This is a genomic window from Aeromonas sp. ZOR0001 (assembly GCF_000801015.1).
GTDB classification, from domain to species: Bacteria; Pseudomonadota; Gammaproteobacteria; order Enterobacterales; family Aeromonadaceae; genus Aeromonas; species Aeromonas veronii.
In genome coordinates, this window is record NZ_JRJY01000103.1 from 82,565 (window position 1) to 134,012 (window position 51,448).

The 51,448-nt window shown below is 57.6% G+C and carries 64 protein-coding genes, 1 other RNA gene and 1 riboswitch; of the genes, 26 read left to right on the top strand and 39 right to left on the bottom strand.

The features are described 5' to 3' along the window. Positions 1-52 precede the first annotated feature (52 nt). Entirely contained in the window at positions 53-442 is a 390-nt protein-coding gene (gene lfgB, locus L972_RS12955; protein WP_047438696.1) for a lateral flagellar basal body rod protein LfgB, read from the bottom strand. Positions 443-502: 60 nt separating this feature from the next. Here lfgB and flgA point away from each other — a divergent pair, with 60 nt between their 5' ends. From flgA to L972_RS12970, 3 genes are all read left to right on the top strand, one after another. Continuing rightward, positions 503-1,294, top strand: coding sequence for a flagellar basal body P-ring formation chaperone FlgA (gene flgA, locus L972_RS12960; RefSeq protein WP_047438698.1), 792 nt, complete (start codon positions 503-505; stop codon positions 1,292-1,294). A 76-nt stretch (positions 1,295-1,370) separates the two neighbouring features. Next, positions 1,371-1,646 carry a flagellar biosynthesis anti-sigma factor FlgM gene (gene flgM, locus L972_RS12965; RefSeq protein WP_047438700.1) on the top strand — a complete coding sequence of 92 codons (276 nt, stop codon included), beginning with the start codon at positions 1,371-1,373 and terminating at the stop codon, positions 1,644-1,646. Next, a complete protein-coding gene (locus L972_RS12970) occupies positions 1,643-2,086 on the top strand; it encodes a flagellar protein FlgN (protein WP_047438702.1) in 444 nt (147 codons plus the stop codon). The genes flgM and L972_RS12970 overlap by 4 nt, the downstream gene beginning before the upstream one ends. Before the next feature lie 17 nt (positions 2,087-2,103). Here L972_RS12970 and lfiJ read toward each other — a convergent pair whose 3' ends face one another. The 16 genes from lfiJ to rsmI all read right to left on the bottom strand — a co-directional run bounded on the left by lfiJ (position 2,104) and on the right by rsmI (position 17,307). Then, a complete protein-coding gene (gene lfiJ, locus L972_RS12975) occupies positions 2,104-2,517 on the bottom strand; it encodes a lateral flagellar protein LfiJ (RefSeq protein WP_047438704.1) in 414 nt (137 codons plus the stop codon). A 9-nt stretch (positions 2,518-2,526) separates the two neighbouring features. Then, entirely contained in the window at positions 2,527-3,858 is a 1,332-nt protein-coding gene (lfiI, locus tag L972_RS12980; protein ID WP_005336228.1) for a lateral flagellar FliI-like assembly ATPase LfiI, read from the bottom strand. Beyond that, on the bottom strand, positions 3,851-4,543 hold the full coding sequence (gene lfiH, locus L972_RS12985) for a lateral flagellar assembly protein FliH (protein ID WP_005336232.1): 693 nt from the start codon (positions 4,541-4,543) through the stop codon (positions 3,851-3,853). The genes lfiI and lfiH overlap by 8 nt, the downstream gene beginning before the upstream one ends. 12 nt (positions 4,544-4,555) lie before the next feature. Then, positions 4,556-5,584 (bottom strand): lateral flagellar motor switch protein FliGL, encoded by a 1,029-nt coding sequence (fliGL, locus tag L972_RS12990; RefSeq protein WP_005336238.1) that lies wholly within the window; start codon positions 5,582-5,584, stop codon positions 4,556-4,558. Next, positions 5,571-7,319, bottom strand: a complete 1,749-nt coding sequence (fliFL, locus tag L972_RS12995) for a lateral flagellar M-ring protein FliFL (RefSeq protein WP_193556538.1) — start codon at positions 7,317-7,319, stop codon at positions 5,571-5,573. The genes fliGL and fliFL overlap by 14 nt, the downstream gene beginning before the upstream one ends. A gap of 17 nt (positions 7,320-7,336) precedes the next feature. Then, a complete protein-coding gene (gene lfiE / locus L972_RS13000; protein WP_005336241.1) occupies positions 7,337-7,663 on the bottom strand; it encodes a lateral flagellar hook-basal body complex protein LfiE in 327 nt (108 codons plus the stop codon). A 3-nt stretch (positions 7,664-7,666) separates the two neighbouring features. Then, the gene (gene lafK, locus L972_RS13005) at positions 7,667-9,052 is read right to left on the bottom strand and encodes a lateral flagellar response regulator transcription factor LafK (protein ID WP_052200061.1); all 1,386 of its coding nucleotides are present in this window, start codon (positions 9,050-9,052) and stop codon (positions 7,667-7,669) included. Between the two features lie 135 nt (positions 9,053-9,187). Beyond that, a riboswitch (cyclic di-GMP riboswitch) is annotated at positions 9,188-9,275 on the bottom strand. Positions 9,276-9,449: 174 nt separating this feature from the next. Beyond that, complete coding sequence (lfhA, locus tag L972_RS13010) at positions 9,450-11,525, bottom strand: lateral flagellar biosynthesis protein LfhA (RefSeq protein WP_047438707.1); 2,076 nt, start codon at positions 11,523-11,525, stop codon at positions 9,450-9,452. Between the two features lie 3 nt (positions 11,526-11,528). Then, positions 11,529-12,665, bottom strand: a complete 1,137-nt coding sequence (gene flhB / locus L972_RS13015; RefSeq protein WP_047438708.1) for a flagellar biosynthesis protein FlhB — start codon at positions 12,663-12,665, stop codon at positions 11,529-11,531. After that, complete coding sequence (gene lfiR, locus L972_RS13020; RefSeq protein ID WP_047438710.1) at positions 12,662-13,444, bottom strand: lateral flagellar biosynthetic protein LfiR; 783 nt, start codon at positions 13,442-13,444, stop codon at positions 12,662-12,664. The genes flhB and lfiR overlap by 4 nt, the downstream gene beginning before the upstream one ends. Next, a complete protein-coding gene (gene fliQ, locus L972_RS13025) occupies positions 13,441-13,710 on the bottom strand; it encodes a flagellar biosynthesis protein FliQ (RefSeq protein WP_005336246.1) in 270 nt (89 codons plus the stop codon). Before fliQ ends, lfiR begins: the two co-directional genes overlap by 4 nt. A gap of 1 nt (position 13,711) precedes the next feature. Then, positions 13,712-14,446, bottom strand: coding sequence for a flagellar type III secretion system pore protein FliP (fliP, locus tag L972_RS13030; protein WP_005336248.1), 735 nt, complete (start codon positions 14,444-14,446; stop codon positions 13,712-13,714). Beyond that, positions 14,446-14,823, bottom strand: a complete 378-nt coding sequence (gene lfiN / locus L972_RS13035; RefSeq protein WP_019444828.1) for a lateral flagellar motor switch protein LfiN — start codon at positions 14,821-14,823, stop codon at positions 14,446-14,448. The genes fliP and lfiN overlap by 1 nt, the downstream gene beginning before the upstream one ends. An 8-nt stretch (positions 14,824-14,831) precedes the next feature. Next, positions 14,832-15,704 carry a lateral flagellar motor switch protein LfiM gene (lfiM, locus tag L972_RS13040; RefSeq protein ID WP_168797132.1) on the bottom strand — a complete coding sequence of 291 codons (873 nt, stop codon included), beginning with the start codon at positions 15,702-15,704 and terminating at the stop codon, positions 14,832-14,834. Positions 15,705-15,931: 227 nt separating this feature from the next. Next, an RNA gene (gene rnpB / locus L972_RS20385) (RNase P RNA component class A) lies at positions 15,932-16,318 on the bottom strand. Between the two features lie 155 nt (positions 16,319-16,473). After that, the gene (rsmI, locus tag L972_RS13045) at positions 16,474-17,307 is read right to left on the bottom strand and encodes a 16S rRNA (cytidine(1402)-2'-O)-methyltransferase (protein ID WP_047438714.1); all 834 of its coding nucleotides are present in this window, start codon (positions 17,305-17,307) and stop codon (positions 16,474-16,476) included. A 199-nt stretch (positions 17,308-17,506) separates the two neighbouring features. On the opposite strand from rsmI, the gene L972_RS13050 reads away from it, so the two are divergent. The 4 genes from L972_RS13050 to dolP are packed head-to-tail and all read left to right on the top strand — an operon-like array spanning position 17,507 to position 20,790. After that, complete coding sequence (locus tag L972_RS13050) at positions 17,507-19,294, top strand: penicillin-binding protein activator (RefSeq protein WP_047438716.1); 1,788 nt, start codon at positions 17,507-17,509, stop codon at positions 19,292-19,294. After that, a complete protein-coding gene (locus tag L972_RS13055; protein ID WP_047438718.1) occupies positions 19,236-19,607 on the top strand; it encodes a YraN family protein in 372 nt (123 codons plus the stop codon). Before L972_RS13050 ends, L972_RS13055 begins: the two co-directional genes overlap by 59 nt. Before the next feature lie 9 nt (positions 19,608-19,616). Next, on the top strand, positions 19,617-20,207 hold the full coding sequence (locus tag L972_RS13060; RefSeq protein WP_005336275.1) for a D-sedoheptulose-7-phosphate isomerase: 591 nt from the start codon (positions 19,617-19,619) through the stop codon (positions 20,205-20,207). Positions 20,208-20,211: 4 nt separating this feature from the next. After that, positions 20,212-20,790 (top strand): division/outer membrane stress-associated lipid-binding lipoprotein, encoded by a 579-nt coding sequence (gene dolP / locus L972_RS13065; protein ID WP_005336277.1) that lies wholly within the window; start codon positions 20,212-20,214, stop codon positions 20,788-20,790. 43 nt (positions 20,791-20,833) lie between these two features. Here the strand turns inward: dolP and L972_RS13070 are convergent, their stop codons facing one another. From L972_RS13070 to zapE, 8 genes are all read right to left on the bottom strand, one after another. Next, positions 20,834-21,259 (bottom strand): ClpXP protease specificity-enhancing factor, encoded by a 426-nt coding sequence (locus tag L972_RS13070; RefSeq protein WP_005336278.1) that lies wholly within the window; start codon positions 21,257-21,259, stop codon positions 20,834-20,836. Continuing rightward, positions 21,256-21,885: a stringent starvation protein SspA gene (sspA, locus tag L972_RS13075; RefSeq protein ID WP_005336279.1), complete on the bottom strand. Its 630-nt coding sequence runs from the start codon at positions 21,883-21,885 to the stop codon at positions 21,256-21,258. Before sspA ends, L972_RS13070 begins: the two co-directional genes overlap by 4 nt. An 87-nt stretch (positions 21,886-21,972) precedes the next feature. Then, positions 21,973-22,707: a cytochrome c1 gene (locus tag L972_RS13080; RefSeq protein ID WP_005336280.1), complete on the bottom strand. Its 735-nt coding sequence runs from the start codon at positions 22,705-22,707 to the stop codon at positions 21,973-21,975. After that, positions 22,704-23,921, bottom strand: coding sequence for a cytochrome b (locus tag L972_RS13085; protein WP_005336282.1), 1,218 nt, complete (start codon positions 23,919-23,921; stop codon positions 22,704-22,706). The genes L972_RS13080 and L972_RS13085 overlap by 4 nt, the downstream gene beginning before the upstream one ends. A gap of 2 nt (positions 23,922-23,923) precedes the next feature. Beyond that, positions 23,924-24,514, bottom strand: a complete 591-nt coding sequence (petA, locus tag L972_RS13090; protein WP_005336284.1) for a ubiquinol-cytochrome c reductase iron-sulfur subunit — start codon at positions 24,512-24,514, stop codon at positions 23,924-23,926. A gap of 295 nt (positions 24,515-24,809) precedes the next feature. Further along, positions 24,810-25,202, bottom strand: a complete 393-nt coding sequence (rpsI, locus tag L972_RS13095) for a 30S ribosomal protein S9 (protein ID WP_005336286.1) — start codon at positions 25,200-25,202, stop codon at positions 24,810-24,812. A 15-nt stretch (positions 25,203-25,217) separates the two neighbouring features. After that, positions 25,218-25,646 carry a 50S ribosomal protein L13 gene (rplM, locus tag L972_RS13100; RefSeq protein WP_005336289.1) on the bottom strand — a complete coding sequence of 143 codons (429 nt, stop codon included), beginning with the start codon at positions 25,644-25,646 and terminating at the stop codon, positions 25,218-25,220. A 266-nt stretch (positions 25,647-25,912) separates the two neighbouring features. Continuing rightward, complete coding sequence (zapE, locus tag L972_RS13105) at positions 25,913-27,007, bottom strand: cell division protein ZapE (RefSeq protein WP_047438722.1); 1,095 nt, start codon at positions 27,005-27,007, stop codon at positions 25,913-25,915. A 140-nt stretch (positions 27,008-27,147) separates the two neighbouring features. Between zapE and L972_RS13110 the strand changes: the two genes are divergently transcribed. The 8 genes from L972_RS13110 to L972_RS13145 all read left to right on the top strand — a co-directional run bounded on the left by L972_RS13110 (position 27,148) and on the right by L972_RS13145 (position 33,015). Next, positions 27,148-27,528: a YhcB family protein gene (locus L972_RS13110; protein WP_005356646.1), complete on the top strand. Its 381-nt coding sequence runs from the start codon at positions 27,148-27,150 to the stop codon at positions 27,526-27,528. 81 nt (positions 27,529-27,609) lie between these two features. Next, positions 27,610-28,971 carry a Do family serine endopeptidase gene (locus L972_RS13115; RefSeq protein ID WP_005336295.1) on the top strand — a complete coding sequence of 454 codons (1,362 nt, stop codon included), beginning with the start codon at positions 27,610-27,612 and terminating at the stop codon, positions 28,969-28,971. A gap of 109 nt (positions 28,972-29,080) precedes the next feature. Beyond that, positions 29,081-30,205: an outer membrane-stress sensor serine endopeptidase DegS gene (degS, locus tag L972_RS13120; protein ID WP_005336297.1), complete on the top strand. Its 1,125-nt coding sequence runs from the start codon at positions 29,081-29,083 to the stop codon at positions 30,203-30,205. 314 nt (positions 30,206-30,519) lie between these two features. Then, entirely contained in the window at positions 30,520-30,879 is a 360-nt protein-coding gene (locus L972_RS13125; protein ID WP_047438724.1) for a transcriptional regulator, read from the top strand. Between the two features lie 17 nt (positions 30,880-30,896). Further along, positions 30,897-31,262, top strand: a complete 366-nt coding sequence (locus tag L972_RS13130; protein ID WP_005355141.1) for an SFCGS family glycine-rich protein — start codon at positions 30,897-30,899, stop codon at positions 31,260-31,262. Beyond that, positions 31,262-31,558, top strand: coding sequence for a DUF4312 family protein (locus L972_RS13135; protein WP_047438725.1), 297 nt, complete (start codon positions 31,262-31,264; stop codon positions 31,556-31,558). Before L972_RS13130 ends, L972_RS13135 begins: the two co-directional genes overlap by 1 nt. A gap of 39 nt (positions 31,559-31,597) precedes the next feature. Then, the gene (locus tag L972_RS13140) at positions 31,598-32,374 is read left to right on the top strand and encodes a DUF4311 domain-containing protein (RefSeq protein ID WP_005341754.1); all 777 of its coding nucleotides are present in this window, start codon (positions 31,598-31,600) and stop codon (positions 32,372-32,374) included. An 11-nt stretch (positions 32,375-32,385) separates the two neighbouring features. Continuing rightward, on the top strand, positions 32,386-33,015 hold the full coding sequence (locus L972_RS13145; protein ID WP_168797133.1) for a DUF4310 family protein: 630 nt from the start codon (positions 32,386-32,388) through the stop codon (positions 33,013-33,015). Positions 33,016-33,032: 17 nt separating this feature from the next. Here L972_RS13145 and npr read toward each other — a convergent pair whose 3' ends face one another. From npr to L972_RS13195, 10 genes are all read right to left on the bottom strand, one after another. Then, entirely contained in the window at positions 33,033-33,305 is a 273-nt protein-coding gene (npr, locus tag L972_RS13150; protein ID WP_005336318.1) for a PTS phosphocarrier protein NPr, read from the bottom strand. A gap of 20 nt (positions 33,306-33,325) precedes the next feature. Further along, positions 33,326-34,192: an RNase adapter RapZ gene (gene rapZ, locus L972_RS13155; RefSeq protein WP_047438728.1), complete on the bottom strand. Its 867-nt coding sequence runs from the start codon at positions 34,190-34,192 to the stop codon at positions 33,326-33,328. A gap of 45 nt (positions 34,193-34,237) precedes the next feature. Continuing rightward, positions 34,238-34,684: a PTS IIA-like nitrogen regulatory protein PtsN gene (gene ptsN, locus L972_RS13160; protein ID WP_005336322.1), complete on the bottom strand. Its 447-nt coding sequence runs from the start codon at positions 34,682-34,684 to the stop codon at positions 34,238-34,240. A 2-nt stretch (positions 34,685-34,686) separates the two neighbouring features. Continuing rightward, positions 34,687-34,974: a ribosome hibernation promoting factor gene (gene hpf / locus L972_RS13165; protein ID WP_005336323.1), complete on the bottom strand. Its 288-nt coding sequence runs from the start codon at positions 34,972-34,974 to the stop codon at positions 34,687-34,689. Positions 34,975-34,994: 20 nt separating this feature from the next. Then, the gene (locus L972_RS13170) at positions 34,995-36,434 is read right to left on the bottom strand and encodes an RNA polymerase factor sigma-54 (protein ID WP_005336331.1); all 1,440 of its coding nucleotides are present in this window, start codon (positions 36,432-36,434) and stop codon (positions 34,995-34,997) included. 65 nt (positions 36,435-36,499) lie between these two features. Further along, a complete protein-coding gene (gene lptB / locus L972_RS13175) occupies positions 36,500-37,225 on the bottom strand; it encodes an LPS export ABC transporter ATP-binding protein (protein WP_005336333.1) in 726 nt (241 codons plus the stop codon). A 3-nt stretch (positions 37,226-37,228) separates the two neighbouring features. Beyond that, positions 37,229-37,756, bottom strand: a complete 528-nt coding sequence (gene lptA, locus L972_RS13180) for a lipopolysaccharide transport periplasmic protein LptA (RefSeq protein WP_047438730.1) — start codon at positions 37,754-37,756, stop codon at positions 37,229-37,231. Continuing rightward, positions 37,743-38,303 carry an LPS export ABC transporter periplasmic protein LptC gene (gene lptC / locus L972_RS13185; protein ID WP_047438732.1) on the bottom strand — a complete coding sequence of 187 codons (561 nt, stop codon included), beginning with the start codon at positions 38,301-38,303 and terminating at the stop codon, positions 37,743-37,745. The genes lptA and lptC overlap by 14 nt, the downstream gene beginning before the upstream one ends. Further along, positions 38,300-38,854, bottom strand: coding sequence for a 3-deoxy-manno-octulosonate-8-phosphatase KdsC (kdsC, locus tag L972_RS13190; RefSeq protein WP_047438734.1), 555 nt, complete (start codon positions 38,852-38,854; stop codon positions 38,300-38,302). The genes lptC and kdsC overlap by 4 nt, the downstream gene beginning before the upstream one ends. After that, complete coding sequence (locus L972_RS13195) at positions 38,854-39,849, bottom strand: KpsF/GutQ family sugar-phosphate isomerase (RefSeq protein WP_005336342.1); 996 nt, start codon at positions 39,847-39,849, stop codon at positions 38,854-38,856. The genes kdsC and L972_RS13195 overlap by 1 nt, the downstream gene beginning before the upstream one ends. 207 nt (positions 39,850-40,056) lie before the next feature. Between L972_RS13195 and mlaF the strand changes: the two genes are divergently transcribed. The 7 genes from mlaF to murA are packed head-to-tail and all read left to right on the top strand — an operon-like array spanning position 40,057 to position 44,577. Further along, positions 40,057-40,857: a phospholipid ABC transporter ATP-binding protein MlaF gene (gene mlaF, locus L972_RS13200; protein ID WP_005336343.1), complete on the top strand. Its 801-nt coding sequence runs from the start codon at positions 40,057-40,059 to the stop codon at positions 40,855-40,857. After that, positions 40,857-41,636, top strand: coding sequence for a lipid asymmetry maintenance ABC transporter permease subunit MlaE (gene mlaE / locus L972_RS13205; protein ID WP_005336345.1), 780 nt, complete (start codon positions 40,857-40,859; stop codon positions 41,634-41,636). The genes mlaF and mlaE overlap by 1 nt, the downstream gene beginning before the upstream one ends. Before the next feature lie 7 nt (positions 41,637-41,643). After that, positions 41,644-42,141, top strand: coding sequence for an outer membrane lipid asymmetry maintenance protein MlaD (gene mlaD / locus L972_RS13210; protein ID WP_005336348.1), 498 nt, complete (start codon positions 41,644-41,646; stop codon positions 42,139-42,141). A gap of 2 nt (positions 42,142-42,143) precedes the next feature. After that, entirely contained in the window at positions 42,144-42,776 is a 633-nt protein-coding gene (locus L972_RS13215) for an MlaC/ttg2D family ABC transporter substrate-binding protein (RefSeq protein WP_005336350.1), read from the top strand. Further along, positions 42,773-43,045: an STAS domain-containing protein gene (locus L972_RS13220; RefSeq protein WP_005336352.1), complete on the top strand. Its 273-nt coding sequence runs from the start codon at positions 42,773-42,775 to the stop codon at positions 43,043-43,045. The genes L972_RS13215 and L972_RS13220 overlap by 4 nt, the downstream gene beginning before the upstream one ends. Further along, positions 43,045-43,302: a BolA family iron metabolism protein IbaG gene (gene ibaG, locus L972_RS13225; RefSeq protein ID WP_005306001.1), complete on the top strand. Its 258-nt coding sequence runs from the start codon at positions 43,045-43,047 to the stop codon at positions 43,300-43,302. Before L972_RS13220 ends, ibaG begins: the two co-directional genes overlap by 1 nt. 18 nt (positions 43,303-43,320) lie before the next feature. Continuing rightward, positions 43,321-44,577 carry a UDP-N-acetylglucosamine 1-carboxyvinyltransferase gene (murA, locus tag L972_RS13230; protein ID WP_005336355.1) on the top strand — a complete coding sequence of 419 codons (1,257 nt, stop codon included), beginning with the start codon at positions 43,321-43,323 and terminating at the stop codon, positions 44,575-44,577. Positions 44,578-44,664: 87 nt separating this feature from the next. On the opposite strand, the gene pmbA is transcribed toward murA, so the two are convergent. Further along, positions 44,665-46,008, bottom strand: coding sequence for a metalloprotease PmbA (gene pmbA, locus L972_RS13235; protein ID WP_047438740.1), 1,344 nt, complete (start codon positions 46,006-46,008; stop codon positions 44,665-44,667). 115 nt (positions 46,009-46,123) lie between these two features. Here pmbA and yjgA point away from each other — a divergent pair, with 115 nt between their 5' ends. Then, positions 46,124-46,648: a ribosome biogenesis factor YjgA gene (gene yjgA / locus L972_RS13240; protein WP_005336359.1), complete on the top strand. Its 525-nt coding sequence runs from the start codon at positions 46,124-46,126 to the stop codon at positions 46,646-46,648. Positions 46,649-47,044: 396 nt separating this feature from the next. Continuing rightward, a complete protein-coding gene (locus tag L972_RS13245) occupies positions 47,045-47,827 on the top strand; it encodes a gamma-glutamyl-gamma-aminobutyrate hydrolase family protein (RefSeq protein WP_047438742.1) in 783 nt (260 codons plus the stop codon). Between the two features lie 12 nt (positions 47,828-47,839). Here L972_RS13245 and L972_RS13250 read toward each other — a convergent pair whose 3' ends face one another. Next, positions 47,840-48,223 carry a hypothetical protein gene (locus L972_RS13250; RefSeq protein WP_040069030.1) on the bottom strand — a complete coding sequence of 128 codons (384 nt, stop codon included), beginning with the start codon at positions 48,221-48,223 and terminating at the stop codon, positions 47,840-47,842. Between the two features lie 145 nt (positions 48,224-48,368). On the opposite strand from L972_RS13250, the gene L972_RS13255 reads away from it, so the two are divergent. Next, complete coding sequence (locus L972_RS13255; protein WP_047438743.1) at positions 48,369-49,895, top strand: cyclic nucleotide-binding domain-containing protein; 1,527 nt, start codon at positions 48,369-48,371, stop codon at positions 49,893-49,895. A gap of 45 nt (positions 49,896-49,940) precedes the next feature. Beyond that, entirely contained in the window at positions 49,941-50,339 is a 399-nt protein-coding gene (locus tag L972_RS13260) for an STY0301 family protein (protein WP_047438745.1), read from the top strand. A 76-nt stretch (positions 50,340-50,415) separates the two neighbouring features. Here the strand turns inward: L972_RS13260 and L972_RS13265 are convergent, their stop codons facing one another. Together L972_RS13265 and L972_RS20955 are read right to left on the bottom strand one after the other, a co-directional pair. Beyond that, complete coding sequence (locus L972_RS13265) at positions 50,416-51,126, bottom strand: HAD-IA family hydrolase (RefSeq protein ID WP_047438747.1); 711 nt, start codon at positions 51,124-51,126, stop codon at positions 50,416-50,418. Between the two features lie 32 nt (positions 51,127-51,158). Next, on the bottom strand, positions 51,159-51,448 hold a 290-nt coding region (locus tag L972_RS20955), incomplete at its 5' end, for a tyrosine-type recombinase/integrase (RefSeq protein ID WP_047438790.1).

The window sequence follows — 51,448 nt, forward strand, 5'->3', positions numbered from 1 at the left end:
TGGGCGCGCATGGCACTGCCGGCGATGTCATAAATCTTGTTAAACGACATGGTTAACGGCCCTCGATCGCCTTGGCGATCCCGGTAATCTTCATATTGAGGAAAGTGAGACTGGTCTGAAAATCGGTGGCGTTGTTGGCAAATTTGCCCTGCTCAACCCCCAATTCGGCGGTATTGCCATCCATGGAGACCTGATAAGGAATGCGATAGAGGGGGTGACGCATATCGTCACGCATGGCGCCCTGACTGATGGCCTGACTCTCCTCGCCCGCAGCAACTTGCTGCACGACACGGCCCAGAATCGTCTTATAATCGACATCCCGAGCCAGGTAGCCCGGTGTATCCACGTTGGCCAGATTTCCCGCCAGAATACGCGCCCGCTCGGCCCTGACATCGAGGGCATAAGGGTGTACGCCGAGGGCGCTGTCAAATGAGATACTCATGCTTCATCCTTTATCGTTCACTCAGACCGGGGTTACCCCTTATCAAGACTCATGCCAACCATGAAGATACCTAGTTTCAAGCGGTTACCATGCACCATCCGCCGCAAGCAGATGAGAAATGAGGAAGTGCGACTTCCCGTGTGGAAATGGAGTGGCATCCTCTGGCTACTGCTGAGCGCATTCGCGCACGGTGCTCCGCAGGTGCAAAGCACAATGCTTGAACAGTTGCTTGAACAAGATGCCCGCCAGAGTCTTGATGACTACATCACCCAGCAGGGATGGCCTGCAACCTCAGGGGAGTTTCGGGTCTGGCTTGCCCCTTCCGCCGAACACCTTCCTCCCTGCCCCTCACACTCACTCTCGTTACAAGCAGGTGGCCAGTATCGGCAACCTTGGGGACGACGCCCCTATCTCATCGAATGCACAGATCCCGCTTGGCAAGTGCGCGGGCGGGTAGAGGTCTCGCTACTGTTGCCGATCTGGGTTGCTGCACGGGATATCGCAAAAGGCCAGGCCATCAGCGCCAGCGATCTGGTGGAGAAAGAGTTGGATGTCAGCCGCATACAGCGCGGGTTTATCCCGAGCAATCACTCCCTGCTTGGCCATAAAAGTAACCGGCATCTGAGAAGCGGACAGCTCATCGGTGAGCTGGACTTACAAAAAAGTTGGGCGGTCAAACAGGGAGAAGGGGTACTAATTCGTGCAGGGAAAGGTGAGTTCTCCGCCACAACCAGAGGGGAGGCCCTCGATAATGGCGCAATAGGCGACGGGATCAGAGTGAAAAATCTTAGCTCTGGCAAGCAGATACAGGCATGGGTGACTGATATAGGGGAAGTTGAAACCCGTTTTTGAACCAAGATCGCAATTTGATTCAAGTTCGACAAGCCTTGGGTCGCTTGTCATAGACAGACCATCAGGAATTTATGTTATGAAAATTACCCGTACTGACTCGCTCTATATTCAAAACCTGCCTGGCCGCAAACCAGATGTAACGACCAAGCCGGAAACCAGACCTGCACAGTCATCCGAAGCACGGATCAGCAGCACAGCACAGTCAGTAGCCAACGCCCGCAGCCAGCTGGCCACCACATCCGACGTCGACATGGACAAGGTCAACGAGATCCGCAAAGCCATCAGTGAAGGCAAGCTGGAGATCGATCTGGATGCGCTGGGTCAGGCCATTCTGGATATGCATCGCCGATGAGCGTGGATACCAAGGCCACCGTCAAGGCATTGATCCTCGGGATCCAGCAGGATTACGGCCACTATACCGAACTCACCGCCCTGTTGCTGCGCCAACATGCACTGCTGGCAAGCCATGATGTCGATGGCCTGCAAGTCCATAACGAGCAGCAGACAGCGCTGATGGCCAAAGTGACACAACAGGCAAAGTTACGCTGCCAGCAGCTGCAGACATTGGGCCTCAAACCCGATGAGAAGGGGATGGCCACCCTGATAGCCAAGCTGCCACTTCCCCTGCGCACCACGGTAACCAATCAATGGCAACAGCTTGAACAGCTGCTGCACCAGTGTCTGCGCCAGAATGATCTCAATGGCCGCCTACTGGCAGGCCAGATGGAGACGATTCATTCGCTGTTGGGACAAGAGTCAGGTTATCGCGACCCGGACAGCATTACGGATTAACCTTGCGCCTTACTCCCTTACTCTTGGCGGGTCAGGTGACGCAAACTCGCCAGCTCATCCAGCTGCAGTTGATCCCGCCTCTCCTGCTGCTGGCGAGCAACATCATCACGTCTTGCCAGCAATAGCTCCAGTCCCTTGACCCGCCCGAACTGCCGGACAAGTTCCACTTCGTGGCGCTCCAGATCCAGTCTGGCCAGCGCAGATTGCTGCACCTGATGGGAGAGCAAACGGCGCAACTGGCCATCCATCTGTTGCTTGTTTTGCCATAGCAAAGGGTGAAACTTGTCGGAACCGGGCCGCAGCGAGGAGATCACTTCCTGCAATTTGTGTGCTCGCTGCTCTTCCCGCAACGCCAGCTCCCGCAAGCGTCGACGCTCGGCGCCAAGATTTTCCAGCTCTTCCTGTTGCAACCCCAGATAAGACTTCAGCATAACGAATCCTTATCCCTGCCCCAGCACCTGCTTGAGACCAACCATCACCTGTTCAAAGGCCATCTCTTCATGCAGGCCTTGTTGCAGAAATGCCGCAATCCCCGGATAACGCTGAACCGCTTCATCCATCTGCGGATCGGCCCCGGGTTGATAACCGCCCAGTGGCAACAGCTCACGCACTTGCTGATAGCGTCCCCATAGCTGGCGCAAGGTGACCGCCAGCTTTTGCCATTCGGCAGGCACGACTTGTGGCATAACCCGACTGACCGAGGCACCGATATCGATGGCGGGATAGTGGCCCTCTTCCGCAAGACGGCGGGTCAGCACGATATGACCATCGAGAATGGCGCGCGCCGCATCGACCACCGGATCCTGTTGGTCATCCCCTTCCGCCAGCACTGTGTAGAACGCACTCAGACTGCCATCCGGATGCGTGCCGTTACCGGCTCGCTCCACCAGCTGGGTCAGCATGCTGAATACCGAGGGTGGATACCCTCTGGTGGCAGGAGGTTCACCGATGGCCAACGCGATTTCCCGCTGTGCCTGGGCATAGCGGGTCAGCGAATCCATCAGCAGCAGCACATCCTGCCCCTGCTCACGGAAATACTCGGCAATCCGGTGGCATAGCTGGGCCGCTCGCAACCGCATCAGGGGAGATTGATCTGCTGGCGCCGCGATGACCACAGCGCGAGCCAGACCTTCCGCCCCCAGACTGTGCTCGATGAATTCGCGCACCTCACGGCCCCGCTCACCAATCAGCCCCACCACGACGATCTGGGCAGCGGTATTGCGGGTCATCATGCCCAGCAACATACTCTTGCCGACCCCCGAGCCGGCGAACAGCCCCAAACGCTGGCCCTTGCCAACCGTCAGCAGGCCATTGATGGCGCGGATACCGACATCCAGCGGTTCACGTACCGGGGTTCGCAATAGCGGATTGGGGGGAAGAGCAAACAGGGGGACACTGTCACCAACATCGGGTAACGGCTGCCCGTCGAGGGGCTGCAGCAGTCCATCGAGTACCCGCCCCAGCAGATGACGACCAAGCCGAACAGTTTCTTCTCCATCGATCGGTTCGACCTGAGCCCCCGCGAAGAGGCCACTCATCGGCTGCAGCGGCATCAGGTAAGAGATATCCCGGTTAAAACCGACCACCTCGGCCAGCAAGGGGGCGCCACTTGCCGTGCTGACACGACAACGCTGCCCCATCACCAGTTGGCAGCCGACTACTTCCAGAGTCAAACCGGTCACTCGCACCAACCGGCCAAAGCGACGAAATGCGGGTAGCTCATCCAGATTGTCCAGCGCACTGGTCAGAGCCTGCTGCAAGGCTTCATGCATCTTGCGGCACGTCCAGCGAGCTGTTGAGCTGTTCGATACAGGTTGCCAGGCGGGAGCTGGTGCTTACCTCGACGACGGCTGCGCGCGTTTCGATACGGGCATCGCCTACCCCAAGTGCTGCATCAACTTGCAATGGCCACCCTTCGCAGCGAGTCACCCCCTGCTCGGCGAGTCGCTGTCGGTCTCCCTCATTGAGGTAGATCACCAGCTCTTCCGACTCACTCGGCAAGGTAGCCAACGCCTGCTCGACCTGATTCATCACCTGCTGCGGATTGAGGGTGAATTCGGCCATAATGACCCGCTTGGCCACCTGCGCCACCAGCTGGGCAATCAGCTCTTTCTGCTCGGCCATCCGGGCCCGGCTCAGTGACTCCCACTGCTCTTGCAGCTTGGCAAACGGCACCATTGCCTGTTCGAAGGCGGCTCGCCCCTCCGAAAGGCCCTGAGCAAACCCGCGGGTTTGCCCTTGTTGCAAACCGGTACTCTCGCCTTCCTGCAGGCCGCTGGTCAGCCCTTGCTGATAGCCGGCCTGATAACCTTCGTCATGACCTTGCTCCAGCCCCTGCTGATAGCCGAATTCAAACTGTTCTTGCTGACTCCGGGCCTCTTCCCCACTCTGACCGAGCGCAGGGAAACGATACAGACGGGTCGCCCCAGGCATCAATTTGCGCACATTGTGACTCATGAATGCCTCCTGTTAACTGACGGTGGGCTCTTCGAACAGCTGGAACTCGATCTCGCCCTGCTCCACCAACTCGCGGACCAGTTGCATGACCTCTTCCCTTGCCTGCTCGACCTTGCGCAAAGAGACACTGCCCTGGTTCTGGATCTGATCGTCCAGCGCCTGAGCCATCCGCTTCGGCATGGCACCCAACACCACTTTGCGGAAGCTGGTTTCGGTGTTCTTGAGAGCCAATGCCAGCAATTCGCTGGGCAGCTCCTGTACCAAACGTTGCAAGGTGTCGTCGCTCTGACGGCGCAACGCCATGAAATCGAACATGTTCTTCTCGATCTCCAGCGCCATGTCACCGTCGTGTTCGCGCAACAGGGAGAGCATCTGCTCCTTGTCCCCCTGATAACGGTTGAGGATATCGGCTACCTGCCGTACCCCGTTTACCTTGGCACCGGATTGATCTGCCACGTAGGTGAGACAGCGATCCAGTGTCAGCCTGAGCTCACCCAGCACATGTTCACTGACACTGCTGAGACTGGCGACGCGCACCAGCAAATCGTCATGCACCGAGCCGGGTAAGGCATCGAGCACGGCTGATGCGGTCTGGGGCGGCAGGAAGGCCAGCAGCACAGCCTGCATCTGGGGATGCTCGTTGCGGAAGAAACGGGCCAGCACATCGGCAGGCACCCACTGCAGGCGCTGGATATCCTGACTCATCACATCGCCGTACAGACTGTCGAGCAGACTACGGGAGAGTCGTTGCCCCAGAGCAAGATCGAGCGTCTGTTCCAGATACTCCCGTGAGGCACTGCCAATTCCACTCTGCTCACGGTAGTGATTGAAGAACTGCTGCAACGTCCACTTGGCTTCCATCGAGCTGACGCCAGAGAGAGAGGCCATCTTGGAGATCAAACGCTGCACTTCGTCACGGGAAAGCTTTTGCATTACCTTGGCAGCAGACTCGGTCCCCATGCTCAGCAACAAGATGGCGGCCTTCTCAAGGTTGTCGATATCGATATCAACGGCACTCTGATTCAAGTTAACGCTGTTCATTGCCACTCACCCATGCTCTGACAACCTCCGCCACCCGGGCGGTATCTTTTTCAACCAGCAACTGCAAATGCTTGAGCTGAACCTCCAGCTCGGATCCCGGTTCCGGCAACGACTCCATATCGAGTGACGAGAACTGGGGCTCCATCTTGTTGTCAGTACGGATCAGACTATTTGAAAGAGCAGACGTCAGCTGGGGATCATCGTCATCCCTGCGCATGGACAATCCGACTGTGGGCTCCGGCTCTTCTTCAGTCTCACCCATTTCCATATCCGGCTGCTGCTGGGTACGAACCAGATGTTTCACCAACGGACGAATACCGAAGAAGACCAGTGTCAGGCCAAGTAAACCACCGACCAGATAACGCAGGGAGTCTTGCCAATAAGGGGTTTCCCACCAGCTGGATTCGGGAGCGGCTACTGGTACCGCACCATTGAAATCGAAGGCCTGCAGACTAATCTGATCGCCACGCGTCTCATCGAAACCGACAGCACGCTCTACCATCTGACGGATCTGTTCCAGTTGCTCGGCACTCCAGCCACCTTTCGGAGCAATCTGCTGGTTAAGCAGAATGGATACGTTAATTCGTTCCAGACGTCCCTGCTGGTAACGGGTGTGCACTATGGTGCGACTGTTTTCGTACTGCTTGCTGACTTCCTGACGCTCGGTACGAGTGTCGTTCTGTTGTGTAGCTGTATTGGCATTTGCATTGCCTTTGTCAGCACCAGCCTTTTCATCTTTTGCCGCCGTTTCTGGCGGGCGGTTTGATAACGCCCCCGGGATCCCCATCGCCAGCGCATCGATGGTCTTGTCTGACTTGTTGGACTCGCGGGTCACTACCCCTTGCGGATCAAGCTGCTGCTGGGTCTCTTCGACAGCGTTGAAGTTAACGTCTGCCGCAATCTGCACCTTGAAATTGGTGCTGCCCAGCATGGGATAGAGCATGTCATTGGCACGCTGACGAATGTATTGTTCCAGCTTGCGGACATACTCCATCTGTTGAACGCTCTGCTTGCCAAAACCGACCTTGTCCCCCAGCTCTGCGCTGAGCAACTGGCCGGATTGATCAACCACGGTCACGGCACCTGGTTTCATTCCGGAGATACTGCCCGCCACCAGGTTGGCAATCGCCTCGACCTGACCCGCTTCGATGGATTGGCCCGGTTGCATATCGAGCATTACCGATGCGCTGGGTTTCTCCTCATCACGTCCCACGAATAGCGTGCGCTTCGGAATAGCAAGATGAACACGGGCACTGCGCACGGCATCGAGGGCAATGATGGTACGGGCCAGCTCCCCTTCCAGGGCATGACGATAACGCGCCCCTTCCATAAATTCGCTGGTACCCAGTCCGGTTACGTTGTCCAGCCCTTCCAGACCAGACGGCATGGCTGCACGCACCCCTCGTGCTGCAAGTGCCATCCGGACATGAGCCAGCTGGTTTTCAGGAACCAGTACCTGACCGGTGCTCTTTTCCAGACGGAAAGGCACCTGCTCTTTCTCCAGCATCTCCATGATGTTGGCGGTATCGTATAGCTCCTGTTTGCCATACAGGGGCACATAGTTTTTGCTGGAGGTCCACAGGATAACGACTATGGTGCCTGCCACAATGGCAGCCAGCAGAGCAATGGTCAGGATCGATTTGTTGTCACGGGAGAGGGTACGCCAGTTGCGTAATCCCTCTTGTAACCTGATTTTGAGCGAATCAGGGGCTGCCCCCTGAGGAGACGTTACCAGTTCAGTCATCTGTTACCTCAGAGCGGCATGCGCATAATGTCGTCAAAACCGGTCATCAGCTTGTTGCGAACCTGCATCAAGGCTGAAAAACTCAAGCCGGCTTTTTGACTCGCCACCATGGCGCCCACCAGATCGTCGCTCTGCCCGGCATCTACGGATGCCATTAATTTTGACGCGACATTCTGCTGTTCATTGACGCGCCCGACCACATCCCGCATGGCATCGGTAAATGATGCTCCCGACAGATCATTGGATTCGATAGAAGGGGTCTGGCTTGCGACACGCTGCATCTCCTGCATCTGCTGCAGTAGTGTCACCTGTGATGACATCATCTGAATCTTCACTCTTTATCCCTCTGCTTGAATCTGCTGTTCAATATCAATGCCTTGCTCACGCATCGCCGCAAGCTTGTAGCGCAGTGCCCGGGTTGTCATGCCCAATGCATCTGCTGTGCGGGTACGATGGCCACGAAAGCGGCGCAAGGTCTCTAATACAAATTGGAACTCGGCATGCCGCCGGGTTTCACTTAACCCCTCGGGAGCATGCCACGTGTCTGCTGCGACTGTTTCTTCGGGAAGAATACAATTTGGCAACATCAAATCGACGGACTGTATATGCAAACCACGCGCCATGATTAATGACCGTTGAATGACATTATCCAGCTCTCGTACATTTCCTGGCCATTCATATGACAGCAACAACTGACAGGCACGTTCACTCAGGCGATAGCCCTGTTGGGATGCATAACGCTCAATAAAGTAGTTGGCCAGCGGAATAATATCCTCAGGACGTTCACGCAATGCGGGCCAATTCATTGGCAATACATCAAGACGATAGAAAAGGTCTTCACGAAATAGCCCACATGCAACCAGTTTGCGCAGATCTTTATTGCTGGCGGCAATGATTCGAACATCAAGAGCAATCGTTTGATTACTGCCAAGTCGCTCAACTTCTTTTTCTTGCAGCACCCGTAATAATTTAGCCTGCAGGTTCAAAGGAAGCTCTGATATTTCATCCAGCAACAGGGTCCCCCCCTGAGCCAACTCAAATTTGCCGGGCTGGGCAGAAACAGCACCGGTAAATGCACCTTTATTGTGGCCAAAAAGAATTGACTCAAGCATTGCCTCAGGAATTGCTGCACAATTAATCGCCAGAAATGGTTTTTCCGCTCTGACAGACATTTCGTGAATATAACGGGCCAACCGTTCTTTACCTGTTCCTGACTCACCACCGATCAGAATGGTGGCAGAGGTTTTGGCTGCTCGTCGGGCCAGTTGCAAGACCTGCAGGCTCATGGGCGACACAGCGATAAGATTGGGGATCGCCTGACGAAGGCGTAGAGCACCACGGACAGCATCGAGCAATTGCTGGGGGCAGAAGGGTTTGACAATATAGTCAACAGCCCCGGCACACATAGCTTCCGCAGCAATGGTGGCCTGGTGCTCATTGACCATGATGACACAATCAAGTCCTTCGAATTCACGCAGAATACGCGGCCCAAGCTCGGTCATAGCATCCATATCGAGCAGGATCAAATTGACATTACCATCAGCAATAATGCCCTTTGATTGTTTAACAGAATTAACGCTTGATACCCTGATGCCTTCCTTGGATAGGATTTTTTCAACCTCATTTTCGGCAACTATTAGCGGCTGAATCAATAATATATGTGGCCCAGCCAAGCTATCGCCACACAACCCGATTGCTGTATTTATTGGTAATCCCGAAGACATAGACGTCTGACACCTGTGATTGTGGATAGAACAATCAATAGAGCTGAATTATCAGACACAAAGGAGAAATACAAATTCGCACTTAAAAAAGTGAAATTTGTACCTAGATGGTAACAGAATTGTATCCAAACTCACCTTGGTAACCCCGCTGTCATTAGCTTTCCTGCTGTTAGACCGGAGGCTTTGCGTCCTGACTTTTCAGTTCAGTTTGCCCTTACAATGTGATAACACGCCCCGCCTGATGGGCTAAGCGTGTGGCAACACAATTAATATTGTTTTTGTTATTTAACTTTCACACATTGCTGCGTCAATTTTCGCCACATCATATAGTATTCATACGGCAATTCAAGCTGGGGCGGAAAAAACACTTCCCTTCAGGATATTTATCCAACAGTAATTAACCAAGTGTACCAATTACCTCCACCCGTAACTCTTCGGGGATTTCGTTATATGAGAGAACTTTGAGACCCTTTGCAAATGATCGAGCATAACGAGCTATCAACGGCCTTAGCTGCGGCATGACGACCAGAACCGGTGCATGTCCCAACTGCTGCAACTGTTCCTTCACCAACGGCATATTTTGCTGCAATTGGGCCAGCAGTTGTGGATCAACAGGGAAGCTGTCCAGCTGGATTTTGCCCTGCTGTTGTGACTGATTCATTGCAGCCAGCAAGGTCTGCTCAAGGCGATCATCCAGCGTAAAGGTGGCCAACACATCGCGATTGCCAATAGCCTGCCGCACAATCTGGCGCTTCAAGGCACAGCGCACATCGGATGCCAGCAAGACAGGGTCTTTGGTCAGCTCGCTCGCATCCAGCAGCGTCGTGGCAACGGTTCGGATATCGGTAAGACTGACCTGATCCTTTAGCAATTGACGAAACACTCTCAATTGCTGCATCTGAGTCAGCGCCAGATTGAGCTCTTCAGCCAACCGGGGGGACTGACTGGCCAGGTATTGGCCCAGTTTGCCAACTTCATCGTGACCAAACAGTGCATCAAGCTGTTCACGCAACAGCTTGCTGGCGTGAGTGGCAATCACGGTGGCCGAATCCACCACCGAGTAACCAAGATTAAGTGCCTTGGCCTTTTGCTCAGGGGAGATCCAGACCGCACTCATGCCGTAGGCCGGGTCCTGAGTCAACTCGCCATCTAAAGCACCATAGGTCTCACCACTGCTGATGGCCATCAAGCGCTGACAATCCACATTCCCCATCGCTAACGCGACGCCGGACAGCTTGATCCGGTACTGATCAGGCTGCAGTTGCAGATTGTCGCGCACCCGGATCTCGGGGAGCAGAAAACCATATTGTTCGGATAGGGTTTTGCGTATCCCACGCACTCGGGCAAGCAGTTCAGCCCCTTTATCCGTTTCAGCCAAAGGCACCAGACGATAACCAAGCTCGATGGCGACCGTATCGACTGGTGGCAAATCCTGCCACTCCAGTGCCTGCTGCTCAGGCTGAATCATTTGACGAGTCAGCTCTTGCGCTGCATCCAGATCCGGCACATTGACGGCTCGTTTGCTGACACTCCAGCCAGTCCAGGCCAGTACAGCTGCGAAACTGAGGAATGCGAGCATCGGCATCCCGGGCACCAGACCCAGGATCAGCATGATGGTTGCAGAGGTATAAATAACGCGAGGCGATGCCAGGATCTGCTGACCTACCTGATCAGCCATCTCACCCTCATCGCTGACCCGAGTCACGATAATAGCCGCAGCAGTCGACATCAGCAGGGACGGGATCTGGGCAACCAGACCATCACCAATGGTCAGCAGTGCATAGCGCTGGAAGGCCTCCGCGACGGGCAAGGCATGCTGGAAGATACCGATGGCCAACCCACCCACCAGGTTGATGATCAGCACCAACATGCCAGCTATCGCGTCACCACGAACGAACTTGGAAGCACCATCCATTGCACCATAGAAGTCCGCCTCGCGCGCGATCTCCTCACGGCGAGCCCTGGCCTGATGCTGATCCATGGTGCCGGCATTCAAGTCGGCATCGATGGCCATCTGCTTGCCGGGCATAGCATCCAGAGTGAAGCGAGCAGATACTTCCGAAATCCGCTCGCCACCCTTGGTGATCACCACAAAGTTGATGATCATCAGGATCACGAAGACCACGAGACCGACGACATAGTTGCCACCGATCACGACTTCACCGAATGCCTGGATGACCTTACCGGCTGCTTCATGCCCTTCGTGACCGTGCAGCAACACTACCCGGGTAGAGGCCACGTTCAGCGACAGCCGCATCAAGGTGGCAACCAGCAACACGGTTGGGAATACCGAGAAATCGAGTGGTCTGCGGGCCGAGACAGATACCAGCAACACCAGAACCGCCAACACGATGTTGAAGGTAAAGAGCGCATCCAGCAGCCAACCGGGCAGAGGCAGGATCATCATGGCCAGAATGGCCAATAACATCAGCGGAATTGCGGTATAGGATTGGGTGAATACACGCCAGTTCACAACTTACCTCTCAGGTTGACGTAACTCGGGCGGTACATATAACGGGGCAAGAGGGGTCGGTTTCCTCCCCTTGCCTGCCTCATACGCCCTTAACTGCAATACATGGTTCAATACATAGGCAACTGCCGTGTACAGCCCTGCGGGGACTTCCTGATCCACCTTGGTCGAGTGATAGATGGCTCGCGTCAACTCAGGCAAGCTCATCACCATCTTGTCATGCTGCTTGGCGACCTGACGGATCCGCTCAGCCATACTGTCGACCCCTTTGGCAATCACGAAAGGGGCATTGGCTCGCGTCGCATCATATTTTATGGCCACCGCATAATGGGTCGGGTTAACGATAATCACATCTGCCTGCGGTACCCGCTGCTCGATACGCGCACGAGCAAGCATTCCCTGTACCTGGCGGATTTTAGCTTTGATTTCGGGACGCCCTTCGCTGTTCTTGTGCTCATCCTTGACCTCTTGTTTGGTCATCCTGAGCTGCTTGTTAAGCGACCAGCGCTGATAGGGCACATCCAGCACGGCAATCAGCATCTGTACACTCCCCAGCAGAATAAATGCCTGGGAGAGGATTCGTAGCGCCTGTTCGAGGGCCGCCTGAGGGGGCATCCGGTTCATCATCAACAAGGAAGGCCATTGATGATTTAACATCAACGCCAGCGTGCCGCCGATCAGCGTCACCTTGAGCAGTGACTTCAGCAACTCCATCAGGCTGTTCTTGGAGAACATGCGCCCCAGCCCCTTCAAAGGGTTCATCTTCTCGCCACTGGGTAGCAGCTTTTTCCAGGTCAGCGCCATACCGCTCGGCACTATGCTGAGCAACACCAGCATCAGGGCCAGAAAGCCAAACAGGGGCAGCAGCACCCACAGCATGTTTATGAGCGCTTCCCCCAGCCAATGGATCATCATCTGCGGGTCACGGGCACCTTGCCAGTCAAAACGCTGCGGACGCTTCATCAACTCGGCAAAGAACTGGCCAAACCCCGGCACCATCCACTGCATCACCAACCCGCCAAGCAGCAGCAAACCGGCAGAACTGAGCTCTTTTGAGCGGGCGATCTGTCCCTCATCTCTCGCTTTCTGGCGTTTCTGGCTGGAGGCCTCTTCGGTTTTGTCCTGTGCGCTGTTCTGACTCATGCCGGGGTCAAGCCTCGCAGCTGTTCAAGCACATGGGTAACCAAATCCAGATAACGGAAGGGCACACCACTGATGGAGAGCGCCATGGTGAGCAACCCGAGCAACAGGGTCATGGGAAAACCGAGAGAGAAGATATTGAGCGAAGGGGCGGTCCGGTTCATCACCCCAAAGGTCAGGTTAACCATCAACATGGCGACAACGGCTGGCAACGTCAGCAACAGGGCGGCACCGATAGACCAGCCAAACAACCCGATCACACCTTTCATATCGATCAGATCCAGAGATGAACCCGGCGGCCAGCTACGCAGGCTCTGCACCAGAATATCCAGTACCACCAGGTGGCCATTCAGCCCCAGAAAGAGCAATGCGCAAAACACCATCATGACCTGACTGATGATGGGGGCTGAATCCCCGTTGACCGGATCATTCATCACCGCCATCGCGAGCCCCATCTGCATGGAGAGGATCTGCCCCGCAGTGGTCATCACCATATAGAGCAGCTGGACACACAGACCAAACAACAAACCAAACAGCAGCTGCTCGACCGCCAGGACCAGCGCACCGGCACTGAAAGGATCGACAACCGGCATATCCTTCATCATGGGGGCCAGCAGCAGGCTGATAATAAACGCCAGCATCAGGCGAACTTGCGCAGGCACCCGGGTATCCCCAAAGACCGGCATCACCCAGAATGCCATACCGATCCGGATAAACGGCCACCACCACTGTCCCAACCATGCGGTCAGGTCAGCAGCACTGAGGGACAGCAGCGAATTCATCCGATAAACCCGGGGATTTTAAGAAAAAGATCCTGGAACAAGGTGGTTATCTGCGACAACAGCCAGTTACCCGTAAAGATAAGGGTCATCAGAGTCACGATAAAACGGGGAAGAAAACTGAGCGTCTGCTCCTGGATCTGGGTCGCCGCCTGAAAAATACTGACCACCAGTCCCACAATCAGGCCCGGTACAATCAGCACCGAGACCATGGTCACCACCAGATTGACCGCGCCACCAACCAGGGCAACGCTCTGCTCAGGGGTCATATCAGCCTCCCCCACCAAAGCTGGCAGCCAAAGTGCCAACGGTCATCGACCAGCCATCGACCAGCACAAACACCATCAGTTTGAAGGGTAACGAGATGATCAGCGGTGAGAGCATCATCATCCCCATCGCCATCAAGACGCTGGCGACCACCAAGTCAATCACCAGAAAGGGGATAAAAAGCATAAAGCCAATCTGAAATGCGGTATTCAACTCACTCAAGACAAACGCGGGCAACAGCACACCGAAAGGCACATCCTCTTTGGCGACCGTAGTTGGTTCGCCAGAGATGCGCAGCATCTGCTCCAGATCCGGTTCACGGGTCTGGGCCAGCATGAATTTGCGCAGGGGTTTTTCTGCCTTGGCGATCCCCTCTGACAGGGTTATTTCATTCTGGTCATAAGGGACAAATGCATTCTGATACATGTCCGTCCAGACCGGACGCATAATCACCACAGTCAGGATGAGGCTGATGCCGATCAGCACCCGGTTGGGAGGGCTCTGCTGCAGGCCAAGGGCCTGTCTCAATATGGCCAGCACGATGATGATCCGGGTAAAACTGGTCATCATCAGTAACAAGGTCGGAAGCAGACCCAGCAGGGTCATGAAGAAGAGGATCTGCAACTTGATGTTGTAGTCCTCGCCCCCTGAAGCGCCTGGCGATACCGAGAACAGGGTCATGTCCGCCCCCCAGCCGGGCAGCGAAAATAACAGCAGCGTCAGCAGCAGATAGCGCATCAGTCGTCCATGCCGCCCAGCAGGTTGGTATCGATGACATCAACCAGGCGCAGACCATATTTGCCATTCACGACGACGACTTCGCCCTTGGCAAGCAGACGGCCATTCACCCGCACATCCAGCGGTTCACCCGCCAGCTTGTCCAGCTCAATGACAGCCCCCTCCTCGACGCGCATCAAATCGCCGAGCGGCACTTCGGTACTGGCCACTTCCAGCGTCACCTTGACCGGAATCTGGCGAAAGAAGGAGAGGTCCCGCTGTTTGCTGCTACTGGTGGGGGCCAAGTAGTCTGCGGCGCTGGGCATGCTGATGTCGTCACCAAACAGTTGATCCAGTCCATCCAGATCCAGCGGATCATTCATATTGTGCTCACTCATGATTCAATTTACTCCTCTACAACCGTCGCAACCTGATAGACCAGGCTGCCTTTGTGTTCTGCGATTCGTCCACTGAAGCAGGGACGGCTGCCAATAAGTGCTGGCACAACTTCAGGCAAGTCCAGTGACAGCACATCACCCACCTTGAGACACTCGAGATCCGCCAGCGTCATGGACAATTGGCACATCACCACCCGCAGACGAACCGGGACATGAGTCAGAGCCTGTTCCAGCTGACCTGCTGGCAATGAATGACTGACCGGAGAAATGGACTCCTCGGGGGGAAGCAGCCACATCTGCCAGTGATGCGTGCAATTACCTGCCTGCAGGGTTGCCTGCGTGGTCCAGAGCTGACGGTGGGCGATGGAATCCCGTGGCACGACATGCAACTGCCACTTCAGATCCCCCAATCCCAGACAAGCACACCAGATATCAACCTGATACTGGCAAAGCCGCAATAGCAGCCGCTGTTCGGTATCGGTCAGCCCTTTGCCAGACTGAACATGCTCCTCTTTTTGCTGCAAGGTGCCGCCGAAAAAGAGGACCGCAAGACGATAGATGACCAGAGGTGCGATCGAGAAATAGACGGCGCGCTGTGGTTCAAGCGGACTTCTCGCCTCGACCCAAATATCAGCGCCATCAGTCTCTGCCGGACCGGAAAAGGCAAACTCACCATAATTCAGTTCGCACTCCGCACTGTTGAACAGCTGGGCCATACAACTCGCAGCTTGCAGGGAAAATGTGCTCAACTGGCCATTGACCTGCTTCAAGCGGGCGTGATTAAGCCGCTCGACACCCAACAGATCATAATGAGGCAGGGTTCTGCCCCGTTCTGCGCTAAGCAGCCGGGAAGGTGTGAGCATTGCGCTGCTTGATGACATTAATAATCCACCTTAACCATTTCATCTCGCCTTACTGCCACAGGGTCGCTCATCAGGCCAGCAGTGTGATAGATACAGACAGTCCAGCCGACGTATATCGACCAAAAAGGGTGAGAACTTTATTACAAATTCCAGAAAGCCGCCATGCGGTGCATCTCGGCGTGAATAATAAAAATCCCGGTGCCGTTAGGCACCGGGATTTTAGCGTGACGGTTCACGCGGAATGAGGTCGGAGTCGGCCTGTAAGCCGGGTTCTGTACCGGGTTGCCCCGGGTAGCAATCATTCCTCTAGGCCAGCAATCGCTCGCTGGCTCAAGCAACCTACCCGCCCCCAACGCGGGCCGCGCCAATAGGGGCCTATTTGGTCTTGCTTCGGGTGGAGTTTACCGTGCCACGAACTGTTGCCAGTCGCGCGGTGCGCTCTTACCGCACCCTTTCACCCTTACCTGATCCCTTGCGGGCCATCGGCGGTCTGCTCTCTGTTGCACTGGTCGTAGGCTCGCGCCCCCCAGGCGTTACCTGGCACCCTGCCCTGTGAAGCCCGGACTTTCCTCCCCTCCGCCCGTCTGTCCCGAGGGACACAACGACGAAGCAGCGATTGCCCAGCCAACTCCGAGGCGCGGATTATAGCCTTGCGAGGCGCACGGGGTAAACCGGCAATTCCCGTTTACAGCCATTTATCGCGCTTTGGCCCCCGTTTACAGGCTGACTGATTGTCGATACAGGAGATTGCGCAGGTCAAAAACAGTCTGAAGACCTATTAACCGACTCAATAGTGCTCGAGACCGTATTTATAGAGGGCATTCTTCTTCACACCGTGGATCTCGGCGGTCAGGGCGGCCGCTTTTTTCAGTGGCAGTTCGGTCACCAGCAGACCCAGAGTACGGATCGCCTCGGCTGGCAGATCCTCTTCTTCTTTGGAGGCGCCAGCCACGACCAGAACGATCTCGCCGCGGCAGCGGTTGTCATCCTCGCCAAGCCAGGTCAGCATTTCGGAGGCTGGCAGACCGTGGATCGACTCGAAGGTCTTGGTCAGCTCGCGGCACACCACCACCTGACGCTCACCGAGAATGCGAGCAATTGCTTCCACTGTATCCTGCACACGGCGCGGAGATTCGTAAAACACCAGCGAGCGGGTGTCTTCAATAACGGCTTGCAGGCGATCGTCACGTCCCTTGCTCTTGGCGGGCAGGAAGCCTTCAAAGGCAAATCGATCAGTAGGCAGACCGGCCGCGCTCAGGGCGGTAATGGCGGCACAGGGACCGGGCAGCGGCACCACCTTGACCCCGGCTTCACGACAGCGGGTGACCAAGTGATAACCGGGGTCGCTGATGAGCGGGGTGCCGGCATCGGAGACCAGCGCAACACTCTTGCCTTCTTTGATCCGGCCGATCAGCACATCGGCTTTCTGCTGCTCGTTGTGATCGTGCAGGGCGAAGGTCGGCACCGAGATTTGGTAGTGGCTGAGCAGGATACCGGTATGACGGGTATCTTCAGCAGCCACCAGATCGACACTGCGTAAAATGTCCAATGCACGCTGGGTGATGTCCGCCAGATTGCCGATCGGAGTGGGGACTATATACAGGGTTGGGATGTCACTCATGGGATCTCCGAGTGCCCCGACAATTGTGTCGCCATATTGGCCCGTTTACACTATGGGGAACTTCAACACTGGTCGGGGAATGAACTTGAACCGGGTTACAAAGCAGCTAAGTGTATCACGACTCTTCGGCATCATACTCGCGGCAGTACTGCTCGCCGCCTGTGCGTCGGAGCCCAATCAACCGTCAGGGCAGTCAGGCATGCCCTCTGCGTTCTCCAATCTGACCAAGAATGCCCAGTGGTATCTTGAGCAGGTGGATCCCGCCAAGCCGGCCGAGGCCTTTACCTGGCAGATGCTGGCGGCACGCAGCTATCTGGCGCTGGGCCAGGCCAAACCGGCCTCGGCACTGTTCCAGCAATTGCAGAAGCAGGCCAAGGATCCCGTTCAGAAGGCGCAGTTGCAACTGCTGCAAGCCCATCTGTTGCTGGCGCAAGGCCACGCCAATCAGGCGCTGATCCTGCTGGAAGGCAAACCCGAGGTGGTGCTGGATGCCGATACCCAGAAGGATTGGTATCGCCAGCGCGTAGTGCTGCAGCTCGACATCAACAACAAGTTTGGCGCAGCCAAGTCGTTGATTGCACTGGAGCCCTACCTCAATCAGAGCGAGCAGGCGACCAACCATCAGCAAATCTGGTCGTTGCTCAAAAGCATGACCCCCTCCACTCTGCAAGCGCTGGAAGAGGCTCCGGCCCCTGATGTGACCACCGGCTGGTTGCGACTGGCGGCACTGGTCAACGAGTTTGGCGCCCAGCCGAACCTGCTGGCCCGCCAACTGGCAGGCTGGAAGCGCGACTTCCCCAACCATCCAGCCCAGAAGGATATGCCGGCAGGATTGGGCGATCTGGCGGCCACTGCCAGCACCTCGGTGCAACAGATCGCTGTGCTGCTGCCCCTCTCCGGCAATCTGGAGCCGCAGGGCGCCGCCATCCGTAACGGTATGCTGATGTCTTATAAGGAAAATCAGGGGCAATTCACCCTGAACTTCTACGACACCCAGAGCAAGTCAACCGGCGACCTTTATAAGCAGGCGATTCAGGAAGGGGCTGACATGATCATCGGCCCGCTGCTGAAAGACAGGGTCGAGGAGCTGCTCAAGGCCAATCCGACCGTGCCGGTACTGGCACTCAACGAGCTGGACAAGCCGGTCGTCAACGACACCACCTACTACTTCTCCCTCTCTGCCGCCGCAGATGCCGCGCAGGCAGCCCAGTACCTTTACACCCAAGGCTACCGTAAACCGCTGCTGATCGCCGCCCAGGGGCGGATCGGTTACAGCAGTATCAAGGCGTTCGAGCAGAGCTGGGCTACCCTGAGCCAGGATAAGCCGGTCGTTGCCACCTTCGGTGCCCGCAACGAAGTGCAGGGGATGGTCAAGAATGCCCTGAGCGGCCGCTCTACCGCCCGAGCTGGTGAAGTGGTGCAACTCTCTGATGCCGCACCGCGCAGCATCGATGCCGTATATGTGGTGGCCAACAGCCTGGAAACCCGGATGATCAAGCCCTACGTGGATGTCTCGGTCAATCCGATGGGCAGCCTGCCCATCTACACCAGCTCCCGTGGCTACGACAGCGCCGCCACCGAGGTCGCCTCCGAGCTCAACGGCATGCATATCGCCGATATGCCGCTGCTGCTGGGCGGCTACGAGAAACAGCGCGAGCAGATCGCCCTGCTCTGGCCGCAGACCCAGGGTGACCTGTTGCGCCTGTTTGCCATGGGCTACGATGCCGTCAGTCTGGCAGAGAACCTGCAGCAGATGCGCAAGGTGGGTGGCATGCAGCAGGCCGGCATGAGCGGTCAGCTGAGCGTGGATGCCCAGGGTAATATCGTGCGGATGCTGAGCTGGGGTACTTACCAGAACGGCAAACTGGTCGACGAGAACGCCGTTCAGCAGCTGGAGGAGCCCTCCAATGAAGGAACTATGGAAACGGATGCGCCAGCAGTTGCCGAGCCTGTTCCCCTCACCAACGAGCAAGGGACAGTACTTTGAACAAGTCGCTGAACGCTGGTTGCAGGCCCGGGGCCTGCAACCGGTAGCTCGCAATTACCGCTGTCGTGGCGGTGAAATAGATCTCATCATGCACCAGGGCCAGACCCTGGTGTTTGTTGAGGTGCGCTACCGGGCCACCGGCAGCCATGGCGGGGCCGCCAGCTCGGTCACCCGCAGCAAACAGCACAAGATCATGCTGGCAGCGCGCCACTATTTGAAGCAACATGCCATCAACGAGGCCAATCAGGCCTGCCGATTCGATGTGATTGCGTTCGAGGGCGACCAGCCAGCCTGGATCCAGAACGCATTTTAAGAGGACCCTATGACTGACCGCATCAAAGAGAACTACACCGAAAGCATCCAGACCAAGATAGCCGCCGCCGAGGCGCTGCCGGATGCCATCCATACTGCAGCCCAGATGATCACCATCTGCCTGCTCAATGGCCACAAGGTGCTGGCATGCGGTAACGGTCCTTCTGCCGCACTCGCGCAACTGTTCATCTCCGAGCTGGTCAACTGCTACGAGACCCAGCGCCCCTCCCTGCCCGGCATGGCCCTGACCCCGGACATGGCGACCATCAGCGCCATCGCCACCGACCACGGTTTTGAAGAGGTCTACGCCAAGCAGATCCGCGCGCTGGGCCAGCCTGGCGACATTCTGGTGGTCATCACCACCTCCGGCCACAGCCGCAGCCTGATCAAGGCCGCCGAGGCTGCCCTCTCCCGCGACATGACCATAGTGGTGCTGAGCGGGGGTGACGGTGGCGAAATGGCCGGTCTGCTAGGCCCGAACGATGTGGAGATCCGTGTTCCCTCCGCCCGTCGCCCTCGCATTCTGGAAGTGAACCTGTTGACCCTGCACTGCCTGTGTGATCTCATCGACCAGACTCTTTTCCCGCAACAGGAAGATTGAAACCATGAAAAAGCACACTATCCTGCTCGGTCTGCTGGTTAGCACCCTGCTGCTGCAAGGCTGCGCAGCCCTGGTTGTTGGCGGCGCCGCAGGGACTGCCAAGGCATCTGGCGATCGCCGGACGCTGGGCGCGCAGTGGGATGACCAGACCATCGAGCTGAAAGCGGCCAATCTGCTGGCCGACAACAAACCACTCAGCGCAGCCAGCAAGATCAGCGTCTACAGCAACAATGGCCGCGTCCTGCTGGTCGGCCAGACACCTTCTGACGTTTACAAGATTGAGGCGGGCAAAATTGTCAGTCGCATCGAAGGGGTTCGCCACGTCTACAACGAATTGCGCATCGGCCAACCTGCCAGTTTCACCACTCGCAGCAATGACTCCTGGATCACCTCCAAGGTGAAAGCCGACATGTTCGGCACCAAGAACTTCGACAGCACCAAGGTCAAGGTGGTCACCGAGAACGGCGAGGTGTTCCTGATTGGTCTGGTGACTCGCCAAGAGGGAGAGCAGGCAGTCAACATCGCCCGCCATGTCACCGGCGTGAAGCGCGTGATCAAGGCCTTCGAGTTCGCCCAAAACTAAGCTCGGCCGCACATAAAAAAACGCAGCCAATCGGCTGCGTTTTTTATTTGATCACCTTCAGGGTCGGACGACCGCTTGGACGCGGCGGTTCCGGCTCAGGCTCCACCGGCGCTTCGGCCTGCTCCAGCCAGATATCGTAACCCGGCTCGGGCGGGAACATGGTGCCCACGCCGTTCTCCCGGGCATGGATAGCCAGCACGGCCGCCATCGGGATATAGACTTGCTGGGATACCCCGCCAAAGCGGGCGCTGAAGCTGATGGCCTCATTATCCATGTGAAATTGCATCACGGCACGGGGCGCGATGTTCAATACAATCTGACCATCCTGGGCAAACTGCATCGGCACCATCACATGGGGAATATTGACGTTGACCACCAGATGAGGGGTCAGATCGTTGTCCAGCAACCAGTCAAAGAACGCCCGTAACAAGTACGGGCGGCTCGGTGTCATTGTCGGTTCCATGCTCATACGCCAGCACGGATCTCGCGTTCGGCTTCGGTCAGGGAAGCCTGGAAGGACTCACGCTCGAACAGACGAACCATGTAGGCCTTCAGCTCTTTGGCGCCACGACCGGTCAGGTCGATGCCAAGGCTCGGCAGACGCCACAGCAGCGGTGCCATGTAGCAATCCACCAGACCGAACTCTTCGCTCATGAAATAGGGCATTTCACCGAAGATCGGCGCGATGGCCAGCAGGTTGTCACGCAGTTCGTTGCGTGCCGCTTCAGCATCGGTACCGGCCATGATCTTGTCGGCCAGGGAGTACCAGTCCAGCTCGATGCGGTGCATCATCAGACGGCTGTTACCGCGGGCAACCGGGTAAACAGGCATCAGGGGCGGATGCGGGAAGCGCTCGTCCAGATACTCCATGATGATGCGCGAGGTATAGAGCGCCAGCTCACGATCAACCAGGGTCGGTACAGAGTTGTACGGGTTCAGCTCGGCCAGCTCATCCGGCAGATTGGCTGGATCAACCTGGCAGATATCCACGCTAACACCCTTCTCCGCCAGGACAATACGCACCTGATGGCTGAACATATCGTTGGCACCGGAAAACAGCGTCATTACCGAACGCTTATTGGCAGCTACAGCCATTGAACCCTCCCGTCATTAAAAAGCAGAAACGGCAATGAAGCATCTTGGTCTTCATTGCCGTGCATTATATTACCCGTATCTGGTCGCTTAGTGAACGTCGCGCCAGAATTCCTTCTTCAACAGCACAGTGAAGATGAAGAAGATCACGATGAAACCAAGCACCCAGAAGCCCATGCGTTCACGCTCCTGTTGTACCGGTTCAGCCGAGTAGACCAAGAAGTTTACCAGATCCAGTACCGTCTGATCATACTCTTCGTCATCCATTTCACCATTACCGTCAGATTTGATGCTGACAACCTGTTGGGTTTCCACTCCGTCGACCGTGTGAGTAGCGAACTCTGCACGGGGGGTTCCCTGCAACGGCTCCAGCACATGGGGCATGCCCACGGACGGGAACACGGCGTTGTTCACCCCGAACGGACGGGTCTCATCCACGTAGAAGGAACGCAGATAGGTGTAGATCCAGTCTGCACCGCGCACCCGGGCAACCAGTGTCAGATCGGGGGGCGGCGCACCAAACCACTTGGCGGCATCCTTCTCTGACATTGCGCTCTTCATCAGATCACCGACCTTTGCACCGGTGAAAATCAGGTTCTCTTTCATCAAATCTTCGGGGATCCCGAGATCTTCTGCAACCCGGTTATAACGCTGATACTGGGTAGAGTGGCATCCGGCGCAATAGTTCATGAAGGTGGCCGCGCCGCGTTGCAGCGATGCCTTGTCACTCAGATCGTAATTGGCTTTGTCCAGATGAACAGCTCCGCCACTTGCAAATACCAGAGATGGCAGCAGGGTCAGCACTGCAAATATTATTCTTTTCATTTAAATGTCACCCTCTCCGGCAGCGGCTTGGTGCTTTCATTCTTGCTATAGAAGAACAGCAGGACGAAGAACCCGAAATATCCCAGTGAACAGATCTGGGCAACCAGCGTCAACGTCGGTGTCGATGGCAGCACCCCCAACACCCCCAGGATGATAAAGCAGACCACAAACTGGGCAATGTTCAGCTTGTGCAGCATGCTGCGATAACGCACCGAGCGCACCTTGCAGCGATCCAGCCACGGCAGCAGGAACAGCACCACGATGGAGAGACCCATCATGATGACGCCAAGCAGCTTGTCCGGCACCGCCCGCAAAATGGCGTAAAACGGCGTGAAGTACCACACAGGCGCAATGTGCTCCGGAGTTTTCAGACCGTTGGCCACTTCAAAGTTCGGCTTCTCGAGGAAGTAACCCCACATATCCGGCTTGAAGAAGATGATGGCGCAGAAGAAGAACAGGAAGCCAGCCACACCGATCATATCCTTGACGGTGAAGTAAGGGTGGAACGCCACCGCATCCAGCGGCCAGCCGTTCTCGTCCTTGTGCTTCTTGATGTCGATACCATCCGGGTTGTTGGAACCCACTTCGTGCAGCGCCAGAATATGCATGGCAACCAGCATCACCAGCACCAGCGGCAACGCGATGACGTGCAGCGCGAAGAAGCGGTTCAGGGTCGCACCGGAGATCACGTAGTCACCGCGAATCCACAGGGTCAGATCGTCACCGATGACCGGAATGGCGCCAAACAGCGAGATGATGACCTGAGCCCCCCAGAATGACATCTGACCCCAAGGCAGCAAGTAGCCCATGAAGGCTTCCGCCATCAGCACCAGGAAGATCAGCATGCCGAAGATCCACAGCAGTTCACGAGGCTTCTGATAAGAGCCATAGATCATGCCGCGGAACATGTGCATGTAGACCACGATGAAGAATGCAGACGCACCGGTTGAGTGCATGTAACGCAGCAGCCAGCCGTACTCCACATCGCGCATGATGTACTCCACGGAGGCAAACGCACCTTCCGCGGAGGGGTTGTAGTTCATGGTCAGCCAGATGCCGGTGATGATCTGGTTAACCAGCACCAGCATGGCCAGCGAGCCGAAGAAGTACCAGAAGTTCAGGTTCTTCGGTGCCGGATACTTGGCCATGTGGTCGTTGTACATGGCCGTGAGCGGGAATCGATAATCGATCCAGCCCATCAGTTTACTCAACATGGTCAGGCCTCCTTGCCATCGGCACCGACCTGGATGGTGGTGTCATTAATGAATTGATAGGGCGGAATGACCAGGTTCAGCGGTGCAGGCACCCCCTGGAACACACGGCCGGCCATGTCGAACTTGGAGCCATGACACGGGCAGAAGAAGCCGGACGTAACGCCCTGCACCTGCTCGCCAAAGCTGTCAGGCAGATAGGAAGGTGAACACCCCAAGTGGGTGCAAATACCGACCGCGACAAAAATTTCGGGCTTGATCGATCTGTACCCGTTATGGGCATAGTCAGGCTGCTGCGGCTCTTCAGATGAGGGATCCCGCAGCTTGTCATCATGCGCGGCCAAGGCATCCAGCGTCTGTTTGGTGCGTTTCACCACCCAGACAGGCTTGCCTCGCCACTCGACACGGATGAGCTGACCCGGTTCCAACTTGCTGATATCGACTTCAACCGGCGCACCGGCTGCTTTGGCCTTGGCGCTCGGATTCCATGACTTTATAAACGGCACTGCGGTAAACGCAGCTCCTACCCCACCAACGGCAACCGTTGACCAGGTAAGAAATCTGCGGCGACCGGTATCAACTGGCGCATTGCTCATCCAAAAACTCTCCCATGTGGACTCCGCACATTCTTATAGTGTCCCTGTTCCCCATTTTTCCCGTGACAACAGCGGCGGAAGCTGGATTTACAATTGCCACAGAAAACAGGGGAAATTTTAAAGAAAAGATAACAACTTGACAAGAAAGAGCGGTGAGCAATGAAAACAATAAAGAAACAATTTTTTGTCTTTTGTGACGCGTGGTTAGCATTGATGTCGGTAATATTACCAATAAAAAAAGCCTGGCAGTTGCCAGGCTTTTTTGACACTCGAAAGAGTGAGTACCAAAAGCGAATTAACGCTTGGAGTACTGCGGACGCTTACGAGCTTTGTGCAGACCAACTTTCTTACGCTCAACCTTACGGGCATCACGAGTAACAAAGCCAGCTTTACGCAGTTCGGAACGCAGGGTTTCGTCGTACTGCATCAGAGCACGAGTGATACCGTGGCGGATCGCACCAGCTTGACCGGAGATGCCACCACCGTTAACGGTGATGTACAGGTCCAGTTTCTCGGTCATCTCAACCAGTTCCAGCGGCTGACGAACTACCATGCGGGCAGTCGGACGGCCGAAGTACTGCTCCAGGGAGCGCTGGTTGATTACGATCTTGCCGCTACCCGCTTTGATAAATACGCGAGCAGTGGAGCTTTTGCGACGGCCGGTACCGTAGTATTGATTTTCTGCCATGTTGCCAGTTCCCGATTAGATATCCAGTACTTGAGGTTGCTGAGCAGCATGAGCATGCTCGGCGCCTGCGTAAACTTTCAGTTTACGGAACATGGCACGGCCCAGAGGACCTTTCGGCAGCATGCCTTTGACGGCTGCTTCGATTACCATTTCCGGTTTACGCTGAATCAGCTTGTCGAAGCTGATTGACTTGATACCACCCGGGAAACCGGAGTGAGCGTGGTACATTTTGTCGGTAAATTTCTTACCGGTTACGTGTACCTTCTCAGCGTTTACAACGATGATGTAATCACCGGTGTCAACGTGCGGAGTGTACTCAGCTTTGTGCTTACCACGCAGACGAGCAGCGATCTCGGTTGCGATACGACCCAGAGTTTTACCTTCTGCGTCCACAATGTACCAGTCACGTTTTACGGTTTCTGGCTTGGCAACGAAAGTTTTCATTAAGTTAAACCCAATTACCTGTTACAGACCCAATTGCTTATGGGGGCTCTCCCACAAACAACAAACGATGGCCTACCTGTACCCCTTCGAATACAAGTAAAGCTTAAAGTGTTGCTGTCTTATCGACAGCTGTAACGTGGGCCGGGCGATTATAAGTGAAGTTGCCTTAAATATCACCTGCTAATTTCACTGCCATGAAACCAGCAAATGTCGCCCGGCCCTACCTGCCGCAGATGCCCATCCGACTGGCAGGCGCGGTATTGTGACTAAGGAAGGTGCACTCTGGCAAGGTATTCGTGCGATTGCATTTCCTGAAGCCGTGAAAGACAGCGTTGGAATTCGAAATTCAGCAGCCCTTCGCCGTAAAGTTCTGTCATGGGAACCGCCGCCGACATGATGAGTTTGACGTGCCGTTCGTAAAACTCATCGACCATGGCAATGAAGCGACGAGCCGCGTCATCCGTGCCTGTGCCCATTGGCTGCACATTGGCCAGCAGAACGGTATGGAACAGTCTGGCCAGCTCGATATAGTCGTTCTGGGAGCGGGGAGTACAGCAAAGTTGCTCAAACTCCATATAGAGCACCCCTTCCCCCATCCCAAGCGACCTCAGCTGACGATGATTGACCTCGAACGTCCCCTCGCAAGCCGTGTGTCCGCCGGTTAATTGCTGAAAATAGTGGTCAAGATTGGCTTTTGCCTGCAAATCCAGCGGGCAGTGATAAATCTCGGCTTGTTCCAGCGTACGCAGGCGATAGTCGATACCACCATCCACGTTAAGTACCTCGCAATGGCGCTCGATCAGCTCGATAGCAGGCAGAAAACGGGCTCGCTGCAGCCCGTTGCGATAAAGATCATGCGGCGGAATATTTGAAGTGGCGACCAGCACAACACCGTGACCAAACAGCTCCTGAAACAGCGTGCCCAGCAACATGGCATCGGTGATGTCGGAGACAAAAAATTCGTCGAAACAGATGATGTCTGTCTCACTGGCAAGCTTGCTGGCCACCAGCTTGAGGGGATCGGACTGCCCGCTCAGCCCCTGCAGTTCATCGTGAATGCGGTGCATGAAGCGGTGGAAATGGCTGCGCATCTTGCGCGTCCCAGGCAGGCTGTCGAAAAAAGTATCCATCAGCCAGGTCTTGCCTCGGCCCACTCCGCCCCACATATAGATACCGAGGACGGGCTCCGGCGGCTTGGGCTTTTGCAGCCAACCCAGCAGCCCTCGAGATCTGGTCGGAGTCGGGCGCCGTAGCAAATCCTGATACAGTCGCTCCAGCCTGCGAATGGCCATCCCCTGCGCGGGGTCGGCCACAAAGCCGGGGCGCAGCAGATCCTGCTGGTATTTTTGCTGCGGTGTCATCCTTGAGCGCCTCTCCAAGTCCCTGAATCGAGGACAAAATGGTATCACGGCCTCAGGACGCACGGTATAGTGCCATCAAGGCATGGCGGTTATGACGACCGCATAAACCCACTCTGTTTTAGCTGTAACAAGGAGCATCTATGAGTCTGTTAACTGGGATCCTGCTGGCTGTCGCGGCCTTGATTATCGGTATCGTTCTCGGCCGTTTTTCGGTGCGTAGCCGCGATGCTGGCCGTCTGGAACAGGAACTGAAGAAGGCCCACAAGGAGCTCGAGAGTTATCAGGGCCAGATCAACACCCACTTCGCCGACAGCGCCGCCCTGATGGAGCAACTGGCCGAGCAGTATCAGACCCTCTATCGCCACATGGCCGAGCAGAGCAAATTCCTGGCCAAGGCGCAGGAACCGCTGTTCCGCGAATCATTGGTAGAAGAAGCCCCTGCCAATGTGGCAGAAGAACCTGGTGTTCCGCCTCGCGACTATGCTGGCGCCTCTTCCGGACTGCTCAAGCAACCAAACTAGTTCCTCGCGGAACTAATTGGCCAGTCCTGTGGTCTGACCTTGACGATTGCAATGCAACTTTTTCTGGGAGCTGTTTTTCATATGCGTAAACCTCTTTCCATGCTCAGTGTGCTAGCCCTCAGTGTCGGTATCGCCATGTCTGCGGCCCCTGCTCAGGCTGCACTGCCTTCCCTGTTAGGTTCAAATCAGGAGATGCCAAGCCTGGCGCCTGTTCTCGAACAGGTCACCCCGGCGGTGGTCAATATCTCGGTTTCTGGCAAAAAAATTACCCGTCAGCGTCTGCCGGAACAGTTCAAGTTCTTCTTCGGCCCCAACATGCCCGATGAACAGGTGAGCGAGCAGCCGTTCCAGGCGCTCGGCTCCGGTGTCATCGTCGATGCCAAGAAGGGTTACGTGATCACCAACGCCCATGTGGTTCACGAGGCGGACGAGATCAAGGTCAACCTGAAGGATGGTCGTGAGTACGCGGCCAAGAAGATCGGTGAAGACAAGCAGTCCGACATCGCCCTGCTGCAAATCAAGGCCGAGGATCTGGTGCAAATCAAGTTCGCCGACTCCGACGAGCTGCGGGTAGGTGACTATGCGCTGGCCATCGGCAACCCGTTTGGTCTGGGCCAGACCGTCACCTCCGGTATTGTTAGTGCGCTGGGTCGCAGCGGCCTCAACATCGAGAATCTGGAGAACTTCATCCAGACCGATGCGGCCATCAACTCCGGTAACTCCGGCGGTGCCCTGCTCAACCTGCGTGGCGAGCTGATCGGTATCAACACCGCGATTCTGGGCCCGAACGGCGGCAACATCGGCATCGGCTTTGCCATCCCCTCCAACATGGTGCGGGACCTGACCGAGCAGATCGTCAAGTACGGTGAAGTGCGTCGCGGCCAGCTGGGTATTACCGGCACCGAGCTTACCTCCGACATCGCCAAAACCTTCGGCTACAACAAGAAGGATGGTGCCTTCGTCAATCAGGTCATGCCTGATTCGGCGGCCGACAAGGCGGGCATCAAGGCAGGCGATATCATTGTCAGCATCGATGGCAAACCGGTTCGCTCCTTCGGCGAGCTGCGTGCCAAGATCGCCACCATGGGCGCTGGCAAGCAGGTCGAACTGGGGCTGATCCGCGATGGCAAGTCACAAACTGCCAAGGTAACCCTGAAGCAGGCCGATGACAGCGAAGTACGCGCCAGTGCGCTGCATCCGGCACTGGAAGGGGCCAAGCTGAGCACCACTACCGACCCGGTCTCCGGTGTCGCGGTGGCCGATATTGATCCTCGCTCTCCGGCAGCCGCTTCCGGCCTGCAGAAGGGAGACATCATCATCGGGGTCAACCGCCTGCGCATCAACACCCTGGGCGAGCTGACCAAGGCGCTCAAGAACAAGCCTGACGTGCTGGCGCTCAACATCCAGCGTGGCGACTCCTCGCTCTATCTGGTGATCCGCTAACGCTCAAGTTGTTCGCCAACCCCTCCATCACCCGCGGCCTTCACCGCGGGTGATTTTTATCCATCGATAGTGTTATTCTCTGCGCGCAGCCTGTACGGATGAGAATGACATGAAAATCCCCCCTTTAGTCAGTTACTTGGGCAAGTCTGTCGGTTTTGGATTGACCGTCGCGGCGCTGCTGTTGCTGCTGTTTCCCCATTTTCGCGGTGGTGCCCAACTGCCCGGCATCATCACCAATGCCCGTGAACTGAGTTTCTCCTATGCCGCCCATCGGGCAGGCCCTGCCGTCGTCAACATCTACACCCGCAGCTTTGCCCCCAATCAGGGCAATCAGGGGGAACTGCGCCCGCAAGGGCTGGGTTCTGGCGTCATAATGAACCAGCGCGGCTACGTACTGACCAACTACCACGTCATCGCCGATGCCGACCAGATCATCGTCGCGTTGCAGGATGGTCGGGTCTTCAGTGCCGAGCTGGTCGGAACCGATCAGCTCACCGACCTCGCCGTGCTCTACATCGAGTCAGACAACCTGCCGGTGATCCCGCAGGATCCGGAGCGGCTGCCAGAAGTGGGGGATGTGGTGCTCGCCATCGGCAACCCCTACAACGTCGGCCAGACCATCACCCAGGGCATCATCAGTGCGACCGGCCGAACCGGCCTCTCCAGCATGGGGCCCGACAGCAATGGCCGTCAGGATCTACTGCAGACCGATGCCGCCATCAACGAGGGCAACTCGGGCGGGGCGCTGGTCAACGGCCGTGGCGATCTGGTGGGTATCAACACCGCCACCTATCACCTCAACGGCAATCAGGAGAGCTACGGCATCAGCTTCGCCATCCCCTACCGACTGGCAAAACGGATCATGGATGAGCTGATCGCCAACGGCCGGGTGATCCGCGGCTATCTCGGGATCTCCAGCGTCGAGATCAACCCCATAGTCGCGCGGATGATGAACCTCGGCGACCTGCGTGGTCTGGTGGTGGAGAGCCTGGATCCCAACGGCCCGGCGGCCAAAGGAGGTTTGCAGCGAGGGGATGTGCTGCTCAAGATCAACGGAGAGGCCATCAGTGGCGTACGCAGCGCCATGGACAAGATTGTCGAGAGCCGCCCCGGCACCAAGCTGACCATCTCGGTATTCCGCTCCGGCAAGCCGCTGGAAGTGGTGGTCACCATAGAGGAAGACCTGCGCTATCAGCAGAGAACGGCCAGCTCGAGCGCGGCATCGGCCAGCTAGCGTCACTCCTTGTTATGAGAAGGGCGGGAAACCGCCCTTTTCCATATCTGTCCCCTCGGCTACGTCTCTTATCGTGAGATGACTCACAGTTTCCCGCAACGCTTGCCCTGCCCCCGCCCCCCTATTTGTGCGCTACCGATCACACAAAACAGGCCCCAATAAGCACTCTTTTTGCCTTTTCAGTATCCAAACGATCACTTCGGGGCCATTTCCTCAGGAATTTCCGCTTCGAATCGGAAAAACACTGCCTCCTCCACATCGACGCGCAGGCTTAGGGTAACGCCATACCTTCTGCCAGCCTTGGAGAGCAGACATTGCAAACAGAGACTCACGACCAGACCCTGACCCCGAACAGCCCGGAGTTGCTGCGCCAGACCGATCATATCCTCGCGCGCATTTATCCCCTGCTGGCCGAACAGGGCATCATCCCCAACGAGGTGCAACGGCAGATGCTGGCCTCCCATGTCAAAGCCATGGTGTGGCGCTCCTACAGCGGCGAACCCCTGCCAGAAGTTGACCTCAGCCTGTTTGAAGAGATCTCCCCCCTCTCACTGCGTCTCGCCGAACAGGTCGTCAGCTGGCTGGACCAGTTTGCTTATGAGGAGGCACACCTCTTGTCCGTCCATTTTGAAGTCGCCAAAGAAAACGAACTCAGCTCGGTGCAGAACCCGTAACTCAAGGAGAAATCGATATGACAGCCATCAAACTCGTGATTGGAGACCGTCTCGGCAAGGGCCAGAAAGTGGGCGCAGGCGCGGAAGCTGCCGGGGCCAACGTGACCATCATCCCCGGCATGGCCGCTGACATGAAGCTCGGCGACGTGATGAACAAGGAGCAGGCGGATCTCGGCATCTCCTTCTGCGGCAGCGGCGGCGCCGGGGCGATCACCGCCCAGACCAAATACGGCTACAAGTGCCGCTACGGCATGCGCTCTGTTGAAGAGGGCGTCACCGCCATCAACGAAGGGTGCGTGGTGCTGGGCTTCGGTTTCATGGACAAGGAAGAGCTGGGCCAGAAGCTGGTCGAAGCCTTCGCCAAAAAGCACGGACGCGCCTGATGAAAGAGAACTTCACCACCCAGGTCATCGTCAACGGCAAGGGGACGACCCGCCAGCAGGCGTTTGCCTCCGCCCTCAGCCAGGTGCAACCCACACTGCTCAAAAACAACCAGCAGGTACTGCTGCGCATTGAGCCGGTTGATGTACAGGTGCTCAAAGCCGAGGAGTCGGTCCGGGTGGAGAAGTTCCTGTTCTTCTTCCTGCCGCGCCAGCGCCGCGAATACCGCGTCCAGCTGGAGATCAAGGTTCAGGTCACCAGTCTGGATGTCGCCAAGGTGACGTTCACCCAGGTGTGATGCCTGCGCAGGCACAACCCCACAAGAAGGATACGTTAGATGTTTCTAATCATTTTTATCAAGTCACTCATCATTGGCGGCCTGGTTGGCGTCGGGGTGGGGGCCGGCGCGGCGCGGATGTTCCACGCCCCGACCGTACAGGGCATGGGTGCCTTCCGCACCCTGGGCGAACTTAACTCCTGCGAAGGGGATCCCGCTTCCCACTTCTCGTTTGGTCTGGGCTTCTTCTTCAACGCCTGGGCCTCGACCGTGGCGGCAGGCGCCTTCACCCAGGATGTGGATCACCGCATCATCCCGCACTGGGCCACGGCGGCACTGCTGTTCAAGAACCGGGATCTCGCCACCACCCTGCACGACCCGAAAAAGATGGCCATCGCCGGCGGCATCATAGGTGCCATCGTGGTTGCCTTCCTCAACAGCACGGCCGCAGCCGTCCCTGCTGCATTGCAGGTCACTGCGGTCAAGGTGCTGGTACCGGCCGCCAACCTGCTGGTCAACACCGTCATGCCGGTGATCTTCTGGCTCGCTGCCATCGAGGCGGGCAAGAAATCCGGTTTCTGGGCCACCATCTTCGGCGGTCTGGCACAGCTCATCATGGGCAACGCGGTACCGGGCCTGGTGCTCGGCATCTTGATCGGCAAGGGTGTGGAAGAGAGCGGTTGGAACCATGTCACCAAGGTGATGATGGCAGCCATCGTCCTGCTGTTCGTGCTGAGCGGCTTCTTCCGCGGCTTCGACATGAAACTGATTGAATCCTTCCATATGGGCGTCCCCCTGTGGCTGGAAAACGTCCATAACCTGCTGAGCGGCAAATAAGGGGTCACACCATGGATGAGAAACTGAAAAACAACTTCTGGTACGCCGACTGGTCCTTCCCCATCTTCGTCGGCCTGCTCTCGGCCGGGGTCTTTGCCGGTACCCACATGTTCTATCTGTACGGGGTCGGTGCCTTCAACGAGGTAGCCTTCGTCGCCATGCTGAAAGCCGGAATGGACACGGGTGCCTACGGCGCAGTAGCCGCGTTCGGTGCCAGCTTCCTGTTTGCCCGCATCATCGAGGGATCCCTGGTGGGGATCCTGGATATCGGCGGCGCTATCCAGACCGGGGTCGGACTGGGCGTTCCCGCCCTGCTGTTGGGGGCCGGCATCGTCTATCCGGTGGAGAACTTCGGTGCCTCGCTGGCAACCGGCATGGGGATTGGTCTGGCCATCGGCTACGTCATCATTCTGGCGCGCCGCACTCTGGTTTACACCGTGCTGGCCCCGCAGGGGATTGACTGGGGGAATGGTGAAATCGCGACGCTCATCTTCGTGCTGGCCATCAGCAAGGCCGACTACGAGGAGGCGATGGGTCTCTACGACCTGTTTCTGGCACTGATGAACGAAAAAGCAAGCAGGAATCTGCTGGCTTGTCGCGATTTTGCCAGCTTCAAAGCGCTGGCGCGTACCGGTTCATAACATATAACGAGGAGTGACTACTCCTCGTTAAAGCCGGAGGTGAACAGCTCCACCACGGCGGCCAGGGCCTCGACTTCTTCAGGGCCCTCAACCTGTACTTCCACCTGCCGCCCTTGCGCGGAATCCAGCATCAGCAGGCCGATGATGCTGTCAGCATCGGCCTCCACACCATCTTCATTGCGCAGCAGCACGTGGGCATCGAAACCCTGCACCAGCTCGAACAGCATCATGGCTGGTCTGGCATGAATACCCAGCTTGTTTTTCACTTCAACCGAGGCGGAAACAGTCATCGGGTCGTCCTATTGGTCCGTCAGGATTGGGGGGCACTCTTGTCGAGAGTGCGGTGGCGGATCTGCACGTTCTTGCCGAGCGAACGGAATGCACTGGCCAGCCGTTCTGCAATAAAGACCGAGCGGTGCTGACCGCCGGTGCAACCGATGCCGACCGTGAGGTAGCTGCGATTGTTGCGCTCCAGATGGGGCAACCAGGTCGCCAGCATGTTCTCGATCTGCTGGGTAAACAGCATCACGTCAGCCTGCGCCGAGAGGTAGTTGGCGACCGGCTCATCCTTGCCGGTGAAGGGCTTGAGCTCGGGGATCCAGTGCGGGTTGGGCAGGAAGCGGGCATCGAACACGAAGTCGGCATCCTTGGGAATGCCATATTTGAAACCGAACGACTCGAACACCAGCACCAGCTCGTTCTCTTTCTTCCCAAGCACCCGGGTCTTGATGAGCTCGCTCAGGTCGTGAATGCTGAGGGTGGTGGTGTCGATACGCAGGTCAGCGGTCGAGGAGATGGGCGCCAGCAGGTGGGTCTCCTCCCGAATCGCCTCATCCAGCGACAGCTTGTTGCGTGAGAGGGGGTGCAAACGGCGGCTCTCGCCATAGCGCTTGAGCAGGGTGCCGTTGTCTGCGTCGAAGAAGAAGCTGGAGAACTCAACCCGCCCCTCATTGCGCACTTGAGCCAGCAGATTTTCCAGTTTCTCCGGATCGCTCGGCAGGTTGCGCACGTCGATGCTGACCGCCAGCTTGTCATACTGGCTCTCCACCGAGACAATCAGCTGGGGCAACAGATTGACCGGCAGGTTGTCCACACAGTAGTAACCCAGATCTTCCAGCACTCGCAGGGCTACCGTTTTACCGGAGCCCGAACGTCCACTTACCACGATTAACTGCATCTTGTTCCCTCACGCCAAAACGGGTGTCTCATCCTTGGCCTGCTGTCAGGCCGAGGTCATGATCTGATAGAGCTCTTCGTCGCTGGTTGCCTGACGCAACTGGCGGCAAACCGCCTTGTCACCCAGCTTAGAAGCCATCAGAGAAAGGGTCTTGAGATGCTGCTTGCACTCGCTTTCCGGCACCAGCAAGGCAAACAGCAGGTCAACCGGTTGATTGTCGATGGAGTCGAAAGGAATAGGGTCGGCAAAGGTCATCAGGATCGCGGTTGGCGGGAACTCATCGTCAATGCGACCGTGGGGGATCGCAATACCGGCACCGATCCCGGTACTACCCATTTTTTCGCGGGCCAGCAAGCATTCAAAGAGCGCCTGACGGGAGGTGCCAAGGCGTTCGGCGGCCAGCTCGCTGATGATTTCGAGGGCGCGTTTCTTGCTGGTACAAGGGACTGCACTCTTGGTGCAGTCCCGACTCAGTATGTGTTCAAGTTGCATGGTTATTTTTTATTTAACTTATCTTTGTGCTTGATGATCTGCCTGTCCAGCTTGTCGAGCAAGGTGTCTATCGCAGCATACATATCGGCATGTTCAGAGTTGGCAAACACTTCGCCACCGCTGACGTGCAATTTGGCTTCCGCTATCTGGTTCAGTTTTTCCACGCTAAGCACCACATGAACATTGTTGATGTGGTCGAAGTGACGCTCGAGTTTGGCAAATTTGTTATTCACATAATCACGCAGAGCTTCGGTGATCTCGACATGGTGTCCGGTCAGGTTAATTTGCATAACATCATCCTTTTGTTTGCCTAAACCAGGCGTTTGCGCTGATTGGAAGGTGGGATAAACAAGGATTCGCGATACTTAGCGATCGTGCGTCTCGCCACCATAATACCCTGTTCGGCCAGCAAATCCGCGATCTTGCTATCACTTAACGGCTTGGCAGGATTCTCTGCCGTGACCAGCTTCTTGATGAGCGCGCGAATTGCGGTCGATGAGCACTCTCCTCCTCCTTCGGTGTTCACATGGCTGGAGAAAAAAAACTTCAATTCGAAGATACCACGGGGGGTATGCATGTACTTCTGGGTCGTCACCCGGGAGATGGTCGACTCATGCATCTCTACCGCTTCGGCGATGTCATTGAGCACCATCGGCTTCATCGCCTCTTCACCATACTCGAAAAAGCCCTGTTGCTGCTCGACAATGCAACTGGCCACTTTCAGCAGGGTGTCATTGCGACTTTCCAGGCTCTTGATGAACCACTTGGCTTCCTGCAAATGGGAGCGGATAAACTGGGTGTCGGTGCTGCTGCGGGCGTTGCGGGCCATGGCGGCATAGGTCTCGTTGACCCGGATGCGGGGGGCTGAGTCGGGATTGAGCTCGACCACCCACTTGCTGCCCTTCTTGACCACGGAGACGTCGGGGATCACGTACTGGGAGTCGCTCTGGATGATGCCGTTGCCGGGGCGCGGCTCCAGCAGCTGGATCAGATCCAGCACCTCCTTGAGGTCGCTCTCCTTGAGTTTTGTCTTGCGGGCGAGGGTGCGGTAATCCCGGTTGCCGAGCAGCTCCATGTGCTCGAGGATCACCTCCTTGGCCTCGTTGAGCCAGGGGGTCTGCGGGTCATACTGATCCAGCTGGATCAGCAAACACTCCTGCACAGAACGGGCAGCAATACCGACCGGATCGAAGTGCTGCACCCGCTTGAGTACCGCCTCGACCTCATCGAGTTCCACCTCTACATCATCGCTGGTGACGGCAGCCTGGATATCCTCCAGCGCAACGGTCAGATAACCGGATTCGTCGATGGCATCGATGATGGCGAGCGCGATGGCTGCATCCACATCGCTGAACGGTGTTAGTCGCATCTGCCACAACAGATAATCCTGCAGGTTTTCGGTGGTTTCACCCTGATAGACGCTATCTTCCCCATCATGGATGGGGCCCGCGCTCTGGGCGGTGCCGGCAGAGTAAACCTCGTCCCAGGTGGTATCCACCGGCAACTCGTCCGGCATCTGCTCCTGGGCCATGGCATCGCTAGAATCCAGCTGGCTGGCATCGACCGGCGCTTCCGGACTGGTCTCTTGCGCCTCGCTCTCTTCCTGCTCCAGCAGAGGGTTGTTTTCGAGCGCTTGCTGAATTTCCTGCTGAAGTTCCAGAGTGGAGAGCTGGAGCAGACGAATCGCTTGTTGTAATTGCGGCGTCATGGTCAGGGACTGACCGAGACGCAACTGTAATGTCGGCTTCATCTACGTCGGGATATCCTTATGTTCAGCGAGGCACTCGTCAAAGGAAATGAAGGCATGCCCCCTTACTATAGACTGAATTGATCGCCCAAATAGACGCGCTTGACCTGCTCATCGGCAAGGATGTCAGCCGGTGCACCTTCGGCAATCATCTTGCCGTGGCTGACGATATAGGCCTTCTCACATACGTCCAGAGTCTCTCTGACGTTGTGGTCGGTAATCAAGACGCCAAGACCTCTATCTTTCAGATGCTGAATGATCTTCTTGATGTCTATCACAGAAATCGGGTCAACCCCTGCAAAGGGTTCATCCAGCAGAATAAAACGCGGCTCGGCCGCCAGCGCACGGGCGATCTCGACCCGACGGCGCTCACCGCCGGAGAGGCTCTGACCCAGGTTGTCGCGAATGTGGGTGATGTTGAACTCTTCCAGCAGTTGCTGAACCTTGTCCTCACGCTCCTCACGGCTCAACCCCTTGCGGGTCTGCATCACGCCCATCAGGTTGTCGAACACCGACAGGCGACGGAAGATGGAGGCCTCCTGCGGCAGGTAACCGATGCCATTGCGCGCCCGCACATGCATAGGCTGCAGGCTGATGTCCTGATCGTCGATGGTGATGAGACCGGCATCGCGCTGCACCAGCCCCACGATCATGTAGAAGGAGGTGGTCTTGCCCGCCCCGTTGGGGCCGAGCAGGCCGACAATCTGGCCGGTGCCCACTTCAAGGCTGACGTCACTCACCACCATGCGGCGCTTGTAGCTCTTCTGCAGGCCCACTGCTTTTAACACTGCCATGGCTTATTTTCCCTGCTTCTTCTGGTCGGCGGGCTTGTCGAAATTCTCTACCTGATCAGGCAGGAACACGGTTTTGACCCGCTGGCTCGGGCTCTTGCTCTCGGCAATCATCTTCTGTTTGACGATGTCGTAGCGGATCAGATCGCCATTGACCTGGCTATCTTCCTGCTTGAGCTGACCGTTGCCGGTGATGGTCACCAGCCGGTTCTTCAGCTCGTAGCGGATGGTATTGCCGTGGGCATTGACCGGCTTGCCGTTATCCAGGATCTGGAAGAAGGTGGCGGGCTTGCCGTAGGCAGTCATCACCTCGGCTCCTTTCTCGCCGGAACGGGTCACTACCACCTTGTCAGCCTTGATCCGGATGGTGCCCTGATTGATGGTCACGTCCTCTTCGAAGGTGATGCGGTTGTCCTGCATCTCGGCCACCTGTTTGACGGCATCGACGTAGACCTTCTCGGCAAAGTCGGACTCTTTGGCGGTCACCGCACCACACAGCAACAGGGCTGCGAGGACCAGATTAGCGTTTTTCATTGAAATAGATGGCATGGCCTTGATCCAGTAACTCAAAATATTTGCGGTCCAGATGGCCCTTGAGGCCAACCCCTTGGGTCTGGAAATCCCGACCCAGAATGTTCACTTCCCGGTTGCTGCGCACATCCTGTGTCACCAGATCCAGCTCCAGATAGGATGTATCCAGTGTGGAGATGAAAGAGGTAGGTAGCAGACCATCCAGATGCACCTTGTCCCGCAGGATGACGTTGTCGCCGGTGTTGAGCACGCCGGTTTCGGCGGTCACCTTCCACTCGGCGGCACCCTGGTCGTCATACATGTAGACCACCGGCTTGTCGAAGGTAGCCTGCTCGAGGATTTGATAATACTCGGCGTAGGTCGACTCCAGCCGCTCGGTGCGCTTGCCATTGATATCAAAACGGGTGGTCACCAGATCTTTGGCGACAAAATCCGGCTGATAGTTTTCGATTTTGACGGCGCTCTCAGGCACCAGCTCAACCTTGCCCAACTGCCAGGCAACCAGTGCGACCAGAAACAGCAGGGCAAACAACAGGGTCTGTCTGCTCATACCGAGGCCTCGGGCTGATAATCGTCGTGGCCCTGCGCCTGCAAAATGAGGTCACACACCTCGCGCACCGCGCCCATGCCACCGCCAAGCCGGGTCACCATATCGGCACGACTCAGCACCAGCGGATGGGCATCGGCCACCGCGATACCCAGGCCGCAGGCGGCCATCACCGGCAGATCGATGGTGTCATCGCCCATATAGGCGGCCTGTTCAGCAGTCAGCCCCAGCTTGGCCAGCAGCGCTTCGAAGTGAGGCAGCTTTTTATCAGCCCCCTGCACCACATGAGCCACCCCCAGGCTTTTCATCCGATCGCTGACGATACGGGAGTTGCGCCCGGTGATGATGGCGATCTCGATCCCGGCATTGAGCAGTGCTCGCATGCCCGCACCATCGCGGGTGCAGAAGGTTTTCAGCTCTTCGCCGTTGTTTCCCATGTAGATGAGGCCGTTGGAGAGCACCCCGTCCACATCGCACACCAGCAGGCGGATTTGCGCCGCCTTGTCGAACTGGCTGCGCGTCACCGGACCATAGAGGGTCGGTACGTTTTGCATCAAATTACTCCGGCTTTCAGCAGGTCGTGCATGTTGAAGGCGCCGAGCGGGCGTTTCTCTTCATCCACGACCAGTAATCCGTTGATTTTTCTAGTTTCCATCAGCTTGACGGCTTCCGCAGCCATCATCTCTGGACCTACGGTAACACAGTTGGCCGTCATCACACGGCTGATGGGGGTGTGATGGATATCGATCTGCTGGTCAAGAATGCGGCGCAAGTCGCCATCGGTAAAGAGCCCGGCCAGCAGGCCATTGCCATCGACCACTGCCGTCATACCGAGCCCCTTGCGGCTCACTTCCAGCAGCGCCTGGCTGATGGTGGCATCTATCCCCACCCGGGGCAACAGATCGCCACTGTGCATCAGGTCGCCAACCCGCAGCAACAGACGCTTGCCGAGCGACCCGCCCGGGTGAGAGAGGGCGAAGTCATCGGCGGTAAAACCGCGCGCTTCCAGCAGAGCCACTGCCAGGGCATCGCCCATGACTAAGGTTGCCGTGGTGCTGGAAGTGGGTGCCAGACCCAGCGGGCAGGCCTCTTTCTCTACCTTAATGCACAGATGCACGTTGGCCTCTTTGGCCATGGTGGAGGCGGGATTACCGGTCATGCAGATGAGCGGAATGCCGCGGCGCTTGAGTACCGGCAGCAGGGCCAGGATTTCGTCGCTCTCACCGGAGTTGGAGATAGCGATGATAAGGTCGCCACTGGAGATCATCCCCAGATCACCGTGACTCGCTTCTCCCGGATGAAGGAAGAAGGCCGGTGTGCCGGTGCTGGCGAGGGTGGCGGCGATCTTGCTGCCGATATGGCCCGACTTGCCCATGCCGGTGACCACTATCTTGCCACCGCAGCGCAGCACCATTTCGCACGCCTTGTCGAAGGCGTCGTTCAGATACTGATAGAGTCCATCAATGGCTTGCTTTTCTGTGTCCAGCACCGCGCGGGCACTGCGACGAAAATCGAACAGTTCAGACACTTTCTCAGGCTTTACAGACATAAAGACACAGCTCCGGGCCGAAATTAGCTGCGGGATTATAAAAAAGTCTGCCCGGATAAGCGAATCGGATGGCAAGTCCCGCTCTCGATGACGCACTTTGTTACAGAAAACTGTCGTGCAAATGGGCTTGCAGCCTGTTCAATAGTTGTTCCTTGCTGTTGCTTAGACCTAGACTACCCCATAAAATTCGCACCTCATTTACACCGGATGGACAATTGTTTGAACAATGACCTGATCACTATCTCCGATCTGACCTTCAGTCACGGAGATCGGCTGTTGTATGACGGGATCAACCTGACCATTCCTCGTGGCAAGGTGACCGCCGTCATGGGCCCGAGCGGCATCGGTAAAACCACCCTGCTGCGGCTGATCGGTGGCCAGCTCAAGCCGGAGTCCGGTCACATTCTGTTTGACGGGGAAGATATCCCCACCCTCTCCCGCTCGCGCCTCTATGAAGTGCGCAAACGGATGAGCATGCTGTTCCAGAGCGGCGCCCTGTTTACCGGCATGACGGTCTACGACAACGTGGCCTTCCCGCTGCGGGAGCACTCCGGCCTGCCGGAGGAGCTGATCCACACCATCGTCATGATGAAGCTGCAGGCGGTGGGCTTGCGCGGCGCGGCGAAACTGATGCCCTCCGAGCTTTCCGGCGGCATGGCGCGCCGGGCGGCGCTGGCACGGGCAATTGCACTCGATCCTGACCTCATCATGTATGACGAGCCATTCGTCGGGCAGGACCCCATCACCATGGCGGTGCTGGTCAAGCTGATCAAGGAGCTGAACGATGCCCTTGGTATCACCTCCGTCATCGTCACCCACGACGTGAAAGAGGTGCTGAGCATCGCCGATTACGCCTACATCATCGCCAATCGCAAGGTGGTGGCGCACGGCACGCCGGACCAGTTGCGCGAGGAGCACAATCCCGAAGTCGAGCAGTTCCTCAAAGGATTGCCCGATGGTCCTGTTCCGTTTCATTTTCCGGCAGGCGATCTGCTACAGGATCTCTGATGTTGATAAGTCAAATAAGCAAGCTGGGGCGGGTCGGAGTGCGGTTTATCAGCTCCGTCGGTCGCGCCACCATCATGTTGTTCCATGCGCTGGCGGGCAAACCCGAGCCGCGCAAGCACTTCCCGCTGCTTGTCCAGCAGCTCTATGTGGTGGGCGTGCAATCGGTGGCCATCATTCTGGTCTCCGGCCTGTTCATCGGCATGGTGCTCTCGCTGCAGGGTTACAACGTATTGAAGGATTTCGGCGCCGAACAGAGTCTGGGACCGCTGGTCTCCCTCTCCCTGCTGCGGGAGCTGGGCCCTGTGGTCACGGCACTGCTGTTTGCCGGCCGAGCCGGTTCGGCCCTGACCGCTGAAATTGGCCTGATGAAGGCCACCGAGCAGCTTTCAAGCCTCGAGATGATGGCGGTCGACCCGCTGCGCCGGGTGGTCGCCCCCCGCTTCTGGGCTGGCGTCATCAGCATGCCGCTGCTGGCCTTTATGTTCAGCCTGATCGGCATCTTCGGCGGCAAGCTGGTTGGTGTGGACTGGCTCGGCGTGGACGAAGGGGGCTTCTGGTCTGCCATGCAGGCCTCCGTCGACTGGCATGAAGACATCATGCAGGGCGCCATCAAGAGCCTGATTTTCGCCCTGGTGGTCACCTGGATTGCGCTCTTTAACGGCTATGATGCCAAGCCGACCTCGGCCGGGATCAGTCAGGCCACGACCCGAACTGTGGTCCACTCATCCCTCGCCGTGCTCGGCCTGGATTTTATACTCACTGCAGTCATGTTTGGATAAGGTAAAGATGAAGTTCAGCAAAGTAGAATTCCTGGTCGGCACCTTCATGCTGGCTGGCATCGGTGCCATTCTGGCACTGGCCCTGCAAGTGGCCGGTTTGAGCTTCAAACCGGAAGGAGAAACCTATACCCTGCGCGCGCATTTCGATAATATCGGCGGCCTGAAAGTCCGTTCGCCGGTCAAGGTCGGCGGCGTTGTGGTCGGTCGGGTCAGCGACATCGTACTGGACCCGAAAACCCAGGTGCCCGAAGTGACCCTGATGATGCAAAAGAGCGCTGGCGAGTTCGCCGATACCAGCTCCCTCTCCATCCTCACCTCCGGTCTGCTCGGCGAGCAGTACATCGGTCTGGCCCCCGGCTTCAGCGATGAGGAGATGGGCACCGAGATGCTCAAGGATGGCGACCTGATTGAAGACACCAAATCCGCCATCGTACTGGAAGATCTGATTGGCAAGTTCCTCTACAGCCAATCCTCCGACAGCAAATCAGACAGCAAGAAGGAGTAATCATGTTCAAGAAAATCGCCCTGCTGCTGGGCCTGATGACCAGCATGCTCTTTTCCCTGTCTGCCCAGGCCGCAGTCGATGCCACCGATCCCAACGCGCTGGTGGATCAGGCTGCCAAGCAGACCTTTGCCCGCCTGAAAGCCGATCAGGCCCAGGTGAAGAGCAACCCGGATCACCTGCGGGTGATCATCCGCGAAGAGCTGCTGCCCTATGTGGACAACCGCTTCGCCGCCTACAAGGTGCTTGGCAACCAGATTAAAGAGACCACCGAAGCGCAGCGCAATGCCTTCGTCGAGGTGTTCACCGAGTACATGGTGAGCTCCTACGCCGATGCGCTGGCCCATTTTGACAAGCAGACCGTCAAGGTCGAGCCGGGCAAAGCTCCCAGCGGCAATATCACCGCCGTCAACGTCAGCGTGAAAGAGGCCGGCAAGCCGGACATCTTCCTCGAGTTCAAGCTGCGCAAGAACAACAAGACCGGCGAGTGGAAAGCCTTCGACATGGTGGCAGAGGGGATCAGCCTGCTCTCCGCCAAGCAGAGCGAGCTGGGCGGTTTGATCCGCCAGAATGGCATCGATGCAGTGATCGCCCAGTTGCGCGAACACAACGCCAAGCCGCTGGTACTCAAACCATGACCCTCAGCGGTGAGCTGCAGGCGCCACAGGTCAATGACCTGTGGCAACGCCGCGCCGAATGGTGGCAGGACGACCAGCTCGAGCTCGGCGGCGTCACCACCCTCGACTCTGCCGGACTGGCCCTGCTGGTCAAATGGGCCAAAGCCGTATTAGCGCGAGGCGCCACACCGCAACTGGTGGGCGCCTCCAGTGATTTCTATACCCTGGCCAACCTCTACGGGGTGGCCGGGCTGTTTCAGTCAACCCCGCTCACAACTGAGGACGCATAATGCAAGTCTCTGAAATTGAAGCGATACTCCTTGAGGCTCTGCCATTGTCCGAAGTCCATGTCAAAGGGGACGGTAGTCACTACCAAGTGATCGCCGTCGGTGACATGTTTGACGGCATGAGCCGGGTCAAGAAGCAGCAGGCCATCTATGCCCCGCTGATGGACAAGATCGCCAGCAACGCCATTCACGCCCTCTCCATCAAAGCGTTCACTGACGCCGAGTGGAAACGCGAACGTAAATTCCTATTGCCCTCCTGATTTGGTAACGAAGTAAAAATGGACAAATTCAAAATCGATGGTCGTTGTACTCTCAACGGCGAAGTGACCATCTCCGGCGCCAAAAACGCTGCCCTGCCGATCCTGTTCGCGACCCTGCTCTGTGATGAAGAGGTACACCTCTCCAACGTGCCGCGCCTGAAAGATGTGGGCACCACCATCAAGCTGCTGGAGATGCTGGGCGCGACCACCAAGGTCAACGGCAACGTCACCGTGCTGACCGGTGCGGTGAACAACCATGTCGCTCCCTACGAGCTGGTGAAGACCATGCGCGCCTCCATTCTGGCGCTGGGCCCGCTGGCTGCCCGTTTCGGTGCTGCTGATGTCTCCCTGCCCGGCGGCTGCGCCATCGGTGCCCGTCCGGTCAACCTGCACGTCCACGGCCTGGAGCTGATGGGTGCCAAGATCACCATCGAAGATGGTTACATCAAGGCCCGTGTCGATGGCCGCCTGAAAGGCGCTCACATCCTGATGGATATGGTCTCCGTGACCGGTACCGAAAACCTGATGATGGCCGCCACCCTGGCTGATGGCCGCACCGTGATCGAAAACGCCGCACGCGAGCCGGAAGTGGTCGATCTGGCCAACTTCCTCAATACCCTTGGTGCCAAGATCCAGGGCGCGGGCACCGATACCCTGACCATCGACGGTGTCGAGCGTCTGCACGGCGGCAACTACAGTGTGCAGCCTGACCGCATCGAAACCGGTACCTTCCTGGTGGGCGCAGCGGTCACCGGCGGCAAGATCACCTGCCGCAAGACCGACCCGACCCTGCTGGAAGCGGTACTTGTCAAGCTGGAAGAAGCTGGTGCCCTGATTGAGAAGGGTGAAGACTGGATCACCCTCGACATGACTGGCCGCACCCTCAAGCCGGTCACCATCAAGACCGCCCCCTACCCGGCCTTCCCGACCGACATGCAGGCACAGTTCACTGTGCTGAACGCCGTCGCCAAAGGCACCGGCATGGTCACCGAGACCATCTTCGAGAACCGCTTCATGCACGTTCCCGAACTGGTACGGATGGGCGCAGACATCGAACTGCAGGGCAACGTAGCCATCTGCCGTGACACCGAGCAACTCAAGGGTGCCCAGGTAATGGCGACCGATCTGCGCGCCTCCGCCAGTCTGGTGCTGGCCGGCTTCGTCGCCGAAGGCTCCACCATCGTCGACCGTATCTATCACATCGACCGTGGCTATGAAGATATCGAGCAGAAGCTGCAGGGTCTGGGTGGCCGCATCGAGCGTATCAAGGGCTGATAGCCCCCTGATCGCTGGCCGATAAAAAGGCCCCCTCGCGTTGGCGAGGGGGCCTTTTTCATGGTTTCGGTTCAGTTGAAACCGGGATCAGTGGCCCGCCAGCTTCATATTCTCTACCAGCACCGAGCCGGTCTTGAGACTGGAGCGCTCATCCTCGTCACGACCTACCGCCACGATATGGCTGAACATCTCGGCCAGATTGCCGGCGATGGTGATCTCCTCGACCGGATAGGCTATTTCGCCATTCTCGACCCAGAAACCGGCAGCGCCGCGGGAGTAGTCACCATTGACGATATTGACCCCCTGCCCCATCAGCTCGGTCACCAGCAGGCCGGTGCCCATCTCTTTCAGCATGCCCGGAAAATCCTGGCCGGTATTGGAGACCTGCCAGTTGTGGATGCCACCGGCGTGCCCCGTAGTGGTCAGCCCCAGCTTGCGCGCAGAGTAAGAGGTCAGCAGCCAGCTCATCAGCTCGCCGTTACGGATGATATCCATGTCGCGGGTACGCACCCCTTCGCCATCAAACGGGGTACTGGCGAGCCCGCCAAGCAGGTGGGGGAACTCCTGAATGGTGAGCCACTCGGGCAGGATCTGCTTGCCCAATTTGTCGAGCAGGAAGCTCGACTTGCGATAGAGGTTGCCGCCGCTGATGGCCATTACCAGATGGCCCCACAGACCGGAGGCTGTGTCAGGGTGGAACAGCACCGGCGCATGACGGGTAGAGATCTTGCGGGCGCCGAGGCGGGAGACGGTACGCTCCACTGCCTCATCGGCGATGCGCTGCGGGCTCCAGAGCCCGTCGAGGGTACGGCTGGAGGAGTAGCCGTAATCACGCTGCATGTCGCCATCCTGCTCGCCGATCAGCACGCAGCTCAGGGAGTTGCGCGACGCCGCATAACCTTTGACGAAGCCATGGCTGTTGCCATAGACCTTGATGCCGAGATGGCTGGAGAAACCGGCACCGTCGGAGTGCTTGATGCGGGCATCGCGACCAAGCGCCAGCCGTTCGCACTCGATGGCCAGTTCGATACCGCGCTGGGGATCCAGTTCGATTTGGTGGCACAGTTGTAGATCGGGGGCATCCCAGGCCAGCAGCTCGGCGTCCGCCAGACCGGCGCAATCATCGGCCGAGGTGTGGCGGGCAATCTCGATGGCCGCTTCAACGGCGGCGCGAATGGCGGGTTTGCTCAGATCGGTGGTCGAGGAGGATCCCTTGCAACCATCGCGATAGACAGCGATGCCGAGGGCGCCATCTTTATTGAATTCAATGCTTTCCAGTTCACAACCCCGGGTGTTCACCGACAACCCGGTCTGCTTGCTGATGGAGACTTCGGCCAGCGAGGCGCCCAGTCCTTTGGCTATCTCCAGGGCTTCGGCAACCACGGCCTCGAGATGGGCTTGATCCTGGCGGATTTGGTCTTGCTGATCCATAACTCACATCTGTATGAAAGAAGGAAAGGGGGGGTAAGCATATCAGACCCCTGCGCCCAGCGGGAGAAGCTGGTAACATATCCGCCAAACGTGAATGACAGGAATCAAGAGACCGATGAGTCAATATCAAGACGACAACGAGTTCGAAGACTGGGGCCCCAGCAAGAGCCAGCTCAAGCGCGATGCCGAAGCATTGCAGAAAATGGGGGAAGAGATCGTCTCCCTCAGCCACAGCGAGCTGGAAAAAATCCCGTTGGATGAAGAGCTTGCAGAAGCTGTCGAGCTGGGTCGCAAACTCAAGCCGAAGAAGGATGAGTCCTTCCGTCGCCATCTGCAGTTCATCGGCCGCCTGATGCGCAGCCGCGATATCGAGCCGATTGCCGAAGCGCTCTCCATCATCAAGAACCGTCACTCCACCGTGAATGCACGCCTGCATCGCCTGGAGCAGTGGCGCGAGCGCCTGATCACCGAAGGTGACAGCGCCCTCAACGAGCTGATGTCCCAGTTCCACGAGCTGGATCGCCAGAAGCTGCGCCAGCTGATCCGCTCCGCCAACAAGGAGCGGGAACTGAACAAGCCGCCAGTCGCCTACCGCGAGATGTACCAGTATCTGCGCGGCGAGATCGAAGACCTGCTGTGATCCCCGAAACACGCCTCCCCTTGCGGAGGCGTGTTTCTATTGATGCCTTTTCCTCTCCCCATACCCCGCCATCCCTGCTCGTTTAATATATCCACCACTTTGCTACCCCAGCCATAACGGCCCATCTAAACAACCCCGTTAAATCGCCGCTTCAGAGCAGGCCAAAAAAGACACGTTAACAATTTGGTATCATTTTGTTTGACATATTGAACGGCCTTGGCAGACTGAAGAGAGGATCCATGCCGTCGCTGCCCAGGCTGACCAACGATTCTGTCACTCGGCCCGACGCGGGATCCCATGACCATGCCTTGAGGCATGCCCTTGCTCTGCCGGTTTGCAAGGGCCTGCCCAAGGCGCAGGATGAGACTTCAACGCCAAGGATAATCAAGGTGCCCTATGCCAAATCCCCAGCCTCCCACCACCCGTAAACCTGTCGTGCTGATGACCATGGGCGCCCAGCCCCGCAACGGCCACGCCTATCAGGTGATGACCCACAAATACATCATGCCGCTGGTGGAGATAAGCGGCTGCGTCCCGCTGCTGGTACCCACCTGCTGCGGCACCGCCGATCTGGAGCAGTATCTGGATCTCGCCGATGGGGTCTATCTGAGCGGCGCCGGCTCCAACATCGATCCGGCCCTCTACGGCCAGGAGAACCTCACGCCGGAGAAACAGCAGGACAGGGATCGCGACCTGTTCGACCTGCCCCTCATCAAGGGGGCGCTCGCCCGTGGCTTGCCGATCCTCGGGATCTGCCGCGGCATGCAGGAGATCAACGTAGCGCTGGGGGGAGACATCCATCAGAAGGTCTACAGCGAACCGGGTTATGACGATCACCGGGAGGATGCCGACGATCCGGTCGACGAGCAGTATGGGCCAAGCCATCAGATAAAACTGCTGCCCGGTAGCTGGTTTGCCGAACTGATGGGGGAAGAACAGATTCCGGTCAACTCCCTGCATGGACAGGGCATCAACCGGTTGGGGAAGGGTCTGGAGCCGTTGGCCCACGCAGAAGATGGGCTGATCGAGGCACTTCATGCTCCCGCACTGTCACCCTTTTTGCTGGCAGTGCAGTGGCATCCGGAGTGGAAAGCCAATGAAAACCCCCACTCCATCAAGATCTTTCAAGCCTTTGGCGATGCTTGCCGTCAGCGTTGTGCATTGATGGCGGCTAGTTAATCCCTCATCGATTCAGTCGCCAAACCCGCGCGCCTTGAGCTTGGGCAGTCCGCCCCGCTCGGGGCGCAAGGTGCGGCAGATATCCATCCCCTTGAGCCCGCGCTGGATATGGTCAGGCGAATGGCCAAACACCATGCCGTTGCTGCGGTAGAGGTTGTTGTCATCCAGCTCGAACTTCTCGCCGCCGATCAGCAGCTGCTCGCGGCCATTGACCGTGTCGCCCCGCTTGATGGGCACCTTCATATCGCTCAGCACCTCACCGGTGGCACACCCCTCGCGCCAGCGCGCCTCGCTGGAGAAGGGGGTAATGGCTATTTCACGCCAGGAGCCATCCCGGAATTCGACCCGATACTTCTCGGCCAGCAGGTCGCAGCCCGCCAATGGCAACAGGGCCATCAAACAGATGATTTTCTTTGAAAATTTCACTCAATCGCACTCCTTTGCCCGGTTCTGCACAGGATAAATAAATTGCCGCCCCAACGCACCATTTCCCCGCGCCGCAGCAGCTATGCTGGAAATAAAACCACAATAAGGTGCTGCTATGGCTGGCGAAAACCTCACCGCGCTACCGACGCTGATCTGGATTGGCGAACACCCGTTCTGGACCCTGCTCACTCTCTCCCTGATGCTGATCCACTTCTGGCGCCGTCCGGGACAGCGACGGGAGCTGCTCTCCGAGCTCAGTTTCGTGATGATAAGCGCGGTGGTGATCCTGCTGATCCAGCTGGAAGGGGGCTGGTTCAAACTGCCGCTGCCCCATCAATTGCTGATCGAGATCTCCACCCTGCTGGCTGGCCTGATACTGGTCAAGATATGGGGGATCCTGCTGTTCGAATTTCTGCTCCCCCTCTGCCATGTGCGGATCCCGCGGATCATCGCCGATATCGTCATCACCATCGGCTATATCGGCTGGGGTCTGTTTCGCCTCTACGCCTCCGGCATGGCTCTCGGGGAGATAGTCACCACCTCGGCGGTGATCACCGCGGTCATCGCCTTCGCCATGCAGGACACCCTTGGCAACCTGCTGGCCGGGGTCTCCATTCAGCTCGACAACTCCATCGCCATCGGTGACTGGCTGCAAGTCGACACCACCCAGGGCCGGGTGGTGGAGATCAACTGGCGTGCCACCACCATCGAGACCCGCAACTGGGAGACAGTCGTCATCCCCAACAGCCACCTGCTTAAACAGCGCTTCACCGTTCTCGGGCGCCGTCGTGGCGAACCCTTGCAGTGGCGGCGCTGGGTCTGGTTCGATCTGACCCTGGATACCTTGCCGACCCAGATCATCGCGCTGATCGAGAAATCCCTGCGGGAGACCAAGCTCCCCTGCGTCGCCAAGCATCCGCAACCGGACTGCCTGCTAATGAACGTCGAAGGGGGCATCGCCCGCTATGCGGTGCGCTACTGGCTGACCGACCTGGCTCGCGACGATCCGACCGACTCCATGGTGCGCAGCCTGATCGATGCCGCCCTGCGCCGCAACGATCGCCGCCTCACCCCGCCGATCTTCAACGTCTTTATGGCCAAGGAGAAGCAGCATCTGGATGCCCGCCACAAGCGCCACACCGCCGAACGAACCGATACCCTGCGCAAGCTGCCGCTGTTTGCCATGTTGCAGGAGAACGAGCTGCTCCAGCTGGCCGATCAGGTGAAGTTCGCCCCCTTCGTCAGCGGCGACATCATGCTGGAGCAGGGAGATGTCTCCAACTGGCTGTTCGTGCTGGTCAAAGGGGAAGCCGAGATGGTGGTCAATGTCGAAGGGCGGGAGCTGAAGCTTGGTACGCTCAACGCGGGAGACTTCTTTGGCGAACTGAGCCTGCTCACCGGCGAACCCAGCTCCTTCACGGTGCGGGCGGTGGCCACCGTCGAAACCTATCGCATCAATCAGGCAATGTTTCAGGAGTTGGTGATGCAGCGCGAGGCGCTGGTTGAGCCCCTCTACCGGGTGCTGAGCGACCGCCAGCAGGAGCAGCGGGCCCTGCTGGAGCGGGAAGCGGAAGCCATGAAACAGCCACCACAACAGCTTGATCTGCTTGATAAGCTGATGAAGCTGTTCAGCGGAAGATGACGTAGCATGGCATCGTATTGAGGACGTGAAGAGAGAACCACAGCCATGTTACTGACCACCCTGGCCCTTACCGCCAGCCTGCAATTTGATTGTCCCGCCACTATCGAGACTCGCCAGCAGCTGCTGACCCCGCAGCAGGGCTGGCAGGCGTTCACTCGCAATGACGATGGCAAACCGGACGAAACCCTCAGCCACCGGCTCGATAATCTGGCCCTGCTCGACGGAGATCCTGCCGAGCTGGCCCAACTCAAACCGGATAATGGCGACAGCGACGAGATCCACTACTGGAGTCAGCTCGATAGCAGCCTGCGCCCGCTCTATCTGGTCTGCCGCTATCAGAACAGCGCCATCACCCTGCAGCAGCCGCTACCCGTCGGCATCAGTTACTGCCGCGTCAACCAGCGCGATCGCTACACCCTGCTCGGGCTGGTTTGTCGCAAATAGCGGGCGTAACCCCTTGCCATATATCGCTATTCGATGACAGCCATTACCGCCTGAGCCGGGCCACCCGCCAGCGCCATCAGAGCAGCAGCTCGGCCAGCTCCTCCAGAGCCGTCAGCTCCACGTCCGGCAACAGTTGCAGCTGTTGCCACGGTTGCTGCCGTTCGTTGAGCCAGGCGGCGCGAAAGCCGTGCAAACGGGCCCCCAGCACATCGGTCTCGGGATGATCCCCCACATGGAGGATCCGCTCCGCTGGCTGCTTGAGGGCGCTGCGGGTCTGCTCAAACATATCCGGTGCCGGTTTCATTCTGGCGCCCGCCCCCGCCTTGCAGACCAGCGTGAAGTAGCGATCCAGCCCTGCCTGCGCCAGATCCAGATTGCCGTTGGTGATGACCACCAGCGGATAGCGTTCGGCCAGTCTGGCCAGCAGCAGATGAGTGGACTCGCTCACCTCGATCTTCGAGCGCTCTGCCAGAAACGCAGCAAACACCTGCTCCGCCTCGCGGCTGGCCTGCTGGTCGGCCATCCCCCCCTCGACCATGGCAGCGCGGATGGTCTGCTGGCGCGCCAGACTGACATCGTGGCGCAGCTCGGGGGAACCATTCAGCACACTGCGCTTGAGTTCCAGCCAGCGCGGTTTGTCGAGCATGGCGGTGGCCAGATATTCGCTGCGCAGATGGTTCAGCATCCACTGCTCGGCCCGCACGATGGCGGGGCCGTTGTCATAGAGGGTGTCATCGAGGTCAAACGAGATGGCAGCAACCGGCTGCCAGCGGCGATAGAAGTGCATGGACTCTCCTCTGCAACGGGGCTCAGGGCCCGTTATTCATCGTCCTGCGCATCCGGGTCACGCTTGGCCCTGGGGTGGGCGCTGTCGTAAACCTTGGCCAGATGCTGGAAGTCGAGGTGGGTATAGATCTGGGTGGTGGAGAGGTCGGCATGTCCCAGCAGCTCCTGTACCGCCCGCAGATCGCCGGAGGACTCCAGCATATGGGTGGCGAAGCTGTGGCGCAGCTTGTGGGGATGGACGTGGGCGTTGAGCGCCTGCTTGTTGCCCCAGCCATCGAGGCGGGCCTGCACCGAGCGGGCCGACAGCCGCTGCTTGCGGCTGG

Bases quoted from the DNA above. Each gene is read 5' to 3' on its own strand.
- lfgB (WP_047438696.1), bottom strand. From the start codon at position 442: ATGAGTATCTCATTTGACAGCGCCCTCGGCGTACACCCTTATGCCCTC.
- flgA (WP_047438698.1), top strand. From the start codon at position 503: ATGAAGATACCTAGTTTCAAGCGGTTACCATGCACCATCCGCCGCAAG.
- flgM (WP_047438700.1), top strand. From the start codon at position 1,371: ATGAAAATTACCCGTACTGACTCGCTCTATATTCAAAACCTGCCTGGC.
- L972_RS12970 (WP_047438702.1), top strand. From the start codon at position 1,643: ATGAGCGTGGATACCAAGGCCACCGTCAAGGCATTGATCCTCGGGATC.
- lfiJ (WP_047438704.1), bottom strand. From the start codon at position 2,517: ATGCTGAAGTCTTATCTGGGGTTGCAACAGGAAGAGCTGGAAAATCTT.
- lfiI (WP_005336228.1), bottom strand. From the start codon at position 3,858: ATGCATGAAGCCTTGCAGCAGGCTCTGACCAGTGCGCTGGACAATCTG.
- lfiH (WP_005336232.1), bottom strand. From the start codon at position 4,543: ATGAGTCACAATGTGCGCAAATTGATGCCTGGGGCGACCCGTCTGTAT.
- fliGL (WP_005336238.1), bottom strand. From the start codon at position 5,584: ATGAACAGCGTTAACTTGAATCAGAGTGCCGTTGATATCGATATCGAC.
- lafK (WP_052200061.1), bottom strand. From the start codon at position 9,052: ATGTCTTCGGGATTACCAATAAATACAGCAATCGGGTTGTGTGGCGAT.
- flhB (WP_047438708.1), bottom strand. From the start codon at position 12,665: ATGAGTCAGAACAGCGCACAGGACAAAACCGAAGAGGCCTCCAGCCAG.
- lfiR (WP_047438710.1), bottom strand. From the start codon at position 13,444: ATGAATTCGCTGCTGTCCCTCAGTGCTGCTGACCTGACCGCATGGTTG.
- fliQ (WP_005336246.1), bottom strand. From the start codon at position 13,710: ATGACCCCTGAGCAGAGCGTTGCCCTGGTTGGTGGCGCGGTCAATCTG.
- fliP (WP_005336248.1), bottom strand. From the start codon at position 14,446: ATGCGCTATCTGCTGCTGACGCTGCTGTTATTTTCGCTGCCCGGCTGG.
- lfiN (WP_019444828.1), bottom strand. From the start codon at position 14,823: ATGAGTGAGCACAATATGAATGATCCGCTGGATCTGGATGGACTGGAT.
- lfiM (WP_168797132.1), bottom strand. From the start codon at position 15,704: ATGTCATCAAGCAGCGCAATGCTCACACCTTCCCGGCTGCTTAGCGCA.
- rsmI (WP_047438714.1), bottom strand. From the start codon at position 17,307: ATGAGTGACATCCCAACCCTGTATATAGTCCCCACTCCGATCGGCAAT.
- L972_RS13050 (WP_047438716.1), top strand. From the start codon at position 17,507: ATGCCCTCTGCGTTCTCCAATCTGACCAAGAATGCCCAGTGGTATCTT.
- L972_RS13055 (WP_047438718.1), top strand. From the start codon at position 19,236: ATGCGCCAGCAGTTGCCGAGCCTGTTCCCCTCACCAACGAGCAAGGGA.
- L972_RS13060 (WP_005336275.1), top strand. From the start codon at position 19,617: ATGACTGACCGCATCAAAGAGAACTACACCGAAAGCATCCAGACCAAG.
- dolP (WP_005336277.1), top strand. From the start codon at position 20,212: ATGAAAAAGCACACTATCCTGCTCGGTCTGCTGGTTAGCACCCTGCTG.
- L972_RS13070 (WP_005336278.1), bottom strand. From the start codon at position 21,259: ATGAGCATGGAACCGACAATGACACCGAGCCGCCCGTACTTGTTACGG.
- sspA (WP_005336279.1), bottom strand. From the start codon at position 21,885: ATGGCTGTAGCTGCCAATAAGCGTTCGGTAATGACGCTGTTTTCCGGT.
- L972_RS13080 (WP_005336280.1), bottom strand. From the start codon at position 22,707: ATGAAAAGAATAATATTTGCAGTGCTGACCCTGCTGCCATCTCTGGTA.
- L972_RS13085 (WP_005336282.1), bottom strand. From the start codon at position 23,921: ATGTTGAGTAAACTGATGGGCTGGATCGATTATCGATTCCCGCTCACG.
- petA (WP_005336284.1), bottom strand. From the start codon at position 24,514: ATGAGCAATGCGCCAGTTGATACCGGTCGCCGCAGATTTCTTACCTGG.
- rpsI (WP_005336286.1), bottom strand. From the start codon at position 25,202: ATGGCAGAAAATCAATACTACGGTACCGGCCGTCGCAAAAGCTCCACT.
- rplM (WP_005336289.1), bottom strand. From the start codon at position 25,646: ATGAAAACTTTCGTTGCCAAGCCAGAAACCGTAAAACGTGACTGGTAC.
- zapE (WP_047438722.1), bottom strand. From the start codon at position 27,007: ATGACACCGCAGCAAAAATACCAGCAGGATCTGCTGCGCCCCGGCTTT.
- L972_RS13110 (WP_005356646.1), top strand. From the start codon at position 27,148: ATGAGTCTGTTAACTGGGATCCTGCTGGCTGTCGCGGCCTTGATTATC.
- L972_RS13115 (WP_005336295.1), top strand. From the start codon at position 27,610: ATGCGTAAACCTCTTTCCATGCTCAGTGTGCTAGCCCTCAGTGTCGGT.
- degS (WP_005336297.1), top strand. From the start codon at position 29,081: ATGAAAATCCCCCCTTTAGTCAGTTACTTGGGCAAGTCTGTCGGTTTT.
- L972_RS13130 (WP_005355141.1), top strand. From the start codon at position 30,897: ATGACAGCCATCAAACTCGTGATTGGAGACCGTCTCGGCAAGGGCCAG.
- L972_RS13135 (WP_047438725.1), top strand. From the start codon at position 31,262: ATGAAAGAGAACTTCACCACCCAGGTCATCGTCAACGGCAAGGGGACG.
- L972_RS13140 (WP_005341754.1), top strand. From the start codon at position 31,598: ATGTTTCTAATCATTTTTATCAAGTCACTCATCATTGGCGGCCTGGTT.
- L972_RS13145 (WP_168797133.1), top strand. From the start codon at position 32,386: ATGGATGAGAAACTGAAAAACAACTTCTGGTACGCCGACTGGTCCTTC.
- npr (WP_005336318.1), bottom strand. From the start codon at position 33,305: ATGACTGTTTCCGCCTCGGTTGAAGTGAAAAACAAGCTGGGTATTCAT.
- rapZ (WP_047438728.1), bottom strand. From the start codon at position 34,192: ATGCAGTTAATCGTGGTAAGTGGACGTTCGGGCTCCGGTAAAACGGTA.
- ptsN (WP_005336322.1), bottom strand. From the start codon at position 34,684: ATGCAACTTGAACACATACTGAGTCGGGACTGCACCAAGAGTGCAGTC.
- hpf (WP_005336323.1), bottom strand. From the start codon at position 34,974: ATGCAAATTAACCTGACCGGACACCATGTCGAGATCACCGAAGCTCTG.
- L972_RS13170 (WP_005336331.1), bottom strand. From the start codon at position 36,434: ATGAAGCCGACATTACAGTTGCGTCTCGGTCAGTCCCTGACCATGACG.
- lptB (WP_005336333.1), bottom strand. From the start codon at position 37,225: ATGGCAGTGTTAAAAGCAGTGGGCCTGCAGAAGAGCTACAAGCGCCGC.
- lptA (WP_047438730.1), bottom strand. From the start codon at position 37,756: ATGAAAAACGCTAATCTGGTCCTCGCAGCCCTGTTGCTGTGTGGTGCG.
- lptC (WP_047438732.1), bottom strand. From the start codon at position 38,303: ATGAGCAGACAGACCCTGTTGTTTGCCCTGCTGTTTCTGGTCGCACTG.
- kdsC (WP_047438734.1), bottom strand. From the start codon at position 38,854: ATGCAAAACGTACCGACCCTCTATGGTCCGGTGACGCGCAGCCAGTTC.
- L972_RS13195 (WP_005336342.1), bottom strand. From the start codon at position 39,849: ATGTCTGTAAAGCCTGAGAAAGTGTCTGAACTGTTCGATTTTCGTCGC.
- mlaF (WP_005336343.1), top strand. From the start codon at position 40,057: ATGGACAATTGTTTGAACAATGACCTGATCACTATCTCCGATCTGACC.
- mlaE (WP_005336345.1), top strand. From the start codon at position 40,857: ATGTTGATAAGTCAAATAAGCAAGCTGGGGCGGGTCGGAGTGCGGTTT.
- mlaD (WP_005336348.1), top strand. From the start codon at position 41,644: ATGAAGTTCAGCAAAGTAGAATTCCTGGTCGGCACCTTCATGCTGGCT.
- L972_RS13215 (WP_005336350.1), top strand. From the start codon at position 42,144: ATGTTCAAGAAAATCGCCCTGCTGCTGGGCCTGATGACCAGCATGCTC.
- L972_RS13220 (WP_005336352.1), top strand. From the start codon at position 42,773: ATGACCCTCAGCGGTGAGCTGCAGGCGCCACAGGTCAATGACCTGTGG.
- ibaG (WP_005306001.1), top strand. From the start codon at position 43,045: ATGCAAGTCTCTGAAATTGAAGCGATACTCCTTGAGGCTCTGCCATTG.
- murA (WP_005336355.1), top strand. From the start codon at position 43,321: ATGGACAAATTCAAAATCGATGGTCGTTGTACTCTCAACGGCGAAGTG.
- pmbA (WP_047438740.1), bottom strand. From the start codon at position 46,008: ATGGATCAGCAAGACCAAATCCGCCAGGATCAAGCCCATCTCGAGGCC.
- yjgA (WP_005336359.1), top strand. From the start codon at position 46,124: ATGAGTCAATATCAAGACGACAACGAGTTCGAAGACTGGGGCCCCAGC.
- L972_RS13245 (WP_047438742.1), top strand. From the start codon at position 47,045: ATGCCAAATCCCCAGCCTCCCACCACCCGTAAACCTGTCGTGCTGATG.
- L972_RS13250 (WP_040069030.1), bottom strand. From the start codon at position 48,223: ATGGCCCTGTTGCCATTGGCGGGCTGCGACCTGCTGGCCGAGAAGTAT.
- L972_RS13255 (WP_047438743.1), top strand. From the start codon at position 48,369: ATGGCTGGCGAAAACCTCACCGCGCTACCGACGCTGATCTGGATTGGC.
- L972_RS13260 (WP_047438745.1), top strand. From the start codon at position 49,941: ATGTTACTGACCACCCTGGCCCTTACCGCCAGCCTGCAATTTGATTGT.
- L972_RS13265 (WP_047438747.1), bottom strand. From the start codon at position 51,126: ATGCACTTCTATCGCCGCTGGCAGCCGGTTGCTGCCATCTCGTTTGAC.